Raw genomic sequence first — 53,549 nt, forward strand, 5'->3', positions numbered from 1 at the left:
GCCGTGGTGAGCAGAATACGGCGTAGAATAGAACTGCGCCTGACGCGGAAATATTTTTGCTGTAGCGGTGCGGCTATACGACGAGCGTTAGAGAGTGCGAGCCATGAAATTCTACGCAGCCTGCGTTTTAAATTTAAGTGCGAAGCGCGCGGGCTAAAATTTAAAAGTAAAATTTCAAAGCAGGGCTTGCGCCTTTTTAAAATTTAAGAGCGAAATTTTAAAAAGTGCGGCGCCGCTCGCAGTACCTGCGCGCAGCAAACCGCTCAGAATTTAAATGGACGCTCCGGCGCATCGTAAGCCGCGTCAAATTTAAACAGATCGCGTCGCCGCAGGACGGATATTTCGCCGCGCCGAAGTGAAATAAAATTCAGTGCCGCCGTGAGATGGATGCGAGATAAGGCTCCGCGGCGGAGCAATAAAATTCCATCGCCGCGCAATCTGCGGTGATTTAAGATAGCGAGGTAAAGATGAATCCGACCGAACTCAGAAGACTGCGCACGCAAAGCGTGCTAAAGCAGCTCATCCCCGAAGCGCTCGCGAGCCTTGAGGACGAGCTTTTGCGCGGGCTGTGCGTCACCGACGTAGAGTGCAAGCGCGGGCGCTACGATGCGTTCGTATATCTGGATAAAAACGCCTTCGACGAGCGCGAGCAGGAATTCGTGCTCGAAAAGCTCGGCCGCGTGGCGAGATATTTGCAAAACTTCTGCGCCGAGGCGGAGGGCTGGTACCGCTGCCCCGCGTTTCACTTCAAATTCGACGACCGCTTGGAGTATCAAAACAAAATGGACGATCTTTTCGACAAAATAGAGGAGGAGCTGCGCAAAAATGGTTGATTTAGAGGCTTTAGCGCGCGAGTGCGGCGTGCAGCTTTACGACGTGGAGATGGTGAGCGAAAACGGAAGAACGATCTACCGCATCAGCATCACTAAAGCGGGCGGCGTGGGCCTAGACGACTGCGAGCGGTTATCGCGGCTACTTTCGCCGATTTTCGACGTGGAGCCGCCGCTTGAGGGCGAGTGGACGCTGGAGGTCGGCTCGCCCGGGCTTGAGCGCAAGCTAAGCAAGCCGCAGCATTTCGCAAACTCCGTGGGCGAGCTGGTGCGCCTAAGCCGCACGGACGGGCAGAAGCTAAGCGGCGAGGTGCTTGGCTGCGAAGGCGGCGTGCTTAGACTACGCACGGACGGCGGCGAAGTGAGCGTGCGACTTGACGAGATCAAAAAGGCGCGAACCTACGTGCAGTGGTAGCGGCGGAGATTTAAAACTCTGCGCGCGGCTTTGAAATTTTGCGAATGAGACTTTAAAATTTGCCGCGCGGGATTTGCGAGTTTGAAATTTCAGCTCCGAATTTTGAGGTTTAAATTTTAAAATAGCTTTTGAAATTTACAGCTCCCGGTTGCTCTTGATCTCTCGCGGCGATTGGCGCAAAATTTTAAAATTCCAGTGCCGCTCGCCTGTTTTGAAATTTTATGTTACGTCGTTAAAAGGTAATTTTTCAAACCAGCGAGCGATGCTTTGAAATTTTACGCTGCGCCGCTAAAAGATAAGTTTTGCGTGACGCTTGCGCGTTGCTTAGGAATTTTACGTCGCACTAAAAGGTGGCTAAATTTAAAATTTACGCGCTGTTTCGGCGCGGCAAAATTCCACGCTGAAATTCCGCCCGTAAATTTTTGATACAAAATTCCTGTGCCAAATTTCGCCTTAAAATTTTGTCTGTAGAATTTTAAGGCGAAATTCTACAGACAAATTTACGTTTTAAAACTCTGCGGGCGAAGGTTTGCGCGCCGTTCATCAGATAATTAAAATTACGCCAAGCGGCGCGGATGTTTGCGACTATGAAGCGGAGATTCCGATCGTGGCTAGCAGTACGGGCGAGGTCATGAGCCCTACGATCGTAAGGATCCACGCTAATATCGCTATTACGAGCGAGGCTTGCTTTTTGACGGCTTGATAGGTCGCGGCGATCGCGCACAAAAACGCAAGCGGAACGAAAACGATCCCTAGGAAAAAGATCCCTAAAATCGCGAAGACTATGGAGAGTATCCCAAGCACGTTTGATTGGGGTTGAACGGTCGGTTGTTCAGACATTTTGATCCTTTGAAGAAAATTCTTGTAATTCTACCCCCCCCCCCCCTGAATTTGAGCTGAAATCAAGCCGCGCCTTTTGAAATTTCATATTCGCGCCCGATTGCGGTTTTGCCCCAGCGCTTCATTAGAATTTTACTTCGCAAAATCAGCGTTTGCGCGCTATCGATACGCTCATTTGCACGATGGGCGAAAATTCTTGGCGCGCGAAAAGGACGCCGCAAAATTTACGATTTAGGATAAAATTCTAAAACCTGTGGTAAGATTTCGCAGTTTTGTTCCCGCACGGAATCTGCTCCTACACATACGGCGCGCGGCTTGCACTCTGATAAATTTGGCGCTTAAAGCGAGGCTTGTAGCGGCAAACGTATTTGGAACGTGAGTCGGCGTTAGCCGGTACGACGGCATGGGCGAGCGTAGGCGGGCAAGCGGGTTGCGTCCGAGGCGCAATCCGTTGCGGGCAGACGAGGCGAGGTTGCTGACTAGCCGCAAATCGGCTAAGCAATCGCGGCGGAGCGGGACAATTTAAATTTTGGATTTTGTATGAACGACGAATTTTACATGGATTTGGCGCTGCGGGCTGCGTGGCGCTATCAGGCTTTGACGCTACCCAACCCCGCCGTGGGCTGCGTGCTTCTAGATAAGAGCGGCAGAGTTCTTGGCATAGGCGCACACAAAAAGGTGGGCTTTTTGCATGCCGAGGCAAACGCCGTTTTCGCCGCGCTGTGCGATCTGGACGCAAATTTCGCGCAGGATTTCGCTCGCGAATACGCCCGCAAATTCGGCGTTAAATTTCAAAACCTAGAAGCCCTAAAAAGCGCGCTTTTGCAGCCGAGCTTCACTTATGATTTTATCCTAAACCGCCACGGCGGGCTTTTGGGCGGCGCTTGCGCCTATGTCACGCTTGAGCCCTGCGCACACCGCGGCAAGACCCCGTCTTGCGCCGAGCTTTTGGCGCAGCTCGGACTATCGCGCGTGGTAATCGGCACGCGCGATACGAACGCGCAGGCTGCGGGCGGCGCGGAAATTTTACGCCGCGGGAGCATAGAGGTGAAATTTGACGTTTGCCGCGCCGCAGCGACGGAGCTTGCGGAGCCATTTTATCTGGCGCGCGAGAGTGGCTTTTGCTTCATCAAAATCAACGCCACGCTAAACGGCTCGGTGCATGGGCGGATCGGCAGCGAGAAGCAGCGCGCGTTCGTACACGAGCTGCGCGACGTGTGCGACTACGTGGGCGTGGGCGGGCAGACCGTGCGCGCCGACAGGCCGACGCTGGACGTGCGTGCGGCTAAATTTGACGAAATTAGCGCTTTGGCAGGCAGAGCCGATATGCTGGCGCTAGACGCGCGTGTCGCGCCGCAAAATCTAAAGCTGCGCGCACCCGATGTTTGGATATACTCGCGCCGTGCACTTTCGGATTTTGATGCGAGTATTCCGCTTTTTGGCATCGCAGGGCGCAAGGTAGAGGTCTCGCAGTCGCTGCCTGCGGGTGCCAAAATCACGATGATAGAGGCGGGGGCGAGCTCGTTTGACGAGTTCGCGCAGTTTGCGAGCCACGCGCTTATTTTTTACAGCGCGCAGATGAGGGACGCGGGAAATTTCAAAGCAAATGCCACGCTACAGCCGCTTTTCATCTCCCATGCGGGCGATCCGCACCTGGAAGCGAACGAATTCTACGGCTGGTTTAAGATTTTAAAATAAAAATCACAAAAGCTTCGTTATTATCGGTATAAGGATTAGCAGTGCTACTATTATTATAATGACCAACTCACGCCTATCGTCGTAAAGGCGATGGAAAAATATGAAATTTTTCACGTATGCCGCAAGCAACGACGCAGAGCGAATATAAAAAACAGATATATGCCGCAAGCGGAACAAAAGCGACAAATCCCGAAGCATAAACTAGCGCTACTAATACATATGTCGCATTTGCCAGCGCAGGTATGCTATAAGTCCAAAGCTCTGGCTTTTCAAAAGGGGTGTAGATATTATTCAAATACAAAGCTAAATTTACGACAAGCAGTAGAAAAAATATATAATTCTTTTTCATAAAAGGAAAAACGGCGCAAACCAAGACTACTATCAAATTTAATGCGATAAGAAAACCTATGTAATTAATATCTATAAAGGCGCAAAGTAAGCCTAAAATCGCGATTAATATATCTCTTTTCATAACCGATTGCCGTCCTTTTTAATTCCTGCAATTATAATGCATAGATTTAAATTTTGATAAAAAGTATTCCGTGATTAAAACTTTGTCGCGCCGTGCGAGCGATTTACGCCTATTAAATTTAGCGCATACGGATAAAATTAAACGGGGCGCTTAGCTTTATTTAGATTCAAAAACGATAAAGTTTAACCATATTATTACGCCTATAAGCAATAAAATAGACGATAGTGTTTCGTTGGCATTCCAGCGCCTTTTTAGGCTAACGATTTGTAAAAATTTGCCGAGCTCGTAATCGCTTTTGCGAAATGAAAATGCCGTAGAATAGGTGCCTATGAATAATATCACGGCGGATAATATCGCTACTAATTTTTTATCCAAATCCAGACCGAATAGCATAAAACCGAATACTATGATATAAGTAACGGCGGTAAGCGCTAAAATTCCTATCGTCGCAAAGGCGATGAAAAGTATAAAATTTAGCTTGCGATCGACCTCTTTGACGTAAAAATCGCTCAAACTGCTGCTGACGTAAAAGGCGAATAGCTCAAGAATCGCCGTCGTAAAAGGCAGGCGAATATCACCCGGAAATAAAAAATATCCCTTCAAAAGGCTCATAACATCGATATTTGAAATATTTTCAATATGCCACGAAACAACGTAAAATGAAATCACAAAAATGGCCAAAAAGACGTTGCCCAAAAGGAACTTGTAAATTAGGTATTTTATGTTTTTGCGCACCTTGGCTCCCTGAAATTTCGCGAGATTATACGGCAAATTTGCTTTTAACAGGCTCAAATCGGCAGGAAAATTTGATGAGTGAAATTTAGGCAAATTTTGAGAGTAGTTTAAATTTGCGGCTAAATTTACAGCTCGATTCGCGGCACGGAATTTTAAAATTTAGAGGCGCGATATACTTTACTAAATTAAAAATGTAGCGCGCTATGTCATCTCCGTGCTATTAAAATAGAAGGCGCTTGGCTAAATTTAAAACCACTCCGTGCGTTCGATAAATTTCGCTGCATTTGCTAGCCTGCTGCTCTCGTCAAATTAAAATTCTACAAACGCGCATAGGCGCCGTTTTGAATGATGCGGCGATCTGCTGCGTAAAATTCTACTATTTTGCACGCACGGCGCCTGATTTTGAAATGGCGTCCGCGGGGAGAAATTTTAAAATTCCACTACGCGTAGGGATTTAAAATTTCATAACGAGCGCAAAATTTTAAAATTTGAAATCTCAAAATTTTAAAATTCCGAAATCTCGCGGCGCGGGCAAATTTAAAATTTAAAACTCAAGCCAAATTTTAAATTTCAAACCGAGCGGAATTCTAAATTCTAAATTGAGCGGAATTTCAAATCCAAAATTTAATGACTATGCCCCAAATGCCCGCCCGTATCGTTTGATCTTACTTCGCAGATGAGCTCGTCGGTGCATTCGTTATCGCTGCTCTCACACTGCAGCGTAGTGTGCGTGATGCCTAGATGCTCCATTTCGTGCGATATTTCGGCCATGATCTGCTCCGCTTCGCGCACGCTCAGCTCGCCGCTAACCACCACGTGAGCCGTGAGCGCGTTTGCGCCGCTTGTTATGCTCCAGACGTGCAGGTCGTGCACCGAAAGCACGCCGTCTACGCCCCTGATCTGCGCGACGAGCGCGTCTAGGCTCACGCCCTTTGGCGAGCCCTCCATTAGAATGTTTAGGCTCTCTTTTAGCATGCCCCAGCCGCTTTTTACGATGAGCGCGGCTACGAGCAGGCTAGCCGCCGCGTCCGCCCAGCCCCAGTCAAAGCACATCATCGCCAAAGCCGCTGCGATCGCACCCACCGAGCCCGCAGCGTCGCCCAGCACGTGCAGGTAGGCGCCGCGCATATTGACGTTTTCTCTCACGTCACCGCCGCGCAGCATGTATAGCGCCACGACGATGTTTACAGCAAGACCCAGCGTACTGATGGCGAGCATGCCAGCGGTGGCTACTTCTGGCGGGTTTTGCAGGCGCCGCGCCGCCTCAATGACGATAAAAACGGCGATGACGATGAGCGTGACGGCGTTTATCGTCGCGGCTAAAATTTCGATCCGCCTATAGCCGAAGGTTTTTTGCAGATTGCCCTTGCGTTCGCCGAATTTAAACGCAAACAGCGAAAGCCCGAGCGCTGCGGCGTCTGATAGCATGTGCCCGGCGTCTGAGAGCAGGGCGAGCGAGTTCGTCGCCAAGCCGCCCGCGACCTCGACCAGCATAAAAGCGGATATTATAAGGAAAGAATTTCTCAAAACGACTTTGTTTGACGCGTGCGAATGCGTGCAGTGGGCATGATTTTCGTGCATTTTGACCTCATTTTTCGGCAAATTTTAGATACATTATACCCTAAAAAAGCGCTTAAATTTTAGCCAAATCTCCTTCCGGCTCAGCGCTTGTGCGCTTGCCTATGTCTTTTAACTTACTAAACTCTTCCACTAGCCTCGGCGCGTCATCTAAGCTGATCGCAAATGTCCAAAGATAGGTGAGCACCGAGTAGATGTGGCCTGCGTTTGCCTGCTTGCTTGAGAGCAAAAATATCGCCAAACTAAAAATCGCCGCCGCACTCGTACCGATGATGAAAAAGCTCATCGCCTCTCTGTTTGATATGCGGATACGAAGTTTTGAAAGCACGTCGTAGTGGCGATTTAGCGTGTATTCGTCGCCTACGCTTATGCGTCCTGCTTCGCGCTCTAGCTGGTTGTTTAGTTTTAGATACAAGCGGTCGTTTTTGGCGATGTATTTGGGTAGCAAAACTCCAAAAATCGCGAGCAGGGCAAAAACAGCCAAACCCACGTAGAACTCGATAAATAAAAGCATGATCGCCGAGCCGAAAATCGAGACGACCGAGGTAAAAAACACGGGAAAATGCTGCTCGAAAAAATCCACGAATTCGCGAGATAAATTTGCTCTTGCGATTACGGCGCTTTCGTCTTTTGCGGCTCTTTTTTCGTTCATTATCACGCTTACGGCAAGTCCTGCATATATCCTAGTAAATACCTGCGTATCCACGCGTCGCCTAATCGAGCCAAGTCCCCAGCCCACGAACACCATGCACGAGTAGCTAAGTGCCAAAAGCGTGTCGCCCGCTACGATGGCGTTTATGGCGATGCCGGCTAGTACGGGATAGATGAGAAACAGTCCGTTTTCCGCTAAAACCAGGCTAAACGTCAAGAACAGCTTTTTAAAATTTTTCTTTGCGATGAGCGTTAGCGTCTTAAATGCGCTATTTTGCATAAAAATCCTTCGGTTAAAATCGCGCGGATTTTAGCTGATTTTAAAATTCGCGTCAAACTTTTTGAAAAATTTTGCTGTAACTCTTGACATTACAACAAAATTTTACTATACTTCGCTCATCAGTTGTAAGTTATAGCATTACAACAAAAAACTAAGGAGAAAAAGATGTCAAACTACAAGATCGTTTCAACCAAAAGCGAACCCAGAGTCGAGCTGAAAGAAGCTCTAGGCTTAAGCGGCTGCGAGCTCTCTATCAACGAACTTCCCGCAAACGCGAGCGTGCCGTTCGTACATTCGCACAAGCAAAACGAGGAGCTTTACTTGGTGCTAAAAGGCGGCGGCACGCTATTCATCGACGGCGAGGAGACGGCGGTGGGCGAGGGCGACGCTATCCGCATCGATCCCGCGGGCAAGAGATGCTTCAAGGCGGGCGCGCAGGGGATGAAATTTATCTGTATCCAAACTAAACGCGGCAGCTTGGAGCAGTACACTAACGGCGACGGCGTGATAAACGACGATGTAAAGCCAAGCTGGCTGTAAATTTCGCGAGACAAGCGCGCAGCAAAGCGCAGGTGTAAAATTTAAACTGCGTAGCGCGGCAAAACGCACCCTGCGTAGCGGGCTTATCGGCTGCGACGACGGCGATAGATGGTCGTATGAGAGAGTGTATCGGCTGCGACGGCAACTAAATTAGCTTGCAGCAGCGATAAGCGGCTATGTAAGCAAACAAAATCTAGATTTAAAGGATAGAAAATGAAAAAGGTAGCAATCATCGGAGCAAACGGAAAATCAGGTAGCGCGCTAGTTGCGGAGGCGCTAAAGCAGGGCTACGACGTAACGGGCTTCGCGCGAAACAAAGAGTATGAAAATGGTGCCATCAAGCTCGTGCACAAGGACGTTTTTGAGCTTAGCAAGGCCGATTTGGCGGGCTTTGACGTCGTCATCAGCGCGATCGCTGCATGGACGCCGCAGACCTTCCCGCTTCACGCGAAAATGACGCAGCACATCGCGGAGCTGCTAAGCGGCACGCAGACTAGACTTTTCGTCATCGGCGGTGCGGGCGTGCTATACACAGACGCTTCGCGCAAGACGCGCCTGATGGATACTCCAAGCTTTCCGGCTGAGTATATGGGCGTAGCCGAGGCGACTGCGGCGAGCTACGAGGTGCTAAAAGCGAGCAAAGATTTGATCTGGACCTACGTGATCCCTGCCGCGGAATACGACGCAAACGCCGCTCGCATGGGCTCATACGTCCTAGGAGGCGACGAGCTGATCCTAAACGGTAAAGGCAAAAGCTATATCGGCTACGCAGACCTCGCGCTCGCCGTAATAGATGAGATCGGGGCGCAAAAATTTATCGGCAAGCCGTTTACGGCAGTCGGCGAATAATGGGCGTTGCCGCGCGTAAATTTTAAACCGCGCGGCACGGCGAAAATCGGGCGTAAATTTTAACTGCGCGGCACGGCAAAATTCTAACGTAAATTTTAAATCGTTTAGCGCGGTAAAATTCGAACGCAAATTTAAAATTTAGCGAAAAAGCAAGTTCGGGCTTTAAATCAAAATTTAGCGCTAGGACAGCCTATGTTTGAATTAAAATTTAGAGCGAGCTACGGCTTGAAATTAAATTTAGCGGCGGAGCCGAACCTAAGCTAAAATTTAAAATTTAATGGCGATGGTGGCGGCGACCGCGGTGCTAATGACGGCTGCGATTGCATTGCAGAACATCGGTAGCGATTGTATTCGAATAATAGCGGCGGTAGCGATAGCAGCGATTGTATTCGCGATAACGGCAGTAGCGGTAATGAGCAGCGGTAGCGGCTGCAACGGTGGCGGCGACGAGGTTAGGATAGTCGCGCTATCGGTATAGGGTAACGCGATGCTTGCTATGTCGCGGATGAAATTTAGGCGCGATTAAAATTAATATCTAAATTTTAAAAAGATCGCTTAGCGGATGGAATTTTGTAACGATTAAATTTAATATCCGAATTTTAGAAAGATCGTTTGGCTGATAAAATTTAGACACGATTAAATTTAAGATTAGAATTTTAAGAAAATCGTATAGCGGATGAAATTTTAGCGCGATCTGAAATTTAGCGGTCGAATTTAAGGAAAATTTCGCTTAAATTCTAAAACTCAGATCCAAATCAAGGAGCGAAATGCAAGTAGGTATAAAATTTTCACTCGCGGTTCACATAATGCTTTGCGTCGCGTATTTTCGCGAGGAGAAGGTCACGGGCGATTTCGTCGCCGCAAGCTCGGGGATAAACCCCGCCATCGCGCGCAAGCTGATCTCGCAGCTGAAAAATGCAGCCTTGGTGCTCACGACCGCGGGCGTGGGCGGCATCACGCTGGCTCGCGACGCGCGGCTCATCACGCTTTTAGACATTTACGAGGCGGTGAGCGGGGAGGACGCGATGTTTCGCCTGCACAAAGGCTCGCCTAGCGCCTGCCCCGTGGGCGGCAAGATCGAGGCGGTACTCGCGCCGCGATTTGCTCGCATTCAGAATGATTTTAAAAAATCCCTATCCGACGTGAGCTTGGCGGATCTTTTGAACGATCTGGGATAGAGCTAATTAAAATTCTAAACACGCATTTATCTTCTAAATTTGCTCAGATTTCAAGGCTTGCGGGCTAAATTTATATAAAATTTTACCCGCTCGCCGCGTAAAATTTCGGTTTAATTTAAGCTAGGCTATAATGCGCTCAAAAATGGCAAAATGACGTTTTGTTAAAGGGGATGGAAATTTTGAAAAGCTTCAAACTTCGGTTTATTTATGCTATCTGCGCGGTAGTCATATGCGCGCTGTATCTGCTAGGCGAAAGATCGGGTCTTGCGGAGCGTAAACAAACTAACTTCGTAGTTACTGCCGATACCAATGTTTCCAAAGTGCCGGGTCTTAGCAAATACGTAACTCGAGAAGAAGTTGAAAGTTTTGCGTTTCGCTACTGGGATATAGATAATGAGGGAGAATATACGAATTCTCACTGGGAAGAAAACGCTACTTTAAAAAAGCTTCGCTTAATGCTCAAAGCTAAAGACACCAGAGGCGTTTTAAATTTTTTAAAAGACAATAATCTAAGCGTAAATTTACAGATGCATGCAGGTACTAGCCCGCTTATTTATAGCGCGTTTTACGACGATGAAAATACCGCTAAAGAGCTTATAAAGTTAGGAGCGGATATGAGGCATAAGGACAGATATAAACTTAGTCCGCTAGCCTATGCGATAGAAAATAACTCCACCAAAACGGCAAAACTATTACTGGATAACGGGGTTAAATTTGAAGAGGTGAAGGCGGTACAGTGGTATTTGGACTGCCCAATATATAAAACCAGCAGCCCGATTTTAGTCGACAACAGCAAAGCTTATATAAAATTGGATAAGGATGCTTGCGTTTTTAGAACTGGACTCAAAGGAGATATTGACCCCTTATATTATTTGATTACAAATGGTTTTTCAAAAATGATAGAAATAATCTTAGATCACGGATATAGGCCTCAATTGAGTGATCAGAAGTACGATTACATATATATTGTAAGTGATGCTAAAAATTCTATTTTGCCTAGATCGTATTATGTTCTTTTAAATTCAACGCCCAATTATGAGCCGATACTTGATATTTTGTTGAAATATAATGTAGTAGGACAACCTACTCAAGAGGAGTTGGATCTTGCTTACAAGCATTGTGTTACGTATTATTTGCATAACTTAGGTAGAAAATGGGATTATATATTTCATATGAGAGATTATCAAAAAGGAGAGAAAATTTTAGGCGGATACGGAACTGCACGAAATGAAAGGATAGCTAGGTTACACGAAGAGGAACGCAAGAATTCTTCATTTAACAATTCAGAACCTGAAAAAAGCATTCAAATCACGCCCGATCCAATAATACTAAATTATTATGATACTGCCGTAAAGGATTATGGCAGATTTTGCGGCGATGAGAAATTAACGAATTTGAAAGAAGAGGATATAAAGACCGAGGAGGAATTTGATAGTTTAAGAGATTAGTTTAGAGATAGGAATAAAACATTTCCTGACACAAAAGCGGCTATGAAGTATCTCAATTTTGCGGAAAAATATGACTTGGTTTCGACCAGTAAGAGTCGCGGCGAATTAATGATTAAATATAACGGCAATCAGATGCTTTTTGATGAATATGTAAAAATTCTACAAGATAAGATAGATAAATCTCAAGGAGTGAAAAAATGAGTGCTAAATTTTATAAGATAGGAATTTAAAATATAGTTTATAAAATTCTAAAATTTCGGTAGTTTGAATATAGTGAAGAAAGTAATAGCTAAATTTATCTGGAATTTAACCCATGCCAAAATTCTGTATGTTGCATGAAAAATTTTGCTTGCCATATGTCCGAAGATACAATAAGATAAATTAAGCTATAAATTTCTCACTAAAAAAGCGGTTGCGTCTTAAATTTTATCCGTCTACAAATCAAATTTACAATTTTATCTTCCTAACTTCCAGTTCGCCGCCAAAAAAGTTCGCGTAGTAAAGCAGGTCTTTTTCGACCTCAAGCCCCGCTAGGTAGCGCAGAGCGAGGTTTGCCTCAAAGCTTGCCGCAAACATCACGATCGCAGCCGTTATGCCCGCAGGCGTCGCGTTTAGGCTCGGGAAAAATTTAAAATCCGCGTTCTGTACGAAGCAGACTTGGCACTGCCAGCTGTCCACCGACGCGAACACCCACGGCACGCCTATTTGCTTAGCAAACGCATCGATCTGCGCGCGCGTGGCGAGATTATCGGTCGCATCTAAAATCAGATCAAATTTCTCGCCCGAGGCGGTCGCGCTAGCGAAAAATTCCTCCGCGCGGCTCTTATGCACCTCCACGCTCACGCCGTCGTAGCGGCTTTCCGTGCGGCTTTTAAAAATATCCGCTTTAAATTTGCCCTCGTCTGCGAGCGTGAATAAAATTTGCCTGTGGATATTGTGAAGCGCCACCGTGTCGAAATCCACGACGCTGATCCGCCCGATACCGCTTGCGCCCAGAGCGTAAGAAAGGCTGCTTCCAAGCCCGCCCGCGCCGATGATTAGGATGCGCTTATCCGCAAGCGCGCGCTGCGTCTGCTCGCTCCAAAGCTGGATCTGCCTGTGAAAGTAGTTCATAAAAGCCCCCTGCCGACTAGATTTTTTCGGAATTTCCACAGCCCGCGCGCCGCAGCGATCTCGTCTGCGTCCACTTCGCACATCAGCACGCCCTCTTCGTTTTTCAGCTCGTTTGCGATCTCGCCGCCGGGGGTTACGACGAAGCTCTCGCCGTAAAATTTAAACTCGCTCTCGCCGAATTTTGCCTCGCCGATGCGGTTGGCGCGGATGACGTAGAGCGAGTTCGTAAACGCGCGCATCTTCAAAAGCTCGCGCCAGCGTCCGCCGCTTTCGAAGGTCGAGGCGCACGGCACGAGCACGCAGCCGACGTTTTTTTGCATAAAATAGCGCCAAAATACGTCAAAATGCGCCTCATAGCCGAAGCAGACGCCGAATTTCACGCCGCCCTCGCTAAAGATCATCGGCGAAATTTTACCGATTTTGCGGCTTTTGCGGTTGGCGAAAAAGCCCTCCTCGTTCCAGTGCGGATAATCCATCAGTATATTTTGATCGTAAAATTTCACCTCCGAGGGCGAAAATTTCGCGCAGGATTTCACCCAGATAGGCTCGTTTTCGCTCGCGCAAAAGATCTCCTCTTCGCTCGCATCTTTTTGGCTCTCGGCTTTTAAATTTGAAGCGTTCGAGTTACTTGGGATCGAAGCGCTTGAATTTAAACCGTCTGCGGAATTTGCGGCTTTTAAATTTAAAGCGTGCGCGCCGCAGGAATTTAAGCCGCCTTTGGAACTCTGTTCGTTTTTGGAATTTAAAGCGCCTTTAGAATTTGAACTATCGTTGGAATTTAAATCGCTCTTGGAATTTGGCTCGCCTTTGCAACCGGGCTCACTTTTAAGGCTTAAGGAATTTTCGCCGCCGCCGCCGTTGCCGCGCGCGCTTTTTTGAGCCGCGCCGCCGAAAATGCCCGCCTGCCTCAAAATCGCGCCGCTAGCGGCTCTGATTATCGGTGCTACGATATGTAGGTCGTATTTAGCGGCCAGCCGCGCCATCAGCTCCTGCTTGTGCTCGCTCTGTTCGCAGGCGATAGAGCGGGGCATCTTTTTAAGCTCGCTAAAGAAGGAATTTAGCTCATATTCGCCCAGCAGCACGATCCGCGCTCCGTTATCTTTGGCGACCTTCATATAGTAATCGATCCGATTTTCGCTCATCGAAAGCGTCGGTAGTTGTAAAACGCATACGTTTATCATCGTCGCCTCCTAAGCCTGCTCGGGCGCGTTTATTTCGGTAACCTCGAGTTTGGCGTTTTCTAAAATTTCCTTCGCCTCTTTTAGCAGCGCCACGCCCTGCTTATACAGTTTCACGCTCTCTTCTAGGCTCAGATCCTTGTCGTTTAAGCTTTTTAAAAGCGCGTTAATCTTCTCCATTTTTTCCTCAAAACTCATCTAAAATCCTTTTTATGATGTAATCAAATTTTTCTATCTCGACCAAAAACGCGTCGTGTCCGTAGTCGCTATCGATCTGCGCGTAGCTCGTGCGATCCTTTTTGCCCAGATCGCTCATCGCATCGTAAATTTCTTTCATCAGCTCAGGCGGAAAGAGCACGTCGCCTTTGAAAGAGATGAGGTGCAGGCGCGATCTGATCTGCGCGCAGGCGTTTTTGAGATTGCCGTAGTGGCGCGTGCAATCAAATATATTCATCATCTTGGCGATGTAGAGATAACACAGCGGATCGAACCTGCGCGCGAAATTTTCGCCGTTGTATTCAAGGTAGCGATCGACCTGAAAGCGTCCGTTGATCTCGTAAAGACCGTCGGTTTCAACGTAGTTGCGCCCAAATTTTTCCTGCATCGAGCTTGGGCTTAAAAAACTTATATGCCCCGCCATGCGCCCCACCGCCATGCCGTCAAGCCCGCGCTCGGCGATCAGATTTTTATCGTAGTTGCCGTTTTTAAAGCTTGGATCGCGCAAGATGGCCTCGGTCGCGATCTTATTAAATGCGATCGCCCAAGGCTGCGTAGCGTATGTGCTTGCGAGTACGAAAATTTCATCCGCAAATTCGGGATATTCGATCGCGTAGCACAGCGCCTGCATGCCGCCCAGACTGCCGCCGATAACGGCGCGGGCGCGCGAAATACCTAGGCGCTTTAAAAGCATCATCTGCGCGCGCACGACGTCCGAGACGACCACTACAGGAAAGCGCAAGCGGTACTCGCGGCCGCTGCTTTCATCGACGTCGAGCGGGCAGGTAGAGCCAAACGGCGAAGCCAGGATATTTATGCAGATGACGAAAAATTTTGTCGTATCGACCGCTTTATGATCGCCGATGAGCCCGTCCCACCAGCCCGGCTTAACGTCGCCTTCGTAAAGTCCCGCGGCGTGCGCGGAGCCGGTTAAGGCGTGGCAGATGACGATAACGTTTGATTTGTCTCGGTTTAGCTCGCCGTAGGTTTCATAGGCGAGCTTGAAGTTGGAAAAGACGCGGCCGCTCTCCAGATAGAGCGGCTCGTCGAAATTTTGAATTTTGCTTTGAAGGATCACTGATTTACTCGGTAATTCGGCGCTTCCTGCGTGATGATGACGTCGTGGACGTGGCTTTCTTTAAGACCTGCGCTCGTGATCTCGACAAATTCCGCCTTTTGCTGAAAGGTCGCGATGTCCTTGCTGCCGCAGTATCCCATCGAGCTTCGCAAGCCGCCTAGCAGTTGAAAGATCACGTCTTTTAACATACCCGCGTAAGGCACGCGTCCCTCGACGCCCTCGGGCACGAGCTTTTCTTTTGCGGTGCCGTCTTGAAAGTAGCGATCCGAGCTTCCCTTATGCATCGCCGCTAAGGAACCCATGCCGCGGTAGGTTTTGTACTGGCGACCCTGAAACGTAATGAGCTCGCCCGGGGTTTCGTAGCAGCCTGCTAGCAGGCTTCCCATCATCACCGAGCTTGCGCCCGCGGCTAGGGCTTTGGCGATGTCGCCCGAGTATTTGATGCCGCCGTCTGCGATGATCGGAATTCCAAATTTAGCCGCCTCGATCGCGCAATCGTTGATCGCGGTAAATTGCGGCACGCCCACGCCCGCTACGATGCGGGTAGTGCAGATCGAGCCCGGACCGATGCCTACTTTAATCGCGTCGGCTCCTGCGTTTGCGATATCTTTTATGCTGGCAGGGTTTGCGACGTTTCCGACTACTACGTCGACGTCAAAATTTCGCTTCAGCTCCTTAAGCGTGTCGATAATGCCTTTGGAGTGTCCGTGCGCAGAGTCCATCACAAGCGCATCTACGCCCGCTTTGACGAGAGCTTCGGCTCTTTGCAGATGGCCTACGCCAATCGCCGCGGCGACGCGAAGACGGCCGAATTTGTCTTTATTGGCGCTTGGATATTCGATGCGCTTTTTAAGGTCTTTAATCGTAATAAGCCCCTCTAAATGGCCGTTTGCATCGATTATCGGAAGCTTTTCTACCTTATTGTTTCTAAAAATTTTCTCCGCATCATCAAGCGTGCAACCCTTTGGAGCGGTAATTAGCGGAGCTTTGGTCATCTTTTCGCCCACAAGTGCGGCGGTGTCGGTTTCAAAGCGCAGATCGCGATTAGTTAAAATTCCGATTAGCACGCCGTTGTCGTCGATAACGGGAATGCCGCTAATATGGTACTCGCTCATCAGATCGAGCGCGTCTTTGATCGTGGCGTCCGCCTTGATCGAGATAGGGTCGATAATGACGCCGCTTTCGCTCTTTTTTACGCGGCGAACCATCTTGGCTTGGGAGTCCTCGTCCATATTTTTATGGATCACGCCGATGCCGCCGAGGCGCGCCATCATTATCGCGGTGCGGTACTCGGTGACCGTATCCATCGCAGCACTCACGAGAGGGGTATTTAGTGTGATATTTTTCGTAAAACTCGTGCTGATATCGACCTCTTTGGGTAAAATTTCAGAGTATTGCGGTACCAACAAAACATCCTCGAAGGTCAGAGCCTTTTTGACGATCTTCATACTTATCCTTTCACGATTTTTTCTAAACTCAAGCCGCCGTCCAGCACCGTTTGTTCATCGTAGGCGCGCCCGATAAGCTGCGCGCTGATATTAAGAGCCTCTTTATTTTTCGCTACCGGCACGGAGATCGCGGGAAGCCCCGCTAAATTTACGCCGATCGTGTAGATGTCGCTAAGATACGCGCGAAGCGGATCGCTAAGCTCGCCGAATTTATACGCCACGCCCGGCGCGATCGGCATAAAGATCAAATCGGCGTCTTTTAAAATTTCCTCATATTCGCTTTTGATGAAAGCCCTTGCTTTCTGTGCCTTGATGTAATACGCGTCGTAGTAGCCGCTGCTTAGCACGAAGGTGCCTAGAAGCATACGGCGCTTGACCTCGTCGCCGAAGCCTTCGCCGCGGGTGTTAGCGTAGAGCTCTTTTAAATTTAGAGCCTTCGCGCGGTTTCCGTAGCGCACGCCGTCGTAGCGACTTAAATTTGCGCTAGCCTCGGCGGTCGCGATGATGTAGTAGGTCGCGATGTCGTATTTGGAGCTGCAAAGATCGCGATAAACGATCTCGTGTCCGAATGATTTTAGTTTTTCTATGGTTAAATTCAGAGCCTCTTTGACCTGCTGCGAGGCTTCGTCGATATAATTTTTTATAACGGCGATCTTAAGCTTGCGATCGGCGTTTAGCTTATCCGCGGTGCTTTCGTAAGTGCCTGCGTAGCTCGTGCTGTCCATCTCGTCGCGGCCTGCGATGATGTCGTATAAAATCGCCGCGTCCTCGACGCTGCGCGTGATCGGTCCTATCTGATCGAGGCTGCTCGAATACGCCGCAAGCCCGTAGCGACTAACCCTGCCGTAGCTCGGCTTAAAGCCTACACAGCCGCAAAATGCCGCCGGCTGGCGGATAGAGCCGCCCGTATCGCTTCCGAGTGCAGCTACGGCGATATTCGCCGCTACGGCAGCCGCGCTTCCGCCGCTACTGCCGCCTGGTACGCGCGAGTGATCGGTTGGATTGAGAGTTTTGCCGTAGAATGAGCTTTCGGTAGTACTTCCCATCGCAAACTCATCCATATTCGTCCGCCCAAATGGCGCCAAACCGCGCTCGCGTAGCTTTTTGATCACCGTCGCGTCGTATGGCGCAACATATCCTTGCAAAATTTTACTCGCCGAGGTGACGCTCCAATCTTTTACCTGAATGTTATCTTTGATCGCGATCGGCACGCCCTCGCCGCTGACGTTTAGAGCCTCGCCCGTAAGCTGCTCGACGTAGGCGCCAAGCTCCTTAGTTTTTAAAATTTTATCCTTTAGCTCCGCTCTAAGCGCCGAAATTTCATCCGCGCTCAGCTTTAGAGCCTCTTTCAAACTTATCATCTGCCATCCTTAAATTTATTCACGAAATAGATCCCCACGCCCGTCGCTACGCAGATCAGCGCGATCGTAAAAAATACGAAGCCGAGACTTATGGGGCTAGCGAGCATGCATGACCTTCGCGCAGCGCGGGCAGAGCTCATCCGGCTCTTTTGCGTTAAATTTCCAGCATCTAGGGCATTTGTGTTTAGAGGATTTTACGAGGCGGAAAATTTCGTCATTTATCTTAAACTCCGCCAGAGCCTCATCGCTTTGCAGAGTGTCCACGTCGCTTACCATGAACCAATCCGCCACGCCTAGGATGTCGTTTGATAAAATTTCGTTCGAGCTCGTCTGCAAAACCAGCTCAAGCGTCGATTTGATGATCTTGTCCTTTTTCAGCGCATCGATAAGCTCGAAAAATTTCTCTCTCGATTTGATTAGAATTTCGTCGAATTCTAGAAAATCGTCAAATTCTATCGGCTTATATGTCAGATCGAAAACGTCTTCTTTGCCCTCTTTAATGATTTGCGGCGCAAATTCCATCACTTCGTCGATCGTGTAGGTTAGCGTAGGTGCGATCAGAGGCAGCAGCGCTCGCGTGATCAGAGCGATCGCACTTTGCGCGCTTCTGCGGCGCGGTTCGTCGGGTGCGTCGCAGTAGAGTCTGTCTTTGCAGATATCAAGATAAATTCCGCTCAGATCGGCGCTTAAGAAATTTAGCAAGGCGTTGAAGCCTTTTGAAAAATCGTAGTTTCTAAACGCCGCTTCCGCGCCTGCAAAGGCGTTTGCCGCGCGCGTTAGGATCCAGCGGTCAAGCCGCGTAAAATTACTCGTCTCGATCTCATTTAAATCACTGGTGCTTGCGAGCAGAAATCTTATAGTATTTCGGATCTTGCGGTACTGCTCGCTTACCTGCTTTAGGATATTGTCGCTGATCTTCAGATCGGTCGAATAATCGCTCATCGCGACCCAAAGGCGCAAAATTTCCACACCGTGGCTCTTTGCGACCTCTTGCGGATAGACGACGTTTCCGACGGACTTGCTCATCTTTTGACCCTTCTCATCGACGGTAAATCCGTGCGTGAGGATGCTTTTGTACGGCGCGCATTCGTTGATCGCGCAGCTTAGAAGCAGTGAGCTTTGAAACCAGCCGCGGTGTTGGTCGCTGCCCTCAAGATACATATCCGCAGGGAATTTGCCCGCATCATAGGCGCCGCTTTGTAGTACCGCCTTCCACGTCGAGCCGCTATCGAACCAAACGTCTAAGATATCCATTACTTTTTCTAAATTTTCGGGCCTATAGCCGCTGTCTTGCGGTAAGAGCTCCGAAATTTCCATCTGCCACCAAGCATCCGCGCCCTTAGCCTTAAAAATTTCGTAGATATTATTTAAAATTTTTTCATCAAAAATCGGCTCTTTGGTGCTTTTGTCGCGGAAAAATGCGATCGGCACGCCCCAATCTCTCTGGCGCGAGATACACCAATCGGGGCGGTTTTCTATCATCGAGGTAAGGCGGTTGATGCCGCTTTGCGGATAAAATTTAACCTTGCCGATCTGCTCTAGCGCTACCTGACGCAGCGTCTTGCCGCTAGGCATTGGCTCGTCCATCGCGATAAACCACTGCTTCGTTGCGCGGTAGATCACCGGCTTGTGCGTGCGCCAGCAGTGTGGATAGGAGTGGACGAATTTGCCGGATTTGATAAGCGCGGGGCCTAGAAGCTCTAAAATTTTCTCGTTCGCTTTGAAAATATGCATCCCCACGAGCTCATCTACGACGTCTGCGCGGAAGAGTTTTTTGGTTTTAAGAGTTTGATCGAAACAGCCGCCCTCATCCACGGGCATGATCACCTCGATGCCGTATTTAAGCCCTACGAAATAATCGTCCTCGCCGTGTCCCGGAGCCGTATGCACGAGCCCGGTGCCGCCGTCCATCAGGACGTGCTCGCCGAGGATAAATTTTGAAGCTCTATCGTTTAGCGGATTGATCGCGTTTAGACCCTCAAGCTCGGCGGCCCCAAATTCTTTTACGATCTCGCCCTTGGTGATGCCCAGGCTTACGAGGCTTTCGACTAGAGGTTTTGCAAGGATCAAATTTTCGCTCGTCAGCGCGTAAATTTCATTCGGGTTCAAAGATATCGCGCCGTTTGCAGGCAGCGTCCAAGGCGTGGTCGTCCAGATGACCGCTTTAGCGCCTTTAGCGCCGATTTTAGCGTTTGCTTCACTGCTTAGATCGAACGCCACGAAGATCGAGTAGTCCTCTTTGTCTTTGTATTCAACCTCGGCTTCTGCGAGCGCGCTTTTTGCCGCCCAGCTCCAAAACACGGGCTTACTTCGCTCGATTAAAATTCCTTTTTTAGCGATCTGACAGAGCGCCTTGTAAATTTCAGCTTCAAATTCAAATTTTAGCGTCAGATACGGATCATCCCAGTCGCCCAAAATCCCCATATCTTTAAATTCATTGCGCTGCACGTCGATGAACTCTTTGGCGTGCTGTCTGCAAAGCTCGCGGATCTGCACTTTTGAAAGCGATTTTTTCTGCTCACCTAGTTTGATCTCTACTTGCTGCTCGATCGGCAGGCCGTGGCAGTCCCAGCCCGGTACGTAGCGGATCTCCTCGCCGAAGAAATAATGGGTTTTGGTGATGATGTCTTTTAAAATTTTATTCAGCGCATGGCCGATGTGGAGGTGTCCGTTAGCATACGGCGGGCCGTCGTGGATATTAAAGCTAACGCTTGCGCCCTTGCGTTTAGCCTTCATCTTTTCGTAAATTTTACGCTCATCGTACCATGCCTTAAATCGCGCAGGTTCGTTTTGAGGTAGCGCGCCTCGCATCGCAAAATCCGTAGTAGGAAGAAAGAGAGTATCTTTGTAGTCCATATTTGTACCTTTTCGTGTCTTAAAAAATTTGTGAAGTTTATCCAAAACGCCATTAAAAAGCTCTGAAAGAGCAGTCTGCGTTTATGCTATAATGTGCGAAAATTTAATGAGGGTCTTTATGAAAAATATCATCCTTGTAATAGGCGAGGAGATCCGCTACGACGCGGCCTTGATGAGCTATATTTCTCGCAGCTACGAACGTGTTTTTGGGCGGATGGACGATCTGAAATTCTTAAGCGAAAACGATAAGGTTTTGCCCTTCGCGCTTGAAAAGATGATCGATTCGTACGATTTTATCACGATCTTTGCGGCAAACTCCGCCTACGCGGTCGTCGGTAAAATTTTATCGACGCTCTCTTTCGATTCGCTCGAGCTGAAAAACGGAGAAACCTTGGCGCCCTCGATGGCGCGCACGGTGGCGAAAAACAGCTTCCTGCTAAACGTCAGAGGTTGCTCGGTAAACGTGATCAAGGCGCTTTGCTTGCAAAGCCTGCCGCCGATCCTCCAAGACGCGCCGAACGCGGGCGAGAGCTTCTATATTTTTGATTGCGAATACGAAAACGTAAAGCAGCGCCTAGAAAGCCTTGCGATCAGCTATAAAATTTCGCTTACGATCAGCAGACCCAGCTCTTTTTTGCTACTCGTGCGCGCCAGTGCGATGAAATTCGGAGCGCTGGATGCGTTTTTACAAAGCGTCGGCAAGTATTATGAGAGCTGCTACATCGAAGGCGGCGATTTTATGGGCTTTGTGGTGGATAGGCTGCGCGAAATAGGCGCTAAGATCACCTTTGCCGAAAGTTGTACCGCAGGGCTCATCGCCGCAAAATTCGGCGCGATCGCGGGCGTGAGCGACGTTTTCGACGGCTCGCTCGTAAGCTACGCCAATGAGATAAAAAATCTCTGGCTCAACGTGAGCGAAGATACGCTCGCTCGCTACGGCGCGGTAAGCGCGCAGACCGTGGGCGAGATGCTGGAGGGCGCGCTGCAAAGCAGCGGGGCAAGCTTTGCTCTTGCGGTAAGTGGTATCGCGGGCCCCGGCGGCGGAAGCGCGCAAAAGCCCGTAGGGACGGTCTTTATCGGCGCGAAGGAGCAGGGCGGTAAACAGATCGTCGGGGAATTTCATCTAAATGGCGATCGAAACTACATCCGCGAACAGAGTGCCGATATCGCTATCTGCTTGCTTTTGAAGCTTAGAAGCGATCTGTTTTTCGGGCGGCTTCCAAGCGCGATTGCAAGGGATGAAATTTAAAAGGAGCGGATTTTGAAAAGACGAATTTTGAAAGGGTGCGGAGGCGATTCGGCGCAGAATTTTATCCGAGCGAGCGGCGAGCTGGGCTTTAGACGGCCGCGAAATTTTGTTTTAGCCGGCGGTGCGCGAAATTTTATCTCAGCGGGTCGCGCTAGAAATTTTAATTTTATAAACGATTTTAGTTTTATAAATGCGGCGCGAAATTTTACTTTGGCGCTAGCCGCGATATGTATTTTAGGCGGCTGCGACGGCGGATCAGACGCGCAAGATCGCGAACAAAACGCACGCTCGGAGCAGAATTTTAGCGCGGGTAATCAAGGGCGAAATTTTAATAAAAGCGCGGATAGTTCGGGGCAAAATTCCGTTCAAAGCTTTACACAAAATTCTATACAAAGCTCCGCGCCGCAGGGCTTTGAGAGCAAGCAAAAATCCGATCTAAATTCCACGATAGACGAGCTTGCGAACGATGCTAAAGTTTTTGGCGAGGCCTTGCAAAATTTGCAGAAAAAAGCGCCTGAAGTCTTGAACGATTTCACCGCTCGCAACGCCGATAGGACCAAGGATCTGCTAAAGCAGGGCGAGGCGGCGGCGCGCGAGGCGGGCAAAAACCTCGATAAAATGGGCGAAAGTCTGCAAGGCATCATCAAGGATGCAAACGAAAGTATCGGTAAGGTCTTGGAGGGCTTTGGCGTGCAGCCCAGACAGGAGCTGCGCGGCGGGCGCTCGCAGGAGCGCGATGATAATTCAGATCCTGAAGAGGCGGCTGGTAGGCAAAGTTTTAGAATTTAAGCGCGGCTAAATTTCGCTTCAATTTGTTTGTTGCGGCGAATGCTTGCAGAGAAGCGATGCTAAATTTTATTAAAATTTCCCCTGCGCGGCGGCTTCGTTAAAATTTTACTCGCGCGAGCCTCCGCAATGGAATATGAATATTTGCAAAGAAGTAGTAAACCTCTGTAAAACGCGACGAGTGCCCCCAGGGCGAGCATTTCTAAAATAAAGCGCGAGTAGTGAATGAAGTTTGGAATTCAAAGCTCCGCTCTTTGAAGTTGCTGTAAAGATAAGCAGGCAGCGGCTGGTAAAGCTTTAGAATTTAAGGCTGCTTGCGATAAAACAAGAAAAATTTTACGAAGTAGGGCTATAATGCGCCCCGCAATTTCAAATTTAAAGGATAGAAATGAAAACTCTCATTATTTTGGCTCATCCAAATATCGCAAACTCGCTCGTAAACCGCCACTGGAGGGATGCTGTGCTAGCCCATCCTGATAAGTTCGAGCTTCACGATCTTTACGCGCTTTATGCGGATTTTAAAATCGATGTGGAAAAGGAGCAAAAACTGCTCGAAAGCCACGATAAAATCGTGCTTCAGTTTCCGTTTCGTTTTTCAAACTGCACGCCGCTTCTTAAGCAGTGGTTTGAGGATGTTTTTACGCGCGGCTGGGCTTACGACGGAGAGGATGGCGGCAAACTTAAGGGCAAAAAATTCGCGCTTGCGATCTCACTTGGCGCGACCGAGGCAAACTACTCTAAAAACGGCATTGTGGGCTTTAGCGTAGATGAGGTGCTAGCGCCATTTAAGGCTACGTTTAATTTCGTCGGCGCGATTGCGCTACCAAATTTCGTCTCGTACGGCTTTACTTACGATAAAAGCGAGCAAGCCGTAGAAAATAGTGCGAAAAATTATATAAAGTATTTAAATAAGCTTTAAATTCTTTGTTTTTCTAGCCGCCCGCCGCGCGTAAAGCTTTAAAATTTTACGTAAGTGGCGTGGCGGATTTTTTAAAATTTTCGCTCAAAAAGCTCAAATTTAATCCTAAAATTTTTAAATTTTACCCCAAAATTCCGCTCACGCTTCGTATGTGATCTTAAATGAAATTCCAAGCAAAATTTCGCGTCTAAATTTGAGCCCCGCTCTTAAATTTTAAAATTTTATCAGAGATTTTTTTATACAATTACGGCTGAAATTCGGCCCAAAAAAGGAGAGGGAATGTATAAGCTAAAGCATCTTCTTAGCGCGCAGGATCTGAGCCGCGAGGACATCTACGACTTCATTGATCTGGCGCGCGAGTTTAAATCGCTCAACCGCAGCGATATCAAAAAATCCGACTCGCTTCGCGGTAAGACGGTCATAAACGCGTTTTTTGAAAACTCCACCCGCACCCGCACGAGCTTTGAGATCGCAGCCAAGCGCCTGGGCGCGGACAGCGTAAATTTCACGGCTGCGGACAGCAGCACGAAAAAGGGCGAGACGCTGATCGATACCATCAGAAATATGCAGGCGATGCGCACGGATATATTCGTGCTGCGCCACAGCTGCTCGGGCGCGGCGAAATTCGTCGCGGCCAACTGCGACGCATCGATCGTAAATGCGGGCGACGGGCTGAACGAGCACCCGAGCCAGGCGCTGCTGGATCTTTTTACGATCAGCGAGCACAAGGGCAGGATCGAGAATTTAAACGTCGCGATCATCGGCGATATATTCCGCTCGCGCGTGGCCAGAAGCGACATCTGGGCGATGAAAAAACTAGGCATAAACGTGCGGCTCTTCGGCCCTCCGATGATGCTGCGCGACTGCGACGCGTTCGGTTGCCCGATATGCAAAAGCGTAGAGGAGGCGATCGAGGGCGCCGACGTCATCATTATGCTTAGAATACAGCTCGAGCGGCAAGACGGCGAGCCGAGCTTCCCGAGCGTGCGCGAATACTCGAAATTTTTCGGACTTACCGCTAAGAGGATGCAAGCAGCGAAAGAGGGCGTCATGATAATGCATCCCGGCCCGATCAATCGCGGCGTGGAGATCAACTCCGACGTAGCCGACGATCCGCGCTATAGCTGCGTTTTAGATCAGGTAGAAAACGGCGAGGCGATGCGAATGGCGATACTTCATACGATAAATTTAAACAGGAGCGCACGATGAAAATTTTGATAAAAAACGGCACGATCGTTAATTGGGGCGGCAGCGAGGAAGCGAACGTCCTGATCGAGGGCGATAAAATTTCAAAGATCACGCGCGAGTGTCCCGCCGCAGACCGCGTCATAGACGCTGCGGGCAAGCTCGTGATGCCTGGGCTCATCGATATGCACGTGCATTTTAGAGACCCGGGGCTCGAATACAAAGACGACGTCGTCAGCGGCAGTGAAACCGCGGTCGCAGGCGGCGTGACGACCTGCCTCCCGATGGCAAATACCAAGCCCGTAAACGACAACTCAAGCATTACTCGCGCGATGATCGCTAAGGCTAAACAGCGCGGGCTTATCGATCTGCTACCGATAGGCGCGATCTCGCAGGACTGCAAGGGCGCAAAGATCGTCGAGATGGGCGATATGCTGGAAGCCGGCTGCGTGGCTTTCAGCGACGACGGGCTGCCCGTGACCGACAGCTCCGTGATGCGACAGGCGCTCGAATACTCCGCGCACTTCGGCTCATTCGTGATAAATCACAGCGAGGATTGCTCGCTTTGCCACGGCGGCGTGATGAACGAGGGCAAGATAAGCGTGATCCTCGGTCTAAAGGGGATGGCGAGCGAAAAAGAGGAGATTATGATCGCACGCGATCTGCTGCTTGCCAAAAAGACGGGCGGGCACATCCACATCGCGCACGTAAGCTCGGCGTGGTCGCTAAAGCTCATAAAGCAGGCTAAGCGCGAGGGTATCCGCGTCACCTGCGAGGCTACGCCGCATCATTTTACCTTCGACGAGCGCGAACTGATGGGATACGATACGAATTTTAAAATGTCGCCGCCGCTTCGCACTCAAAGCGACGTGCAGGCGATCAGAGAGGCGCTTAAAAGCGGTTTGATCGACGTCATCGTGACCGACCACGCTCCGCACAACACCGACGATAAATTCGTCGAATTCGACCATGCGCCGTTTGGAATTTTGGGGCTTCAAACCCTCGTGCCGCTTACGCTGCGGCTCGTAGAGCAGGGCGTTATCGGCCTTGAAGACATGGTGCGCCTCTGCTCGTTTAATCCAGCTAAAATTCTAAATTTAAAGGACAAGGGCGAGATCAAAGAGGGCTTTTTGGCCGACGTCGCGATCATCGATCCGCAGATTTCCTACGTTTACGACGAGGCGCTAAATAAGTCCAAATCGCGCAACTCGCCGCTTTTCGGCAAGCAGCTTACGGGCGCTGCGGTATGCACGATCAAAAGCGGTCGCGTGGTCTATGAGTTTCCAAATGTCGTAGCGTAGGGCGCTTTCGGCGTAAAACTTGCGATCGGCGACTTGCGGATGAGCGGCATTCGTAGCTCAAATGGCGCTATTGCTTAATTTTAAATTTAGCTAGTTTGAACGCAACGGCTTGCTTTTAAAATTTTGCAGTGCGATCGGTTCATTTTAAATTTGATGGCAGCGTAGGCGCAGCAACTTGTCTTTAAAATTTCATAACGCGAGCGCGATTGAAATTTCTTTAAAGCGGTTTGTCGTTTTTGGAGTGCGCGTAAATTTGACGCACATCGCCTTGCTCATGCCGCTCGTGGATTTCGGCTTCGGAATTTTACCGACGTATGCGGCATTTGTAAATTTATAACGGCACCTTTTTCGATGCGGCAGCTGCTTTTAAAATTTCACGTTCGCGGCGGTTGGGAATTCTATCTTTGCGCAGATTTGTTTTTGCTTCACGCGCAAATTTTATCGTGATTAAATTTGTCGCTAAGGCGCAAAATTTTAAAATTTTGCCGCCGCTAGCTTTTGGCGCGGAGCATAAATAATCCGCCGCATGAACGGGAGCGATCGAAATTTAAAGGATATCTATGAACGGCGAAATATATCTCTCGTGCGCGCTGTGCGTCGCGCTAAAATCAGCTCTGAGCGGCAATCCTAAGCCGCCGCCGCAAGATCAAAAATATATAAAATATTTAAATTTTGAGTTTGTAAAGGAGCATTTCCGCACCGCAGAGGGTGTGAGCCGCGCAGCGCATGGCGGCGTAAACGACGCAAGTAAAGCTGCGGAGCAAAAAGATGCGTACGGCGCAGTGCAGAGCAGTGCGACGGAGGCAGTGAAACAAAAGCGCGCGAACAGCAAAGAAGCGGCAAATGAAAAAGCGGCGAGAAAAAAAGGCGCCGACGAAAGCACGGGCTCGCCGTTTCTACAAAAGGCGCATAAATTTTTTACCGAGCAAGTCGCGCAAAAAGGGCGCGAGGACGAGCCGATCTCCGCACGGCGGCGTTGGATAGAGCAGTGCCTAAAGCTCGGTTTGAAGGACGCGGGGCTTAGTATTTTAACTTTCGCAAAAGATAGAGCGCTTTTGGGCTTTTCGGGGATGAACGTAAACGGCATCGTTTGCCGCTTCGAGGACTTTGACGGCGTTTTTACGCCTGATTGGAAATACGATCGCGACAAAAAGGCTTGGTATGTGAAATACGTCGAGCGCCTTTGGCGCGGAATGCCGCGGAATGCGCTAAACGCGCGCGATAACAGCGCAGAATTCGAGAATGTTTTAGTGCAAATCATGGATTTTGCGAGCAAGATAGGCTGCGAAAACTTCGCGCAGACGTTTGATAATGCGCTTAAGACGCTGCGGGGCGAAGTCGCTGTGGGCGAGTATTACGCCGTTTCGTTTGCAGCGCTGCCGCAGCCGAGCTTGAGGGCGTTTGCCGCGGCGGGGATCGCCGATGTATTCGGTGCGATGGGCTCTTGGGATGATGAGCCGCCGTCTATGGCGCAAGAAATGGGGCTCGGGGGCGAATACGACCGCCTCTCGGACGAGCTCTTGGCGCAGAAAAACTTAGCGATTTTGTTTGCGATAAACGGCTGGTAGGGCTTTGGCACAAGAGCTAGAAAGCGCGCTAAGCCTCTATCGTCGCGGGCCTATCAAACGCCGTTACGCTCGGCAGTTCGCCTTTAAATTTCTCGATCTGCACCATACTTGTGTGCGCAGTGTTGCTTTGCGAGAGCTGCGAGCTCGGTACGTCCTTGGTTAGTACGTTTATGTTGCCGTGCTTGCATAGGCTGCGCTCGCCCCAGACGGCGGGATCGTACCACGCGCCCTCGCTCACGATCACGACGTTATCTTGCGCGGTATCGCTTACCAGCGCGCCGCAGAGGATCTCGCCTCGGTCGTTGTAGATCCTCACTACGTCGCCCGTTTTGATGCCGCGCGCCTTTGCTGTGGTGGGGCTAATTAGCGCAGGTTCGCGGTTCGCGATCTCGGCGTAGTTGCGGATGAGCGAGTTGTTTAGCTGCGAGTGGAGTCTAAATTTAGAGTGCGCGCCGCTGATGGCGATAGGATACTTGCTCACGTCGCCGCCCAGCCACTCAAAGGGCTCCATCCACGTCGCGTGCGGCGGGCAGTCGGGATATCCTAGCTTTTCTACCGCCTCGGAGTAGAGCTCGATCTTACCCGACGGGGTTTTTAGCGCGTTTTTCTCGGGATCGGCGCGGAAGTCCGCGTAGTTTGTGAAGTACCGCTTTTTCTCGTCCACTTGATCAAATTTAACGTAGCCCCTTTGCCAAAACTCCTCAAATTTCGGCATCGCTATGCCCATGCCTTCGGCTTGCTTGGCGGCGTTTTCGTAGATCTCGCGCACCCACTCAAGCTCCGTTTTACCCTCGCTAAAGGCCTGCTCGTACTCCTCGCCCCACTGCGCGCAGATGAGCCTCGCGATCTCAAAGTCGCTCTTACTCTCGCCTGCGGGCTTTATTAGCGGCTTAATCGCAAAAAGGTACTCGCTAGTCGAGTTTGCAAACTCTATATCCGTGCGCTCGCATTCTAGCGCTGCCGGCAGCACGATGTCGCTGAGTCTTGCCGTACTCGTCCAAAAAGGCTCGGTGGTGATGATTGCTTCTATCTTTTTCATCGCTTCGACCGCGCGGTTGGTGCCCTGGTGGCGGGTGAAGGTCGAGCCGTTGGCGTTAAACATCACGCGGATGTGCGGCATGACATATTTTTTGCCGTTGCGCTCGATTTCTTTGCCCGGCTCCATGATCGCGTCTATGAGCCTGCTGTTTGGTATCTCGTGGTATTTGGCCTTAGCTAGCTTGCCCTGCGGGGCGATGTATTTTTCGTTTATCGCGGGATTAAAGGCCTGAAGCTTTGGCGCGATGAAGCTAATGTCGGCATTTTTATGCATCTGATCGTTCATCACATAGCCGCGCCCTGTCTTGCCGATGTCGCCTAGCATCGCAGCTAGCGCGATAAGCGCCCAGTACGCCATCTCGCCGTGGTGCTGTCGCTGTATCGCGTAGCCGGTAACTATGAGCGTGTCTTTTTTAGCCAGCGTACCCGCTAGCTCTTTTAGCTCTTTTTCGCTCACGCCGCAAATTTTACTCGCCCATTTTAGATCCTTTTTCACGCCGTCTTTCGCGCCGGTGAAATACTCTTTAAATTTATCAAACCCGACCGTGTAGCGCTCTATAAATTCCTTGTCGTAAAGCCCGTTTTCGTAGAGATATTCGCAAAGTCCGATCAGCATCGCCGTATCGGTGCAAGGGCGCACGGCTAGATACTCCGCGCCGAAATACTCCGCCGTTTCGTTGCGATAAACGTCGACGCTGTAAATTTTCATCTCGTCTTTTTTAAATTTCTCTTTCATGATCTCGTAGTAGGCGTAGGAGTTGTGCATCGGTACGCCGATGGCGATCTTATTTGACACGACGGGATTCGTGCCCCAAAACACGATCGTTTTAGCCTCCTTTACCACGCCCTCCCAGCGCGTAGGATTATGCGTCGGATCGATAGAGCCGGTCACGTGAGGCAAAAACGCCGTCGCCGCGCCGTATGAGTAGCCGCCAAGCTCGCTCACGTAGCCTCCTAGCGCGTTTAGCATGCGCTTTGCGGTGCGCTGCGAGTGGCCGACCTTACCGAGGCTGCCCCACTGATAAAGCTGCCCGTAAATGGCCTCTGAGCCGTATTTATCGAAGTTTTCTTTTAAAATTTTAGCGCTTAACTTTATCGCCTCGTCCCAGCTAACGCGCACGAAGGGCTCTTTGCCGCGAAGCTGCGGCTTTGGATTTGAGGGATCGGCTAGGAAGCTTTTGCGCACGTAGGGGTATTTCACGCGCGTTTCGTTTTGGATGTGATCGCTTAGGGCGTTGTTTAGCACCGTTGGCATCGCGTCGCCCTCGAACGGCTCGGTGCCAACGACCCTGCCGCCGATGGTTTGGACGTAAAATGCGCCGAATTTATTCGCGCAAAGCCCCATCTGCTCGTCAAATATCGCTTGCGCCGCCGCATCAAACTGCTTTGCCTGCGCTGAAGCCGCAGCCAGCGCGCCTAGTTTTAGAAAGTCTCGTCTTTTCATGGTTTTTCTCCATTAAATTTAAATTTGTTTGTTGGTTTGGTTTAAATTTAGCGGGATTTATGAGGTTGAGCTTTGCATAGTTTGCCTTTAAACGTATTACGCGACCTCGCGTCTTGGCGGCTATTTTACGAAATTTAGGCTTAATTTGCCATTTATCTATGGCGTCGCGATGGAATTCTATTAGAGCTAAGCACTAGATAAATTCCGCCGCGACTATTTGGGTCAAAAGCTATACGTAAGGCTTAGATTAAAGGTGCGCGGATCGCCGTAGATCATTCGATTAGAACCGATGCCCTCAAAATAGCGCTTATCGGTTATGTTATCGACGTTTAGCTGCACATCTAGGTTTTTACTCGCTTTGTAGCCTAGCATTACGTTTGCAATCGTGTAGGCTTTCTGCTCGATCCTGCCGTATGGCGAGTCGGAATAAATCTTTGAGCGATACATCGCACCTGCGCCGATTCTAAATGTGCCGATCTCATATTTTGCAAAAAGATTTGCGCTGGTGCGGGAGGAGTCGCTGGCGTAGATATTGCCGTCAGCGTCTTTGGCTTTGTAGTGCGCTAGCCCCATGCTTAGGCTTAGCGCATCGGTGATTTTACCGTTTACATCCGCTTCAAAGCCCCTGCTGGTTACTCCGCGACCCTGCCTGTAAGCGTAGGAATTTGTGCCCGTGATATACTCGTCGGTGCGGATGCCGAGCTTATCTTGGATGATCTTAAAAACGCCCAGGCTTGCTTGCAGATCGCCGTCAAAATACTCGCCTTTGATGCCCGCTTCGTAGTCCTTGCCTTGGATGGGATCAAGATATTTATTGTTTTTGTCCTTGTAGGTTTGAGGTTTAAAAATACTCGTATAACTTGCATAAAGGGTATGATGATCGTCTAAATCATAGGTGATCCCTGCATATGGAGTAATTTCGCGGGTAAAATTTCTATTATCTGCTCCACCTGTAATTTTATATTTATAGTAACTCATCCGCGTTCCTAATAAGAGCTTTAAATCCTCGGTGATTGAGAGTTTATTCGCGGCATAAATTGCTTTTTGAATAGTTCGATCGGCATTATTTTGATCTACATACGGTAAGCGTGGATCTTCAATATGAAGGTCGTTAAAATTTATTCTAGTACGCGCGGCATAAGCAAGGCCTGCCGGAGTGTTTCGACTATTCCAGTAGCTACTTACGTTATCAGATCCTTTTTTGTAGAGATTATACATCGCACCAAATACAAATTCATGATCTTGTTCGAAAAATTCATAAGGGATATTCACATAGGCATCGATATTGTGGATATTCTCTTCGCGCTTGTTAGCATAAACGCTAAGATCGGCGACGTTTCCGATGCCGCCAGGGCCTACCCTGCCGCCATAATAGAGCAAATTTGAATCGGTATGAGCACGACGAAACGAATAACTCAAGCTTAAACTCGCCTCGTTTGAGAAATATTGTTTAAAATCGGCATAAAAATCAAGCGTAGAGATGTCGTATCGCGTCCAAGACTGAGAGAAAATTTTGTTTTTGCCGAAGTGCGTGCGCGTGCCGTCCGAGTTAAACGCGGGCATTCCGCCCCAGCGCGTGCCATGTCGGCGTAGAGTCTGATAAAATGAGCCAAAGCTCAGCCTTGAATCGTCCGTTACATCGATATCTAATACGCCATAAACGGCAGTATTGCGACGATTGTAATAGTCCATATAGGAGTGCGATCGTTCATGCATAAACGCTAGGCGTCCGCGCACCGAACCGCTTTGATTGAGCGGGCTTTGCACATCGGTTTTAAGCCCGTATTTGTCGTATGAGCCGCCGTTTAGGCTGATGTATCCTTTTGGAACGGCGGAATCCGCGTGCTTACGAATAAAATTTAAACTCGCGGCAGGATTTCCTGCGCCTGCTAATAATCCGTTCGCACCCTTTACTACCTCAACGCGCTCATATGGCAGTAAATTTAAATCGTTCGCCCCGAGGCTAAAACCTCCGAAGCTAGGCATCGAATCAAGCAGATAATAATCTATGCTAAATCCGCGCGCCGTAGGATAGAGCCTCTCATCCATACGCCCGCTCGTAATGCCCGCGATATTTCGCATCAGCACCTGATAATCGGTTATCCCCATATCTTTTAGTTTGGCTTCGGTCACCACGGTAAGAGACTGGGGCGTTTCTCTTGCCGTAAGATCGAGCCTGGTGGTACTTTTAACGAGCTTTCTAGCCTCATAATCTCTGTCGTCGCGACGGAGCTTTTGGGTATCTTGCACTTCTATGGTGCCTAAGTCCTCCGGGGTGCTCGCAGTGGCGTTATTTTCCGCATAAAGCGAAGTTAGCATATTTAATGCGACTACGAGCGAAAGAGATACTTTCTTCATAACTTTCTCCTTTTAGAATTTCTATTTTTTAGGGTTATGTAAAATCCGCAAATGCTTAAAAATAGGGGCGCAAGCCCCGCTAAAAACCATATAAGCTTCGTTATTGCGCCGTATGAGCCCGCATGGGCGCGACGAAAGCCGTCTTGAAGTTTGTCCGAAAAATCCGCATCGTTTATAAAGTCCGCTTTTAAAATCTCGCCTGCATCCGATATCGTGATACGGCTCGCGTAAGGGCTTTGAAGCGGGTTTTGCCCCGCCTCGAAGCCGTATACGGTAAAAGCGCCGCCCGGACAGAGCGGAAAGGCGATATAGGTGGAGCGAAATTCTTTAAATTTAACCGCTATCCGCGCTAAAGCCTCATCTAGCGTCGCAAGATTTTGCGCCGTTTTCATGCTTACCGCCCCGTTTGATGCTGCGACGGTGGAATTTCGCTCGGTCTTAAAATTCTGCAAGACCGCGCCGCATGGATTTGCGAGCGGCTTGTAAGTTACCGCCCTTAGCTCCCACCATGCTCCGCTTATAGCTATAGCAAACATTACGGGAGTGCTCGCGACTCCGATTAGGCGGTGAGTGCCGCGCATAAAATATATGGCCCGATCTAGCCTCAGCGAGAATAAGTTTTGCCAAAATTTTTTGTAGATAAAAAAGCCGCTAATGCCGATAAGTAGCGCGCTAAGCCCCGCGATACCCGTAAAAATTCTACCGCCGCGACCTAAAAACAGCTCCGCGTGCAGTTTATTTATCGCGCCGATAAAGCCCTCATCTCGCGGCATGGGCGCGCCTTTAATCTCGCCGCTAAAGGCATCTAAGTAAATTATGATCCGCTTTTGCAGTTTCTGAGAGGAAAGTCTGATTTTATCGGTCTTTAAAGGATCTTGCGCGATGCTCCAGCCCATGATCGCGTACTCTTTAAATTTGGATTTTATCTCGGATTGCAGGGTACTAAATTTCATTCTAACGGGGAATTTCGCTATGCTTTCTTGCGTCCTAAACACCTTGTCTTTTAGCAAAACTTCATTGATCTGCTCCGCGTAAACTAAAACCGAGCCGCTTATAGAAATGATTATAAGGGGTATGCAAAATATCAAAGATAGCCACAAATGAAATTTGCGCGAGATTTTGCGAAAGGATTTAGACAAAATTTTCCTTTTTTTGAAAATTATTTTAATTAAGGCGGTGTGATTTTAGTGAAAATTGTATTAAAGCATCTTGAAAGTCATTATAATTTTTTAGCTAAAATTTTACGGCGTAAAATTTGCTTGAATGATTTATCTATAGAAATTTTAAAAGCTATTTTAAAATTTTAAGAGCCGAGCGAATATTAAAATTTTCGCGCACAGGAGAGTTTAAATTTAAAGCAAATTTCGGATTTTAAAATTTCAATATCACGCAGGGTCGTGTTTGGGTTGCAGGCGTGGACGATCAACGACTCAAGTCGCTTGCAAATTCCGCACTCGCCAAAAAAACTCTGCGTTGCAGCGATTTAAATCTTTAATCGCGAAATTTGCAATTACGCGATTAAAAGAATTTACCGATAAGCGCGTATCCCCACAGCGCGGCGTTGAGAAATAGGCTCATCATCACCGCCGTGCTTGCGGTGTCTTTGGCGCCTTTGGCTAGCGGGTGGATTTCGCTCGTGGCAAGATCGACCGCGCGCTCGACGGCTGAGTTTATGCACTCAGTCACGAGCGTAAAGACTGCGCCGAAGATCAAAAATAGATTTAGCACCGCGCCGAAATTCCAAAAAAATAGCGACAGCAGAAGCGGCACGAACACGCAAAGCTCGAGTCTAAAGCTACGCTCGCTGCGCAGCATCTCGGCAAGACCCGCCATCGCGTAGCCCCAGTTGGCAAAAAATCGGTATTTGGGCTGATTGCGCATAATTTTCCTTTAAATTTAGTCAAAATTTCGTATAATCATACCAAAATTTTTGCGCCAAAGGCTAAATTTGAAACTGATTAGTTGGAATGTAAACGGACTGCGCGCAGTACTCGGCAAAGACGGCTTTGCATGGCTTGCGGAGCAAAACCCCGATTTTTTGGGCTTGCAAGAGATCAAGGTGAGCGAAAAGGACGCTCCGAAAGGGCTTTATGAGCTCGGATTTTCTCAGATCGATCTAAATTCCGCTGCTCGCGCAGGCTATTCAGGCGTGGCGAGCCTGGCAAAATTTAAAAGCGAGACGAGCAAGGCGCTGTTTTTCCCAGACGATGAGGGGCGCGTGCTGCAGCACCGCTTCGGCGATGTCGTGCTTTTTAATATTTACTTTCCTAACGGCCAAAAAGACGAGGCGCGGCTAGCTTACAAGATGGAATTTTACGCGAAATTTCTAGCCTATGCGCGCAGCCTCGCGGAGCAGGGGCTCGGAGTGATATTTTGCGGCGACGTGAATACCGCGCACCGCGAGATCGATCTCGCAAACCCCAAAGCAAATTCCAAAATCTCGGGCTTTTTGCCGATCGAGCGGGCGTGGCTCGATGAGGTCGAGACAGCGGGCTTTGTGGACACTTTCCGTGCCGTGCACGGCGAGCTGCGGGACGCCTACTCGTGGTGGAGCTACCGCTTTAACGCGCGCGCAAAAAACGTAGGCTGGCGGATTGATTATTTTTTCATCTCGGCTAATTTGCGCTCGCGGCTAAAGGACGCTTTCATCCTAAGTGACGTGATGGGTAGTGATCACTGCCCCGTGGGTATCGAGATCGAAATTTAGCCGGGGCAACTTTCACGCCTGCAAGCTTTGATCTTGCGCGACTGGCGGATAAGGTGCGCGTAGCTTTGCAAGCTAATGCGCGGATTTAAAGAGGTGGTGCGTAAAAACTGCGCGATAAAATTTTAAATTTAAGGAGAGAAAATGTTGAGCGATATCGAAATAGCAAATGCGGCGAAGCCGGATAAAATTTCAAACGTTGCGAAAAATTTGGGGCTTAGTGAGGATGAGATCGAGCTGTGCGGCCACTACAAAGCCAAGCTAAATATCAAGCCGCGCTCGCGCGCTTCGAAGCTTATTTTGGTCACGGCGACCAATCCGACGCCGTTTGGCGAGGGCAAGACTACGACCTCCATCGGTCTAGCCGACGCGCTAAAGCGTCTGGGCAAAAGCGTCTGCCTTGCGCTGCGCGAGCCCTCTTTAGGGCCGGTTTTTGGTATCAAAGGCGGGGCTGCTGGCGGCGGGTACTCGCAGCTGGTGCCGATGGATGATCTAAATTTGCATTTTAACGGCGATTTTCACGCCATCACCTCCGCAAACAATCTCATTTCGGCGGTCATCGATAACTCGCTGTATCAAGAAAACCCGCTAAAGATCGATAAAATTTTATGGAAGCGCTGCATGGATATGAACGACCGCGCGCTGCGCCACATCACCGTTGGGCAGGGCGGGCGCACCGACGGAGTGCAGCGTGAGGACGGCTTTAATATCACTGCGGCTAGCGAGATAATGGCGGTTCTGTGCCTCTCGAACGATCTTGCCGAGCTTAAGGAAAATATCGCAAACATCATGGTCGCCTACGATACGCAGGGAGAGCCGATATACGTGCGCGATCTGGGCTGCGCGGATGCCGTGGCGATCCTGCTAAAAGACGCGATAAAGCCAAATCTCATCCAGAGCCTAGAGCATACGCCTGCGCTCGTGCACGGCGGGCCTTTTGCCAATATCGCGCACGGCTGCAACTCCATAATGGCGAGCAAGCTCGCGCTCTCGCTTGCAGATTACGCCGTGACGGAGGCGGGCTTCGGCAGTGAGCTCGGGGCTGAGAAATTTATCGACATCAAGTGTCGCCGCGCAGGCATCGCTCCAGATGCTGCGGTGTTAGTTAGCACGATCCGCTCGCTTAAATACAACGGCGGCGCGGATAAAGAAAGTATCGCGAGCCCTGATCTTGCCGCGCTTCAAAAAGGTATCGTAAATTTAGGCGGACATATTGAAATTTTACAAAACTTCGGGCTAAATCCGGTCGTGGCGCTTAACCGCTTCAGCTTCGATAGCGACGAGGAGATCGCTTTCGTGCGCGAGTACTGCAAGCAGCGCGGCGTGCAGATGGCGATTTGCGAAAATTTCGCCAAAGGCGGCGAGGGCGCGCTTGAGCTAGCCCGTCTCGTCATAGATGAGTGCGAGCGCGCTAAGGAGCTGAAATTCGCCTACGAGCTTAGCGACGATACGGCGAGCAAGATCGAAAAGATCGCCGTTAAAATTTACGGCGCGAGCGAGGTCGTTTTCGAGCCCGAGGCGCAAAAGGCGCTACAGCACATCAAGGCTTTGGGGCTTGAGCGGCTAAACGTCTGCATCGCAAAGACGCAGTATAGCTTCAGCGACGATGCCAAGGCGCTTGGGCGCGCGCGCGGCTTTAAGCTTAGCGTTAAGGACCTTCAGATCCGTACGGGAGCGGGCTTTATCGTCGCCGTCTGCGGCAAGATAATGCTTATGCCGGGGCTGCCGAAGGTTCCTAACGCGCTAAATATGAAGATTACGGATGGGGGCGTCATAAGCGGGCTGGCGTGATCTGAAATTTTATTTTAGGCGCTCAAAACCAAAGCCGAAAATTCCGCGCTTGGGCGGTAAAATTTAGCTGCAAGCTTCGGCGGCGATAAATTTTGCTTGTAGGTTGAGACGAGTTTATCGCGCCCCGGTTTTATCACGTCATGGTTTTACTACGCTCGAGCTTTATCGCGCTAGGCTTTAGCCAGTTGAATTTTGATTAGTCGGATTAGTCGGATTTTGGTGCGCTGGGTTCGTCCCGCGGAATTTCATTAAATTTCGCGCAAGATCTACGCAGAATTCGGCGCGAAACTTGCGCGGGTTTGCATTTGAAATTTTGCTTGCGAAATTCCGCGCAAAACCGGGCGCAAGATTTTAAACCGAGCCGCTCGTGAGTTTGTGAGCTCATCGCGGCAAGATTCTAAATTTCATGTCGAGCGCACCGTGAAATTAATCCGTCGGTCGCGCAGCAGATCGCCGCACGATCTAAAATTCGCGCTTGCGCTGCGACATACGCCGCCGTGAGTTAAATTATGCGACAGGCGAGCTAAATTTTACGCTCGTACGATCAGTCATGTTGGCAGAGGTTTGCAGAGCCTAGATTAAATTTTACACACCGCCGTGCATCGCCTGCGGTGGGTGCGGATTCTTGATCTGTTCTGTTTGAAAATGCACGGCAGATATAAACCGTGCGGCAGTAGAGCTAAATTTTACGAGCCGATGCGTCGCGTCATGAAATTTCGTGCTGCTCGCTGCGAACTAAATTTGCGCGACGACTATATGCCGCTGCGCGCTCGTAAATTAAACTGCACTACACGCGCCAGTTGCCTGATTGTCGCGCGGGATTGAAATACGCGCTACTGCTTGTCTTAAAATTTAGATCGCTGCACGCCGCGCCATAGCTGTCGTAAAATTTTAAATTTCATGCTGTGCGTACGTACGAGCTAGCTGTGAAATTTAAAATTTCACGCGGCCGCGAAATTTGCTGTGCGTTATGCCGTATCGCGCATCTTCGCGAGCCAAATTATGCGCTGCTGCGGAATTAAAGTCTTGCATACCCGCTGCTACCGCTCGGGCGCCGTATGCCTGGCGACTCCGTTTTGCGATCCGTTCGCGCCGTATTTGTTGCGGCAGTTATGTAAGTCGCCGCACCGCAGTGCGAGATTTCGCGTCGAGCTCTATTTTAGAGCTTTGATTTGCAGCGAGATTTTACGGCGCGCAATGGCGCTAAATTCCATCCTGCGTGAGATTTTGGAATTTTAAAATTCCCTTTCGCGGTATAATTGTATGAAATGCAAAATTTGCAGGATTTTAATAAAGGAATTTTAAAATTTATGCGGCGCGGCTTTGTGGCGCGTCCGCAAGAAAGGAGCGATCATGGACAAGCTGGATAAAGAAGAGCTTGCAGAGGCGTTTGTCGCTAGGCTTAAAGCACTAGCGCGTAGCGGCGGCGCCGATCTGCGCGAGCTTGATCGCGAGTTTTATGGATTTAGCGTGAGGCTTGGCGTGCGTTACGACTTTGCCGGCAAGTTTAGCGTCTCGCAGATAAGTGGCGGCGAGCGCGCGCAGCTGCATTTCGCTGACGTCGCGCAGTTCGAGGCTCATGCGCGCGAGTGCCTACGCGCGGCAAGCACTGATGCGGAGCTAAGCGAGGCCTTTACGCTACGCCTGCGTGCAGACCCCCAAAAAGCCGCTACGAATGCGGATCAAATCATAAAATTCCACGATTTTAAGCCCTTTAGCGTTCAGCTGCGTTGCGAACATTGCGGCGGATCTGGCAGGAGGCGCTGCAAAGCTTGCGAAGGCGCAGGCAAGACGCCGTGCGCTAACTGCGGCGGGCGCGGGCGCTTGATCTGCCCAGATTGCAAGGGCACCGGCGGCTATAGCCGTGCGGCATTAAGCTCTACGGGCGCTCACGTGCACGATGCTTCTAAGAGCGGTGCCGCAGGCTCTGCGTCAAATTCTATGGGCTATCGCTTCATTCCCTGCGCTAGCTGCGGCGGTAGCGGCTCGCGCATTTGTCCCGCTTGCGGCGGCGCAGGCAGGCTGCGCTGCGAAAAGTGCGGCGGTGCGGGTGATTTTCGCTGCGAGCACTGCGATGGGCGCGGGTATTTCACTCGCACCGGCAAAGTATCCGTTTATGCCCGCCCGAGCGTCAGTATAGGCGCTAGCTCGCAGGTTTTCGGGCGCGAGCTGCTGGAGTTTTTATGCAGCAAGGGCGTAGGTTTTGCAGCACGCAGACTTTTATTTCGTCTAAGCTCGCTGCGATCGGTGCAGGGCGGCTGCGAAGCGGTATTTAGCGCGGAGGATGAGTTTTTGCGCTTGAGTTTTGCCGTCTGCGGTAAGGCTTACGATGCGGCGTGCTTCGGTGGCGTGACATTCATAAGGCCCAACTTTTTTGACGAAATTTTTGCGCCAGAGCTTGCGGCGGCACGTGGTGCGCCCGCTAGACTAGGGCGGGACGATGCGCAAAGCCTTTTTGCACTGTTTTGCGCGAAGCCTGCGCTGGATGCGGCGATGCGCCTAGCCAGTGCTAAGCTGCGCGGCGAGATGCTAAATCTTGATCAGTTGCGCGGCTCGGATGGACATTTTAACTCTATAAATTTTGCCCGCAGCGCGGCTGGTCGCGACGCTTTGAGCCTTGCAAAAGACGCTTTTCGCAAAGAAAATCTCGAGGGCGGCGCGAGCGTAAAATTTGCGGGCACGAAATTCGCGAGCGCTTCGGCGAATTCTATGGGCGCGGAAGATAATCGCTTGGGGTTGCGCGGAGAGCAAGGCAGGTTCGCAGGAGGAGTGAGCGGTGGCATAAAATTTGCCGGGGCGGATCTTTTGGAAGGTGGAGAGAATTCTGCCGGCGATTTTGAGGCTAGGCAGCAAGGAAGCGAAGCTCTCGCGCAGAATGGACCTAATTTTGCCGGCTCGCAAGAGGGCTTAAGCGACACTTCTGATCGCGCCGCGGAGGGTCTTTGCGAATTACGCGGCGAGCGAGATTACCGAGATTTAAGCGCCTTGGGTGCTGAAAATTCCGCAAATTCCATAGACTCCGCCGCAATAAATTCTGCAAATTCCAAAAATCTTGCCGCTGCAAAATTTAAAAATCGCGCGAATACGCAAGATCCTGCCGCGTCAAATTCTAAAATTTCGCCCTTTGCGCGATTAAAGAAGTTCTTTTTCCCGCATTCTTTGCGCGAGGATTGCGCTCAGAGTTTTGCCGCGGCGATTATGCGCGTTTGCGAGGGCTTTATTTCGCAGCAATGCGCTCGCGATTTGGGCGGAGCGATGGCTGGGGCGCTTGGCGTGCTAAGTCCACGCTATGACCGCGTAGTGTGGTACGTAGGCGGAGGTATGCTTATCGCAGCGGCTACACTGGCGTGCGAGGGCTGCTTCGAGATGATCTTTGCGGAGCATTATTTTTGGGCACTCGCGTGCGGCGTGGCAATCGCTGCTGTGGGGCTGTTAGGCGGAGGAGTGCTGTGGCTGGCAAGCGCAGTGCGGTGCGCTGTAAAAGCTCGTAAAATTCCGCGAGAGTATCGCTGTGGCAGGGGTGGCGCGGCGTTTGCTCGCTTTTGTAAAGCTCTGCTCTGCGCCGTTTTAGCTAGCGCAATCTACGGAGGCGCGGCAAATACGGGCTACGTGCCGAAAACCGGCGCAGCGGGGCTGCTGCGAGGGTGGATGCCTACATTTTTTGAGGACGAAAATTCCGCTTCCGCGAGTGATGGCGTAAATTCTGCAGACGAAAATTCTACGAGTGCAAGCTCTAACGGCTCTGAAAACCCTGCTTCAAATTCCGCTTCCGGGGCGACTAAGGATTCCGCTGCGATGCAAAAGGATAAAATTTTATATATCCAAAAAAGCATCGGAGTGAGGCAGGATGGGATTTTTGGCGCACGCACGCTAAAAAAGGCGAGAGAGGTTTTGGATCAAAACCTAAGCGGCGTCGATGAAATTTACGAGGCGCTAAAAAGCAAAGAGCGGGCGAGAACGAACCCGAACTCTAGCGATCAAACTGCGCCTTAACGGTAAATCCGCGCCTTAGGCTTAGCGCGCGATTTTAAAAAACGAAAAGGACGAAAATGAAAAATAAAATTTTAATTCTAGTATTCGCTGCGGCGCTTTCCGCAAATTTTGCGCTTGCCGAAAAATTTGAAATCACCGCAGACGATATAAGCCGGGCTACAAAATCCTGCGATAAGGGCGATATGAAGTCGTGCGGGGCCTTGGCGCAAATTTACAATTATGGCTGGGGCGTGCCGCAAGATCTGCTAAAGGCTGCGCCGTTATATGTCAAAGCTTGCAAAGGCGGCGATGTGGAGTCGTGCGTAAATTTAGGCATTTTGTATCAAAGCGGGGAGGGGATGCCACGCGATGAGGCAAAGGCGGCGGAGCTGTTCGACAAAGCCTGCGATGACGGGCACGCGATAGGCTGCAGTAACGCGGGCTCTGCGTATATCAGAGGCAGAGGCGTGCGCAAAGACGCTATGAAGGGCGTAGGTTACTATGTGCGCGGTTGCGATATGGATATCGCGGATAGCTGGGCTGCGTGCTTAAATTTAGCGCGTCTTTACGAGGGCGCAGATAATGCAAAAGCCGCGCAGTACTACAAAAAGGCCTGCGAGCTGGGCAGCAAGGATAGATTTATGAGCTCGGTAGCGGAGCATGAGCAGATATGGAAAAGCTCATGCGAAAGCTACGAGAGGCTTAAATAGCCCGCAAATCTATGCCTTGAAGCAGACCCTCGCACTCGCCGTGGTTACGGAGTAAGAACCATAGCAGATTTCGCATAAATAGTGCAAATCTAAACATCAAGTATCCTGTAGAAGCGGAAACATAACGACGCAAGCTCTTAGCGGGCTCGTATTTTAGGAGGCAAGATAATGACGCTAGCGGCTGATCCGCCACGTTACGCCGCTGATCGATCGCGGCGTGTGCGACGCCGCAAAAGCGGCACGGCGCGATCCTATATGACGCTACGCAAAGCTTAGCTCTGTATGAAACCTATAAATTTAAAAGCAGCGCCGCATACGAAAAGCTCGCTCGCATAAGCCGAATATGTTCCTCTCCGCTGCCGCGCACCACACTTACGGCGCAAAAGCTATTCCCGTAGCGGGACATAGAGCACCTAGAGGCTTTGCGCGAGTTTAATCTACGAATATTCCCCGTGCCGCTAATAAAATGCCATTGCTGGCTCGTGCTCTCGCGCCTGCTGTGGCTGTGCGGCATGAACCCTAGCGGCGCAAGCGCGAAGCAGAACGGCGGCGCGCGCTTGATCTGATGCCGTCGCTGCTGGAAGCGGACACGACGGTGATCGCGCACGGCTTCGTGCTGCGCGTAATACGCCATAGCGCGCGGTAGGCGGGCTACCGCCTGATATATCGCTTTTGCGAGGGCTGCTTTTGCGTAAAAATTTGGCAGCGCGCCGCGTAAAGATACAGCTCTGCGCGAAATTTTGAAATTTTGCGTTTTGTAAATTTAATGCGCCGTTTGACAGCTGTCGCGAGGCGGCGAAATTTTATAATGTAATAGGCGCCGCTTTTTGAATGCGGATAGCCCGCCACCGGGAAGTAAAATTTAAACCATACGGCGCGAGGTCGTTTTCGAGCCCGAGGCGCAAAAGGCGCTGCAGCACATCAAGGCTTTGGGCCTTGAGCGGCTAAACGTCTGCATCGCAAAGACGCAGTATAGCTTCAGCGACGATGCTAAGGCGCTTGGGCGCGCGCACGGCTTTAAGCTCAGCGTCAAGGACCTTCAGATCCGCACGGGAGCGGGCTTCATCGTCGCCGTCTGCGGCAAGATAATGCTGATGCCAGGGCTACCGAAGGTTCCTAACGCGCTAAATATGAAGATTACGAGCGAAGGCGTTATAAGCGGACTGGCGTGGAATTTTATTTTCGGCGCGTCCATTTTTTTACGCGCCCGCCTTGGGGTTTAAGCTTAGCATTCGCAGGTACTCAGATGAGAGAGGAGTGGAGTTGCCGATTTGCAAAATTTGGCTGAATTTGCTCGCTTGCGGGTAAATTTTAAGCGTGGGATTTTGCGGATCGGCTTTGATTTTTAAAAACAGAGGCTGATTTGACGAGAATTTGACGTTAGGTTTGCCTTTTAAAATTTGACGAATTGCCCATAATCTCTCGCCAAAGCGGATAAAATTGCTTGCCTTTTTGGCAAATCCCACTAATCGTAAATTTGAGATTTTTACGTCAAATTTATGGGAAAATCAACGTAACGTATTTTGGCGTTTTTATTGATCAAATTTGCTTAGACAAGCCAAAAATCCTGCGCGAAACAGAGCTAAATTTTAACCTTCTCCCACGGCTCAATCCCGCCTGCAACCTCCTCAAAAACGCCTGCGATTTCTATATTTTTTACACCTAAATTTCGCTCGTAAGCCTTGATATCGCGCGATTTTAGCTTCTCTTGTAAAAAGGCGAATTCATACTCGATCTGCCCGCGAGAGACGGCTATTTTGGCTAAATTTCGCTCGTCAAATTCGCCCACCTTCGCTACGTCAAATTTATACCCGCGAGCGCAGGCCTGCGTGTAAACCCCCGCCAAATACGCATTTATCGCCTCTAGCGCGTTTTCATGCGCGTAAAAGCGGTCAAGCTGCGGGTGATTTTTGTAGCCTTTAGTAAGCCCAGCCAGCACGTTTTTAGCTAGCAGCGCCTCGCGCCAAAGTGCGACTAGCCCCTTTGCGTCGAGATATTTAAAGTTTATCGTCCAAAGCCTCATTTTCGCCTTTCGTTAAATTTCGTAGTCAAATTCGGCGCGCTTTGCGCCACAGCCTGAGCGGCGATAAATTCGCGCCTTAAATTTGGCCGCGCCCTAGATTAGAGGCTAAATTTTATCTCACCGCACCTTTAAATTTGCCCGCTCATTGCAGCTTGCCTCTGCATAGCACGGGGATCTTTTCTACGACCTCACCGCCGCTAACGAGGTAGGCAAACTCGTGTAAATTTACGACGGGGCAGATGTGGTTCGGATAAATTTCGAGCCGATCGCCCACGCGCACGGCGTCTCGCAGCGCTCTGTCGTAGATGATCGCATGCTCGTCGTAAACGCCCTTTATCCACACCTTCGTGCCCTTTATGCGCCCGAGCCCGGGCGTTGCCGTAAAGCCCTCGGTGCGCCTTTGCTGAGTGAGCCCCTTGGCGCCGATATCGGTGATGATGCGATCCGCCGTAGGTTTGCTGATGACGGTCGTAAGGATGCTTGCGGCGTTCATCGAATAATCGCCGTATGCCTGCGCCTGCGAGGCATCCATAAAGATATAGGTGCCCGGGCGGATCTCGGTGACGCCTTTTAAAATTTCAAAATCATTGATGAGTGAGGGCGTCGAGCCGATGCTAACGACGCGTGCGGGTAGAGCTAGCTCGCGCGCGATATCCGCAAACTCCAGCGTGCGGCGCTGTGCGGCTAGGTGGATACACTCGCATTCGCTTTTATTAGCGGCTTTGTAGGAATGGCCGTCGTGGGAGAATACGCCGCGGAATTCTATATTTTTGCAGCTTTTTAGAAATTTTATAAACGCCGCGAAATCCTGCTTTTCCACGAAGCCCGAGCGGTTTTCGCCCACTTCGATCTCAGTAAGCACGCAGGCCTTTGTGCCGCTATGCTCAAAGGCGCGCTCTATCAGGCTCGCCTGCTCTATGCTATCTGCGCCGAAGCTTAAGTTTATCCCCGCGCGCAAAAGCGCGATGATGCGCTGAAATTTCAGCTCGCCCACGATCTCGTTTGCGATAAATATATCTTTCAGCCCGTTTGCCGCCATGATCTCGGCCTCGCCCGTTTTAGCGACCGTGATGCCTGCAGCGCCGATACTTTTTTGCAGCTTCGCGAAATAGGGCATTTTGTGCGTTTTGGTGTGCGGGCGCAGGCTCACGCCCGCGGCGTCCGCGTAGTTTTGCATCTTTTGCAGGTTGCGAAGCACGATCTCTTGCTCGATCAGCAACGCCGGCGTGTCGATGTCGGATATCTTCATAAACTTCCTCCTTGTTAAATTTACGAAATTTTAATTCAGCCGCGCTTAGTAGCTGCGCCCGTTTTGCGGCGGCGAAATTTTAAAATTTAGCGCGGCTTGCAAAGGGCAAAATTTATCTATCGCTTGCAAAAAGCGGAATTTACGCGCTTCTCGCAAAATATGGAATTTGCGCGCCGTAAATTTGTCGCTGCTTGCGAAATAGCGGTTTGCTCGCTGCAAATCGGCGCCCTTCGCGAAGCGTCTGAATTTGGCGAGTAGATTTGCGTTTCCTTACCGCACAAAGCAGTACCGGTAAAAGCAATACCGCGCGCCGCATGAAAAAGTCAAAATAAAATTTTAAAATGCGCCGAGTAAAAATCAATATGCGCGCCGTACCGCTAGGCTCACGGAGTTTTCAGCTCTGCTTCACGCCGTTTTATCCCTCGTGTGCCTGTTTTTATTGCGGCGCATATTCGCGTTAAATTTTTCGGCGAGCGACCCGGCGGACTAGCCGTTTTGCGCTGCTGTCTCTGTTTCCGCGCCGCCGCCCGTGTTTTCGCGCTGAATATTTAGCGCCACAACTCGTTTGCACCGCCGCTCGTGTTTTTAATAAAGCTAGTTTTGCGCCGCATGCTGCACATCTCCACTTATTTTAGTGCCGCCGCTCGTTTCCGCAGCGACACTTAATTTTAGCGCGCCTCGCCTCGAGATTTGTTATTTTTTGTCCTGAAGCACCTTGTCGCGCCATTTCGAGTTTGCTTTGTTGTCGGTCGCTACGTCCTTGGATATCTCGGCCGCCGCTTCGAAATTTTTACTCACGCCCTCTTTGGAATTCTCGTATTTTAGGGCGTTTTCGCTTTTGATGCCGATGCTGCGTGCTTCGCTTGCGGCGTCGATATTAGCGCCTAAAAAGATAAATTCCCAGTCGTATTTTTCTTGCTTGTCGCTAATCATCTTTTTGATCTGTGCTTTGGAGTATTCGCGGCTTGAGTTTTCCTGCCCGTCGGTGATGATGACGAAAAGCACGCGATTGTTTTTGGCATAGATATCCGGCACCCGCTCGATACGCGCTATCGTGCTGCCGACGGCGTCCAGTAGCGCGGTGTTGCCGCCGGCGTAGTACTCTTTGGACGTTAGGTTTTCGACCTTTTTAAGCGGCGTGCGGTTGTGGATGACGTTAAATTTCGTATCGAAAAGTACGGTCGTGACGCTGGCGTCGATGCCCTCTTTGCGCTCCTTTTCTATCATCGAGTTAAATCCGCCGATCGTATCGCTCTCAAGCCCGCTCATCGAGCCTGATTTATCTAAGATCAGCACCAATTCCAGGTGGTTTGCGCCGTCTTTATGATTAGGCGGCGTGGCGAGCTCTACGCTTTTGGCAAACAGCATGCCCGCAAGCGCGGCTACAAGAAGGATGATTTTTTTCATAGAGGCTCCTTTATTAAAATTTCGTTATTTTATCATCGCACTGCTTAACGGACAAAATTTCATCGCTAAAATTCCGCCGTTCGGCTTTGCTTCGTAAAATTCTAAAACAGAATTTCGCCGCGAAATTTTAAGGCGCAGAATTTTATACGGCACGGAAATTTGCACGCAAATTTTATGCGGCACGGAATTTTATGGCGCCGCAAAATCAAACGTCTGCGGATCTGCTCCGTTTTGCGCTGAGGTAGCTTCCGATCTCGCTTATTAAGACGCCTGCGAGGATGAGCGCCGCGCCTAAAATTTGCATCGCGCTTAGCCTCTCGCCGCCCACGAATACGCCCATAATGCCCGCCGTTACGGGCTCTAGCGTGAAAAACAGAGCGGTTTTTACGGGCGTCGTGTATTTTTGCATCAAAGCCTGCGCAAAAAAGCCAAAAACCGTTCCCAACAGGCAGATCACCGCCATCGCGACGAAAAAGCTTCGGTCCATCACCGGCACGATGCTGACTCTTTCAAAAAAGATCGTCGCAAAGCAACAAAGCGCGCTTAGGCAGAGGATCTGTACGTAGGCGATACCAGCTACGTCGCAGCTTTGCACGAAGCGGTTGGTCAGCACGATGTGAAACGAATACGCGCAGGCGCAGACTAGCGCCAGCGCTTCGCCCTTGCCGAGGCCTAGCTGCGTGTCGCCGATGAGATAGAGCCCAGCGATCGCAAGCGCGATGCCCGCGTAGGCGTAGGAGTAAATTTTATGTCTAAACAGCGCCGCGGCGATGAAGGGCACGAGCGCGACGTTTAGGCCGATGATGAACGCTACGGAGGAGCTTTGCGCAAATTTAAAGGCGAAGGTCTGTGACGTAAAACCCGCGAATAAAAACAGGCTAAGCACCGCGCCGTGCTTGATCTCGCGCGAAGTTATGGCTTTGAGCTTCGGGAAAAATATCGCACCTGCGATGATGCTCGCGGCGAAAAAGCGCCAAAATAGCAGCACGAAGACGTTGTTGCTCGCAAGCGCCTGCGAGGTGGGCAGATACCCGAGCCCAAAAGCGATCGCTACGAAGAGCATTCCGATGTCGGCTCTAAATTCCAAACTTTTATTCATCTGCGTCCTTTTTGAAAATTTAAAGTCGTAATTCTACGAAATTTTAGATAAAAAATAGGCTAAATTTTGGCGGAGCGATTTGGAATTTTGGTTTTTAAGATCGCGAGTTAAATTTTAAGCGCCCGGCTCGTTTTTTGGGGTTTGCGTCAGGCTCATCTTTTTTGAACTTACGGGCGCTTGCGTTGGGCTCATCTTTTTTGAGCTTGCTCGCGCGATCATTGCACCGCGTGGATAAATTTAAAATTTAATCGCCAGCGCCCTCTTTGTCATTTTTTAGAATTTCTATGTTTGCGCGCTCATTCGCGCCTTTTAAGCTTATAGTTTTTTTTGAGCGCGGATTTAAGGGGAACTCTTGCCTCTTTTGATTTCATCATCTTATAGCGCCTCTTTCTTATCTCTGCTTCGATAAATTTTATATCTTGCTGTGCGTATGGGAACGAGAGCGTGAAATTTTTTCCGCTTTGCCCGTCTTCTACTATCAAAATTGGCATCTCGCCCCTCATCCCTTTATCCGTAAGGGCGTTTTCTATATCGATCTTTGTGCTAAATTTAAACGATAAAAATCTCCACTCTTTCCTTACGGTGCGGCTGTCTATTATGACGCCCTTTTCGGATAACGGCAGTATGGCAACTAGCATCATTGCAAGACCCATCACGATCACAAGTACGGTCTCGCCACTGCCTCTTTGTATATACCCGCCTACGCATAAAGGGTCGTTTGTATCAAAGCATGCAACTTTACCTCCGCCTCTTGTTGTTTTTATCCAAGGCTCATCAAACGCTACCAGCGAACCCCAGGATAAAAATAGCACGATAAGCATAGTTTTTGCTATGGGGCTAGGAGGTATGAGCCAGGCGCCCTTTTGCACGGTTTTATAAGAGGCTTTGCTTTTAAAAACCATGCTTTTAAAAATAGCAAGCCCAAACAGTAAAAGATTTATGCCGAATATCAAATATAAAAATATCATGCCGCCGCCTTAAATTTAGATATTTTTAACGTTAAATTAAGCCTAGGCATCTTGCTCGGTCGCTTTAGCTTTTGAAATTTTAGCGAGCTTTTTGGATATAAAATTTTGTAAAAAATCTATATCTTTTCGTGCATACAAAAATCCCGCCCCGAATTTAACGCCGCTAATTTTGCCTCGTATGCTGATTATTTTTATGCCTCTTATAAACCACACGACGTAGGTCATCTATCAAAGCTCTTTCATTAAATTTAGACGCTAATTTAGCGCTTTACTCTCTATCTTCGGCACTAAAATTTTGCTCGCTTAGCTTTTGGTGAAAATTTACTATAAACATATAGGCTTCTTCTATATGATAGTCGGAGAGTTTTACTAGCTCGCCTCCTATATATTCAGGCGGTCTTATTTTTGTATATGTTCTACGTCCCGCGACCAACACGCCCCTGTCTGGTATATTTAATAGATTATGAAAGGTTACATATTTTCCGAGATTGTCTATATATTTTTGATCAGTTACATTGTTTTCGCCGTCTATTTCAAGAAGAAGCAGGCGATCATCTTTTGATAACTTAAGCCCTATTAAATATTTGTCTTCCTTATATTTAGCGATAGAGGCTAGATAAAATGAATCTTTACTTTCATAAACGGTCGATTTTTTTATAAGCTCGCCGCGGCCATTTAGCTTTATAATATCGGCGGTATTGCTTGTTTCAAATAGCATCAAAATAGAGCCGTCGTCACTCTCGATCATATCTTTTAAAAAATACCCGTTCATATCTATTTTGGTTTCAAATATAAGGTTTCCGTCCGGATTAAATTTAAGAATTCCTAGCTCTTCTACGACCAGAATAAAATTTCCGTCACTCGTTTTTAATATCTTTATAAGACCGTCTTTCGGTTCTTTAATTTTCTTTACCTCCGGTTGCTTATCCGGGGATGTTCTATCGTAAATGTAACTGTTATAAAAAGTATCTGGCAGATGCGAAACGTCGATCGGTTTCTCCCAGATTATTTTTGCGTTTTTATCCATTCTAAATATATTATTTCCATAATCGCACGCCACAAATTCATCATTATCCGTCGGAGCTATCTGTTTTAGGGCGCGAGGAAGCGTATTTGAGATTTTATATGTCGCCTTATCTACGATGTAAGCCGCCTCTTCGTTTCCTAATACGTAGTAGCTTTGCATCTGAGCCGCTATTAAATTTCCCCTTCCGATAAAGCTTTTATCGATTATTTTTCTCCAAATTTCGCGCCCGCTCTTATCAACCTTCATAAAAAGATCGGGGCTTCTGCCGCTTTCGTATTCTCCGGCCAATATATATCCGTCGTCGGTAGATACGGCCATATTGATAGATGAAAAGCCGTTTTGAGAAAAAGGCAGATCCCAAACAGGCTTTGATTTGTCTATATTTTTACTCGAATCTTCCAGCTCTTTGCTTCCTATCTCATTTTTTATGGGTTCTTCTGTTAAAGTATTTGTATCATCGTTATTTTTTATAACGCTTATAAAACCTTTAAAATCGGACACTAAAGATATAATCATGCGGCGTTCGTCTAAAGGTATCGCCGAATTTACATCATCAGCCTCCGGCATATAATAGCTTTTTAGGCAGGTAGGCTCAAATCCGCCGGAAATATCTAAGACGTCTATGCTCGGCAAAGTCGTATCGTCCGAGCCGTCTTTGCTTCTAGACAAATATATTATTTCGTCATCCCCGCCGATATCAAAAGTATAAATTCTATTACTAACGGTATAGTTATTCAGATGCTCGATATCGTCTATGTTTTTGATGCTGTAAACATTAAGAGTATGAAGTTCGTTTGCGTATAGATATTTTTTATCGGCAGAAATTTGCAAATTTATAATGACTCCGAAATTATCTCGTTTATAAACCTCTTTTATGTTTTTCGGATCGCTCACGTCAAGCACATGAAGACCCGCGAAGTCGGACATGAAAACGTATTTGTCCGAGTATACAGCTATATCGCCTTTTTCTATCGGATTAAAGGTCTCCATACCTATAAACTCGCCTAACATTTTTATATTATCCGACGAAATATCTAAAATAACCATACCGTTTTTGGCTTTTACGTAGGCTAGTTGGTTATTTTCGCTTAGTTTTATTTTGGAGAAACCTTTGGCTTGAAATTTGGTCGTGATCTTTATATTTTTAGGATCTCTAACGTCAAGGCGTAGAATACCTAAATTTGGGCTTGCAATATATAGGCTTTCTCCGTCGTTTGACTCGGCCGCTTGGATATTTTCTACGTTATATCTAGCCTCCGGGAAATAAAAAAGCCCAAGCAACTCTATGTGGTCTAAATTTGATATATCTATCACGCTTATACCGTCTCTGTCGTGTCCGAGAGTATATAGCCTCTTTTTGCTCTGAGATACCATCATATCGCGCACTTCAAACGGAATTTGAACGGAGTTATTTATGATATCTTTTTTATATATCGTTACGTCTTTTTTGCTCGTAAATTTATTGCTTTTCTTACTACTAAATTTACCGCTATTTTGTGGAATTTCAGCTTTTCCTGCGCTCGCCTCTTTTTTCGGTATCGCATGCTGATCGATAGCTGGGCTTTGTTCTGAATTTTCGGACGCTTTATCGATAGGCGGAATTTGAACGGAGTTATTTGCGATATCTTTTTCAATCGTTGCGTCGTTCTTGCCGATAAATTTATCGCTGTTTTGCGGAATTTGAAAATTTTCTTTGCTCGTCTCTTTTTTCTGCATCGCTGACTGATCGATAGTAGAGCTCTGTTTTAAATCGTCGGGCTCTTTATCGATATATTTCATGCACAAAAAAGCAAGCGGCAGAATAACCATTAAAATAGCAAAGCATATCGTAAATTGTCGTTTTCTCTTTGCGTTAGGATCTATCATCTAAACTCCTTTATAAGTCCCCGATTTTCTCTTTTAAATTTATACTAAAGCGGCGTCTTTGTTCGTTCAAGGCGGCCGCTTTTCGTTAAAATTTAGATGCTGATTATATCAAAAAATGGGTCAAAAACTACTATTTCGATATTGTAATTTCGGACTTCTTAAGTCAAAACCAATGTTTCATTTAAAATAAATACGGACTAGTCTTACGCAGATCAGGTGCGCTTAGAATTTTACCTCACCGGCGTGATCTTGCCGCGCGAAAGTCGGATTAAATTTTGGCTCCGAAATCCTACGGCGCGCGGTTTATGACGTTGCGCGAAGTGCCTGTGCGCTCCTGTAATGCCTATATTCTTGCGCTGCGGCACGTTTCCTCTAAAATTGCTGCTTAAATTTAAATAACAACCCCTCGCTTTGAAAATATTTAAAATCGCGCAATATAATTGCGAACCTCAATCAAATAAAGATTGAATTTATCTCGCAAGGATCTACAATGAGCTCGCTTTTGAAGCGCAATAAAATTTTGTTTAACGTCCATCTTATTTTATCGATCGTTTTTTCTATCCCGCTGCTTATCATTGGCGTTACGGGCGCGATTTTGTCGTATCAGCACGAGTTTGAGGCGCTAATAAACGCGGGCTCTAAAAAGGTCGAAAAAACAGGCGAAATGCAAAGCGTGGAAAAAATTCTGCAAAGCTTTAGCGAGCAAACGGGCGTTAAACAGCCCGTAAGGCTCGTCGTACCCAAAAGCGATGACGAAGCCCTCGTCATTTACGCAAACAGAAATGATGCGTATCTGGTCGATCCGTACACTGCGCAGATCATCGGCAAGGATCGCGGCACGGGCTTTGTGCTAACAGTGATGGCGTTGCATCGAAATTTGGGCCTAGCGCTAAGCGGCAATAAAACCGCAGCCGAGGTCGGCAAACAGATCGTAGCCGCTAGCGCCACGGCGATGATACTGCTCGTAATAAGCGGCGTTTGGCTGCATTTTCCAAGGCTTAGGCGTAAATTTATCGAGGCGATAAAGCCAAATTTTAAACTCAAAAAATACGCTCTTTTTTATAACCTACACACGAGCCTAGGCTCGCTAAGTGCAGTGATTTACCTGCTTATCTGCTTAACCGGGCTTAACTGGTCGTATAGCTGGTATAACGATGCCGTGATGAAGCTTTTTGTAAGCTCGCAAAATTTACCGCAAGCTAGCGCGCCTAAAGCTGCCACTTCTAAAGATCACGCCGCCGCACCTGCTAAAGAGGAGAGCAAAAAGCCCGCTACATATAAATTTAGCGACGCGCAGAGGGCTTATGAGATATTCAGATCAAGCGGTATAGAGTATAAAGAATTTACCTTAATGCTCGCAGCCGGAGATAAGATCGGCGTCAGGTATTATGAGCCGGATGCGCCCGCTACCGCTCGTCCGAGAGGCGCGAGCGTGAAGCTAAATGAGGGCAAAATCGCGCAACAGAAGCAGACGGAGGGTATCACCGTGGGTGAGTTCAAGGACGCGAACTATCAGCTTCACACGGGCTATTTTTTCGGGCTAGCGGGTAAAATTTTATGGTCGCTCGTTTCGCTTTGTATGGCGCTTTTTATCTTTAGTGGCTTTTATATGACGGTAAAAAGGGCGTTTAAGCAGGAAAAGCCTTAATGAGCTCGATTAAATTTTACCTTGTCGGACGAGAATTTAACATCGAATTTTACGGCGAGGATTTAGCTAACGAGTAAAATCTACCGCTAAAATTCTGTGTTAAATCCTACTGTGGGCTTTAAAGATTCGAATTTTATCGTCGCTAATTCGACCGCGCTGATTCAACCGTAAATTCCACTGAGCCAAATCCACGCTTCTAAGCCTGTGCCTAACTCCGTATCATCGCAAAGAAAGAAAATCTGTTTATCTAAAAATCCATCGGTGTGAAGCCTAATGGTACTTTTTGGCGTGTGTGTGCTCAAAATCCTGCGTCTATTTATACCACAATCTAAGTAGCGTCGATAAAATCTATCTTACTATTAAAGCTAAAGCAAAAAATAGTATTCCCAAATCTGCGTTCAAGTGCTAAATTTACGTCATAAAACTCGCACATAATTTAATTTTATATTCATCAAATTTTAAGCGGGGGGGGG

General features: G+C 49.0%; 44 protein-coding genes and 1 pseudogene. 21 read left to right on the forward strand and 24 right to left on the reverse strand.

Features of this window, described 5'->3' with window-relative positions; all coding sequences use genetic code 11:
- Positions 1-467: 467 nt before the first annotated feature.
- Positions 468-833, forward strand: coding sequence for a 30S ribosome-binding factor RbfA (rbfA, locus tag Q0323_RS06300; RefSeq protein ID WP_005872391.1), 366 nt, complete (start codon positions 468-470; stop codon positions 831-833).
- On the forward strand, positions 826-1,245 hold the full coding sequence (locus tag Q0323_RS06305) for a ribosome maturation factor RimP (protein WP_298052652.1): 420 nt from the start codon (positions 826-828) through the stop codon (positions 1,243-1,245). Before rbfA ends, Q0323_RS06305 begins: the two co-directional genes overlap by 8 nt.
- Positions 1,246-1,830: 585 nt before the next feature.
- Here Q0323_RS06305 and Q0323_RS06310 read toward each other — a convergent pair.
- The gene (locus tag Q0323_RS06310) at positions 1,831-2,085 is read right to left on the reverse strand and encodes a hypothetical protein (RefSeq protein WP_069435689.1); all 255 of its coding nucleotides are present in this window, start codon (positions 2,083-2,085) and stop codon (positions 1,831-1,833) included.
- A gap of 540 nt (positions 2,086-2,625) precedes the next feature.
- Here Q0323_RS06310 and ribD point away from each other — a divergent pair.
- Positions 2,626-3,783 carry a bifunctional diaminohydroxyphosphoribosylaminopyrimidine deaminase/5-amino-6-(5-phosphoribosylamino)uracil reductase RibD gene (ribD, locus tag Q0323_RS06315; protein ID WP_298052655.1) on the forward strand — a complete coding sequence of 386 codons (1,158 nt, stop codon included), beginning with the start codon at positions 2,626-2,628 and terminating at the stop codon, positions 3,781-3,783.
- 73 nt (positions 3,784-3,856) lie between these two features.
- Here ribD and Q0323_RS06320 read toward each other — a convergent pair whose 3' ends face one another.
- The 4 genes from Q0323_RS06320 to Q0323_RS06335 all read right to left on the reverse strand — a co-directional run bounded on the left by Q0323_RS06320 (position 3,857) and on the right by Q0323_RS06335 (position 7,499).
- Complete coding sequence (locus Q0323_RS06320; RefSeq protein WP_298052658.1) at positions 3,857-4,255, reverse strand: transporter; 399 nt, start codon at positions 4,253-4,255, stop codon at positions 3,857-3,859.
- 156 nt (positions 4,256-4,411) lie between these two features.
- Complete coding sequence (locus tag Q0323_RS06325; protein ID WP_298052661.1) at positions 4,412-4,990, reverse strand: hypothetical protein; 579 nt, start codon at positions 4,988-4,990, stop codon at positions 4,412-4,414.
- A 624-nt stretch (positions 4,991-5,614) separates the two neighbouring features.
- Positions 5,615-6,571, reverse strand: coding sequence for a cation diffusion facilitator family transporter (locus tag Q0323_RS06330; protein ID WP_298052664.1), 957 nt, complete (start codon positions 6,569-6,571; stop codon positions 5,615-5,617).
- Between the two features lie 52 nt (positions 6,572-6,623).
- The gene (locus Q0323_RS06335; protein ID WP_298052665.1) at positions 6,624-7,499 is read right to left on the reverse strand and encodes an ABC transporter six-transmembrane domain-containing protein; all 876 of its coding nucleotides are present in this window, start codon (positions 7,497-7,499) and stop codon (positions 6,624-6,626) included.
- A 165-nt stretch (positions 7,500-7,664) separates the two neighbouring features.
- On the opposite strand from Q0323_RS06335, the gene Q0323_RS06340 reads away from it, so the two are divergent.
- From Q0323_RS06340 to Q0323_RS06360, 5 genes are all read left to right on the forward strand, one after another.
- The gene (locus Q0323_RS06340; protein ID WP_298052668.1) at positions 7,665-8,039 is read left to right on the forward strand and encodes a cupin domain-containing protein; all 375 of its coding nucleotides are present in this window, start codon (positions 7,665-7,667) and stop codon (positions 8,037-8,039) included.
- 213 nt (positions 8,040-8,252) lie between these two features.
- Positions 8,253-8,888, forward strand: coding sequence for an NAD(P)-dependent oxidoreductase (locus Q0323_RS06345; protein WP_298052670.1), 636 nt, complete (start codon positions 8,253-8,255; stop codon positions 8,886-8,888).
- A 283-nt stretch (positions 8,889-9,171) separates the two neighbouring features.
- Positions 9,172-9,366, forward strand: a complete 195-nt coding sequence (locus Q0323_RS06350) for a hypothetical protein (RefSeq protein ID WP_298052673.1) — start codon at positions 9,172-9,174, stop codon at positions 9,364-9,366.
- Positions 9,367-9,655: 289 nt separating this feature from the next.
- The gene (locus tag Q0323_RS06355) at positions 9,656-10,066 is read left to right on the forward strand and encodes an Rrf2 family transcriptional regulator (protein WP_298052675.1); all 411 of its coding nucleotides are present in this window, start codon (positions 9,656-9,658) and stop codon (positions 10,064-10,066) included.
- Positions 10,067-10,224: 158 nt separating this feature from the next.
- Positions 10,225-11,514 (forward strand): ankyrin repeat domain-containing protein, encoded by a 1,290-nt coding sequence (locus Q0323_RS06360; protein WP_298052677.1) that lies wholly within the window; start codon positions 10,225-10,227, stop codon positions 11,512-11,514.
- Positions 11,515-11,961: 447 nt separating this feature from the next.
- Here Q0323_RS06360 and Q0323_RS06365 read toward each other — a convergent pair whose 3' ends face one another.
- The 7 genes from Q0323_RS06365 to ileS form a co-directional block, all read right to left on the reverse strand.
- Entirely contained in the window at positions 11,962-12,627 is a 666-nt protein-coding gene (locus tag Q0323_RS06365) for a ThiF family adenylyltransferase (RefSeq protein ID WP_298052680.1), read from the reverse strand.
- Entirely contained in the window at positions 12,624-13,808 is a 1,185-nt protein-coding gene (locus tag Q0323_RS06370) for a carbon-nitrogen hydrolase family protein (RefSeq protein ID WP_298052683.1), read from the reverse strand. The genes Q0323_RS06365 and Q0323_RS06370 overlap by 4 nt, the downstream gene beginning before the upstream one ends.
- A gap of 9 nt (positions 13,809-13,817) precedes the next feature.
- Positions 13,818-14,003, reverse strand: coding sequence for an exodeoxyribonuclease VII small subunit (gene xseB / locus Q0323_RS06375; RefSeq protein ID WP_298052686.1), 186 nt, complete (start codon positions 14,001-14,003; stop codon positions 13,818-13,820).
- Positions 13,993-15,099, reverse strand: coding sequence for a homoserine O-acetyltransferase (locus Q0323_RS06380; protein WP_298052689.1), 1,107 nt, complete (start codon positions 15,097-15,099; stop codon positions 13,993-13,995). The genes xseB and Q0323_RS06380 overlap by 11 nt, the downstream gene beginning before the upstream one ends.
- Positions 15,096-16,547, reverse strand: a complete 1,452-nt coding sequence (guaB, locus tag Q0323_RS06385; protein ID WP_298052691.1) for an IMP dehydrogenase — start codon at positions 16,545-16,547, stop codon at positions 15,096-15,098. Before guaB ends, Q0323_RS06380 begins: the two co-directional genes overlap by 4 nt.
- A 2-nt stretch (positions 16,548-16,549) precedes the next feature.
- Positions 16,550-17,908, reverse strand: a complete 1,359-nt coding sequence (gatA, locus tag Q0323_RS06390; protein WP_298052694.1) for an Asp-tRNA(Asn)/Glu-tRNA(Gln) amidotransferase subunit GatA — start codon at positions 17,906-17,908, stop codon at positions 16,550-16,552.
- A gap of 96 nt (positions 17,909-18,004) precedes the next feature.
- Entirely contained in the window at positions 18,005-20,764 is a 2,760-nt protein-coding gene (ileS, locus tag Q0323_RS06395; protein ID WP_298052695.1) for an isoleucine--tRNA ligase, read from the reverse strand.
- Between the two features lie 118 nt (positions 20,765-20,882).
- Between ileS and Q0323_RS06400 the strand changes: the two genes are divergently transcribed.
- From Q0323_RS06400 to Q0323_RS06430, 7 genes are all read left to right on the forward strand, one after another.
- Positions 20,883-22,013 (forward strand): CinA family protein, encoded by a 1,131-nt coding sequence (locus Q0323_RS06400; RefSeq protein ID WP_298052697.1) that lies wholly within the window; start codon positions 20,883-20,885, stop codon positions 22,011-22,013.
- 12 nt (positions 22,014-22,025) lie between these two features.
- The gene (locus Q0323_RS06405) at positions 22,026-22,802 is read left to right on the forward strand and encodes a hypothetical protein (RefSeq protein WP_298052698.1); all 777 of its coding nucleotides are present in this window, start codon (positions 22,026-22,028) and stop codon (positions 22,800-22,802) included.
- A 385-nt stretch (positions 22,803-23,187) separates the two neighbouring features.
- Positions 23,188-23,718 (forward strand): NAD(P)H-dependent oxidoreductase, encoded by a 531-nt coding sequence (locus Q0323_RS06410; protein ID WP_298052699.1) that lies wholly within the window; start codon positions 23,188-23,190, stop codon positions 23,716-23,718.
- A 279-nt stretch (positions 23,719-23,997) separates the two neighbouring features.
- On the forward strand, positions 23,998-24,927 hold the full coding sequence (locus Q0323_RS06415; RefSeq protein WP_298052701.1) for an aspartate carbamoyltransferase catalytic subunit: 930 nt from the start codon (positions 23,998-24,000) through the stop codon (positions 24,925-24,927).
- A complete protein-coding gene (locus tag Q0323_RS06420; protein WP_298052703.1) occupies positions 24,924-26,204 on the forward strand; it encodes a dihydroorotase in 1,281 nt (426 codons plus the stop codon). Before Q0323_RS06415 ends, Q0323_RS06420 begins: the two co-directional genes overlap by 4 nt.
- A gap of 175 nt (positions 26,205-26,379) precedes the next feature.
- Positions 26,380-26,541: a hypothetical protein gene (locus Q0323_RS06425; protein ID WP_298052705.1), complete on the forward strand. Its 162-nt coding sequence runs from the start codon at positions 26,380-26,382 to the stop codon at positions 26,539-26,541.
- Positions 26,542-26,764: 223 nt separating this feature from the next.
- Positions 26,765-27,772: a hypothetical protein gene (locus Q0323_RS06430; protein WP_298052707.1), complete on the forward strand. Its 1,008-nt coding sequence runs from the start codon at positions 26,765-26,767 to the stop codon at positions 27,770-27,772.
- Between the two features lie 28 nt (positions 27,773-27,800).
- Here the strand turns inward: Q0323_RS06430 and Q0323_RS06435 are convergent, their stop codons facing one another.
- From Q0323_RS06435 to Q0323_RS06450, 4 genes are all read right to left on the reverse strand, one after another.
- Positions 27,801-30,254: a molybdopterin-dependent oxidoreductase gene (locus Q0323_RS06435; RefSeq protein ID WP_298052710.1), complete on the reverse strand. Its 2,454-nt coding sequence runs from the start codon at positions 30,252-30,254 to the stop codon at positions 27,801-27,803.
- A gap of 222 nt (positions 30,255-30,476) precedes the next feature.
- A complete protein-coding gene (locus Q0323_RS06440) occupies positions 30,477-32,612 on the reverse strand; it encodes a TonB-dependent siderophore receptor (RefSeq protein ID WP_298052713.1) in 2,136 nt (711 codons plus the stop codon).
- Positions 32,609-33,751 carry a PepSY domain-containing protein gene (locus Q0323_RS06445; RefSeq protein ID WP_298052716.1) on the reverse strand — a complete coding sequence of 381 codons (1,143 nt, stop codon included), beginning with the start codon at positions 33,749-33,751 and terminating at the stop codon, positions 32,609-32,611. Before Q0323_RS06445 ends, Q0323_RS06440 begins: the two co-directional genes overlap by 4 nt.
- A 379-nt stretch (positions 33,752-34,130) precedes the next feature.
- Positions 34,131-34,493, reverse strand: a complete 363-nt coding sequence (locus Q0323_RS06450) for a diacylglycerol kinase (protein WP_298052719.1) — start codon at positions 34,491-34,493, stop codon at positions 34,131-34,133.
- A gap of 67 nt (positions 34,494-34,560) precedes the next feature.
- On the opposite strand from Q0323_RS06450, the gene Q0323_RS06455 reads away from it, so the two are divergent.
- The 5 genes and pseudogenes from Q0323_RS06455 to Q0323_RS06475 all read left to right on the forward strand — a co-directional run.
- Positions 34,561-35,319, forward strand: coding sequence for an exodeoxyribonuclease III (locus Q0323_RS06455; protein WP_298052722.1), 759 nt, complete (start codon positions 34,561-34,563; stop codon positions 35,317-35,319).
- 141 nt (positions 35,320-35,460) lie between these two features.
- The gene (locus Q0323_RS06460; RefSeq protein ID WP_298052724.1) at positions 35,461-37,107 is read left to right on the forward strand and encodes a formate--tetrahydrofolate ligase; all 1,647 of its coding nucleotides are present in this window, start codon (positions 35,461-35,463) and stop codon (positions 37,105-37,107) included.
- Between the two features lie 1,353 nt (positions 37,108-38,460).
- Positions 38,461-41,100 carry a hypothetical protein gene (locus Q0323_RS06465; RefSeq protein ID WP_298052727.1) on the forward strand — a complete coding sequence of 880 codons (2,640 nt, stop codon included), beginning with the start codon at positions 38,461-38,463 and terminating at the stop codon, positions 41,098-41,100.
- 56 nt (positions 41,101-41,156) lie between these two features.
- A complete protein-coding gene (locus Q0323_RS06470) occupies positions 41,157-41,789 on the forward strand; it encodes a tetratricopeptide repeat protein (protein ID WP_298052730.1) in 633 nt (210 codons plus the stop codon).
- 878 nt (positions 41,790-42,667) lie between these two features.
- Positions 42,668-43,012: pseudogene (locus Q0323_RS06475) on the forward strand (formate--tetrahydrofolate ligase); the annotation flags it as partial.
- Between the two features lie 359 nt (positions 43,013-43,371).
- On the opposite strand, the gene Q0323_RS06480 reads toward Q0323_RS06475, so the two are convergent.
- The 8 genes from Q0323_RS06480 to Q0323_RS06515 all read right to left on the reverse strand — a co-directional run bounded on the left by Q0323_RS06480 (position 43,372) and on the right by Q0323_RS06515 (position 51,428).
- Positions 43,372-43,812: a pyrimidine dimer DNA glycosylase/endonuclease V gene (locus Q0323_RS06480; protein ID WP_298052734.1), complete on the reverse strand. Its 441-nt coding sequence runs from the start codon at positions 43,810-43,812 to the stop codon at positions 43,372-43,374.
- Between the two features lie 142 nt (positions 43,813-43,954).
- Positions 43,955-45,061, reverse strand: coding sequence for an alanine racemase (locus tag Q0323_RS06485; protein ID WP_298052737.1), 1,107 nt, complete (start codon positions 45,059-45,061; stop codon positions 43,955-43,957).
- Between the two features lie 45 nt (positions 45,062-45,106).
- The gene (locus Q0323_RS06490) at positions 45,107-45,280 is read right to left on the reverse strand and encodes a hypothetical protein (protein WP_298052739.1); all 174 of its coding nucleotides are present in this window, start codon (positions 45,278-45,280) and stop codon (positions 45,107-45,109) included.
- A 474-nt stretch (positions 45,281-45,754) separates the two neighbouring features.
- A complete protein-coding gene (locus Q0323_RS06495; RefSeq protein ID WP_298052741.1) occupies positions 45,755-46,468 on the reverse strand; it encodes a vWA domain-containing protein in 714 nt (237 codons plus the stop codon).
- Between the two features lie 205 nt (positions 46,469-46,673).
- Positions 46,674-47,567 (reverse strand): DMT family transporter, encoded by an 894-nt coding sequence (locus tag Q0323_RS06500; protein ID WP_298052743.1) that lies wholly within the window; start codon positions 47,565-47,567, stop codon positions 46,674-46,676.
- Between the two features lie 296 nt (positions 47,568-47,863).
- Positions 47,864-48,535, reverse strand: a complete 672-nt coding sequence (locus tag Q0323_RS06505) for a hypothetical protein (RefSeq protein ID WP_298052746.1) — start codon at positions 48,533-48,535, stop codon at positions 47,864-47,866.
- Between the two features lie 42 nt (positions 48,536-48,577).
- Positions 48,578-48,760 (reverse strand): hypothetical protein, encoded by a 183-nt coding sequence (locus Q0323_RS06510; protein WP_298052748.1) that lies wholly within the window; start codon positions 48,758-48,760, stop codon positions 48,578-48,580.
- A gap of 43 nt (positions 48,761-48,803) precedes the next feature.
- Positions 48,804-51,428: a hypothetical protein gene (locus Q0323_RS06515; protein ID WP_298052751.1), complete on the reverse strand. Its 2,625-nt coding sequence runs from the start codon at positions 51,426-51,428 to the stop codon at positions 48,804-48,806.
- Positions 51,429-51,918: 490 nt separating this feature from the next.
- Between Q0323_RS06515 and Q0323_RS06520 the strand changes: the two genes are divergently transcribed.
- The gene (locus Q0323_RS06520) at positions 51,919-53,076 is read left to right on the forward strand and encodes a PepSY domain-containing protein (protein WP_298052754.1); all 1,158 of its coding nucleotides are present in this window, start codon (positions 51,919-51,921) and stop codon (positions 53,074-53,076) included.
- Positions 53,077-53,549: the final 473 nt, after the last annotated feature.

Source organism: uncultured Campylobacter sp. (assembly GCF_938030145.1).
Taxonomy (GTDB): Bacteria; Campylobacterota; Campylobacteria; order Campylobacterales; family Campylobacteraceae; genus Campylobacter_B.

Bases quoted from the DNA above. Each gene is read 5' to 3' on its own strand.
- rbfA (WP_005872391.1), top strand. From the start codon at position 468: ATGAATCCGACCGAACTCAGAAGACTGCGCACGCAAAGCGTGCTAAAG.
- Q0323_RS06305 (WP_298052652.1), top strand. From the start codon at position 826: ATGGTTGATTTAGAGGCTTTAGCGCGCGAGTGCGGCGTGCAGCTTTAC.
- Q0323_RS06310 (WP_069435689.1), bottom strand. From the start codon at position 2,085: ATGTCTGAACAACCGACCGTTCAACCCCAATCAAACGTGCTTGGGATA.
- ribD (WP_298052655.1), top strand. From the start codon at position 2,626: ATGAACGACGAATTTTACATGGATTTGGCGCTGCGGGCTGCGTGGCGC.
- Q0323_RS06320 (WP_298052658.1), bottom strand. From the start codon at position 4,255: ATGAAAAGAGATATATTAATCGCGATTTTAGGCTTACTTTGCGCCTTT.
- Q0323_RS06330 (WP_298052664.1), bottom strand. From the start codon at position 6,571: ATGCACGAAAATCATGCCCACTGCACGCATTCGCACGCGTCAAACAAA.
- Q0323_RS06335 (WP_298052665.1), bottom strand. From the start codon at position 7,499: ATGCAAAATAGCGCATTTAAGACGCTAACGCTCATCGCAAAGAAAAAT.
- Q0323_RS06340 (WP_298052668.1), top strand. From the start codon at position 7,665: ATGTCAAACTACAAGATCGTTTCAACCAAAAGCGAACCCAGAGTCGAG.
- Q0323_RS06345 (WP_298052670.1), top strand. From the start codon at position 8,253: ATGAAAAAGGTAGCAATCATCGGAGCAAACGGAAAATCAGGTAGCGCG.
- Q0323_RS06350 (WP_298052673.1), top strand. From the start codon at position 9,172: ATGGTGGCGGCGACCGCGGTGCTAATGACGGCTGCGATTGCATTGCAG.
- Q0323_RS06355 (WP_298052675.1), top strand. From the start codon at position 9,656: ATGCAAGTAGGTATAAAATTTTCACTCGCGGTTCACATAATGCTTTGC.
- Q0323_RS06365 (WP_298052680.1), bottom strand. From the start codon at position 12,627: ATGAACTACTTTCACAGGCAGATCCAGCTTTGGAGCGAGCAGACGCAG.
- Q0323_RS06370 (WP_298052683.1), bottom strand. From the start codon at position 13,808: ATGATAAACGTATGCGTTTTACAACTACCGACGCTTTCGATGAGCGAA.
- xseB (WP_298052686.1), bottom strand. From the start codon at position 14,003: ATGAGTTTTGAGGAAAAAATGGAGAAGATTAACGCGCTTTTAAAAAGC.
- guaB (WP_298052691.1), bottom strand. From the start codon at position 16,547: ATGAAGATCGTCAAAAAGGCTCTGACCTTCGAGGATGTTTTGTTGGTA.
- gatA (WP_298052694.1), bottom strand. From the start codon at position 17,908: ATGATAAGTTTGAAAGAGGCTCTAAAGCTGAGCGCGGATGAAATTTCG.
- ileS (WP_298052695.1), bottom strand. From the start codon at position 20,764: ATGGACTACAAAGATACTCTCTTTCTTCCTACTACGGATTTTGCGATG.
- Q0323_RS06400 (WP_298052697.1), top strand. From the start codon at position 20,883: ATGAAAAATATCATCCTTGTAATAGGCGAGGAGATCCGCTACGACGCG.
- Q0323_RS06410 (WP_298052699.1), top strand. From the start codon at position 23,188: ATGAAAACTCTCATTATTTTGGCTCATCCAAATATCGCAAACTCGCTC.
- Q0323_RS06415 (WP_298052701.1), top strand. From the start codon at position 23,998: ATGTATAAGCTAAAGCATCTTCTTAGCGCGCAGGATCTGAGCCGCGAG.
- Q0323_RS06420 (WP_298052703.1), top strand. From the start codon at position 24,924: ATGAAAATTTTGATAAAAAACGGCACGATCGTTAATTGGGGCGGCAGC.
- Q0323_RS06430 (WP_298052707.1), top strand. From the start codon at position 26,765: ATGAACGGCGAAATATATCTCTCGTGCGCGCTGTGCGTCGCGCTAAAA.
- Q0323_RS06435 (WP_298052710.1), bottom strand. From the start codon at position 30,254: ATGAAAAGACGAGACTTTCTAAAACTAGGCGCGCTGGCTGCGGCTTCA.
- Q0323_RS06440 (WP_298052713.1), bottom strand. From the start codon at position 32,612: ATGAAGAAAGTATCTCTTTCGCTCGTAGTCGCATTAAATATGCTAACT.
- Q0323_RS06450 (WP_298052719.1), bottom strand. From the start codon at position 34,493: ATGCGCAATCAGCCCAAATACCGATTTTTTGCCAACTGGGGCTACGCG.
- Q0323_RS06460 (WP_298052724.1), top strand. From the start codon at position 35,461: ATGTTGAGCGATATCGAAATAGCAAATGCGGCGAAGCCGGATAAAATT.
- Q0323_RS06465 (WP_298052727.1), top strand. From the start codon at position 38,461: ATGGACAAGCTGGATAAAGAAGAGCTTGCAGAGGCGTTTGTCGCTAGG.
- Q0323_RS06470 (WP_298052730.1), top strand. From the start codon at position 41,157: ATGAAAAATAAAATTTTAATTCTAGTATTCGCTGCGGCGCTTTCCGCA.
- Q0323_RS06480 (WP_298052734.1), bottom strand. From the start codon at position 43,812: ATGAGGCTTTGGACGATAAACTTTAAATATCTCGACGCAAAGGGGCTA.
- Q0323_RS06485 (WP_298052737.1), bottom strand. From the start codon at position 45,061: ATGAAGATATCCGACATCGACACGCCGGCGTTGCTGATCGAGCAAGAG.
- Q0323_RS06495 (WP_298052741.1), bottom strand. From the start codon at position 46,468: ATGAAAAAAATCATCCTTCTTGTAGCCGCGCTTGCGGGCATGCTGTTT.
- Q0323_RS06500 (WP_298052743.1), bottom strand. From the start codon at position 47,567: ATGAATAAAAGTTTGGAATTTAGAGCCGACATCGGAATGCTCTTCGTA.
- Q0323_RS06505 (WP_298052746.1), bottom strand. From the start codon at position 48,535: ATGATATTTTTATATTTGATATTCGGCATAAATCTTTTACTGTTTGGG.
- Q0323_RS06510 (WP_298052748.1), bottom strand. From the start codon at position 48,760: ATGACCTACGTCGTGTGGTTTATAAGAGGCATAAAAATAATCAGCATA.
- Q0323_RS06515 (WP_298052751.1), bottom strand. From the start codon at position 51,428: ATGATAGATCCTAACGCAAAGAGAAAACGACAATTTACGATATGCTTT.
- Q0323_RS06520 (WP_298052754.1), top strand. From the start codon at position 51,919: ATGAGCTCGCTTTTGAAGCGCAATAAAATTTTGTTTAACGTCCATCTT.